Consider the following 45,261-nt stretch of genomic DNA (forward strand, 5'->3'; position numbering starts at 1 on the left):
CCCCCGGGGGGGGGCCCCCCCGCGAAGAGTTCATCCGCAATGCCCGCGGCTCACCCCACCCCGTCACGCATCCCGCTGCGCGGGCTGCGTGCCGACCCTCCCCCTCAAGGGGAGGGTGAGGTCTCCTGCGGGGAAAGACTTCCAAACAGAGCGGATACGAAAAGCCGAAGCGATCGCTCGCTTCGGCTTTGATACTGCCGCATCCCGTTGCTCTCAGCCCTTCGCCTGCCGGGCCTGCCACGGCTGCGCCGCAGGCCTTGTCGGGACGTCCCAGATATCTTCGGCGTATTCGCGGATGGTGCGGTCGGAGGAGAACCAGGCCATGCGGGCGACGTTGAGGATGCCGGCGCGGGTCCAGGCCGAGCCGGCGCGCCAGCGCGCGTCGATGCCGCGCTGGGCTTCGTAGTAGCTGTCGAAATCGGCGCTGACCATGTAGTGGTCGAGGTGCCGCAGCGCGTGCGCCACCGAGGCGAAGCGCGCCGGATCGTCGGGCGAGAACAGGCCGGAATCGATCGACCGGATGGCGCGGTCGAGCAGCGGCGAGCGGCGGATGACGTCGGTGGCGTCGAGCCCCTGCGAGCGGCGCGCCACCACCTCCAGCGCTTCCATGCCGAAGATCGCGATATTTTCTGCGCCGACGTGATCGCGAATCTCGATATTGGCGCCGTCAAGCGTGCCGATCGTCAGCGCGCCGTTCAGCGCCAGCTTCATGTTGCCGGTGCCGGACGCTTCCATGCCGGCGGTCGAGATCTGCTCGGACAGATCGGCGGCCGGAATGATCACTTCGGCGAGGCTGACATTGTAGTCGGCCAGGAACACGACCTTGAGCTTGTCGCCGATCGACGTGTCGTTGTTGACCACCTCGGCGACGTCGTTGATCAGCTTGATGATCAGCTTGGCGTAGCGATAGCTCGCCGCCGCCTTGCCGGCGAAGATCTTCACGCGCGGCACCCAGTCGGCGCCGGGATTGTCCTTGATGGCGTGATACAGCGCCACGGTCTCCAACACGTTGAGGAGCTGGCGCTTGTATTCGTGGATGCGCTTGATCTGCACGTCGAACAGCGCGCCCGGATCGACCCGGACGCCGTTGCGCTCGCTGATCAGCCGCGCCAGCGCGATCTTGTTGCGATGCTTGACGGTGCGGAACTGCTGCTGGAACGCGGCGTCGCCGGCGAAGGCTTCGAGCCGCTCCAGCCTCGTCGGATCGTCCAGCACCTCGTCGCCGCAAGCGATGCGCACCAGATCGGTCAGCCCCGGATTGGCCAGCATCAGCCAGCGCCGGAAGGTGATGCCGTTGGTCTTGTTAGTGATGCGGTCCGGATAGAGATGATTGAGATCGTGAAACACGGTCTCCTTCATCAGGTCGGAATGCATCGCCGAGACGCCGTTGATGCGATGCGAGCCGATGAAGGCGAGGTGGCCCATGCGGACCCGGCGGCCGGCCTTCTCGTCGATCAGCGACACCGAGGCGCGGAATTCGATGTCGCCCGGGCAGCGCTGCTCGGCGAGCGCCAGATGCGCCTCGTTGATGCGGTAGACGATGTCCAGATGCCGCGGCAGCGTCCGCTGGAACAGGTCGAGCGGCCAGGTCTCCAGCGCCTCGGGCAGCAGCGTGTGGTTGGTGTAGCTCAGCGTCGCGCGGGTGATCTCCCAGGCGTCGTCCCAGCGCAGATTGTGGACGTCCACCAGGAGCCGCATCAGCTCGGTGACCGCCAGGCTCGGATGGGTATCGTTGAGCTGGATCGCCGCCTTCTTGGCGAGGCTGCGGATCTGGCCGTCGGAATCCAGATGCCGCTGGATCAGGTCCTGCAACGAGGCGGAAACGAAGAAATACTCCTGGCGCAGCCGCAATTCGCGACCGGCGGCGCTCTCGTCGTTGGGGTAAAGGAATTTGCAGATCGCTTCGGCGCGCGCCTCGTGGGCGGTGGCGCCGAGGTAGTCGCCGGTGTTGAACACGTCGATCAGCATCGGATCCGGTGCACGGGCCGACCACAGCCGCAGCGCGTTGACGTGTTGGCCGCGCCAGCCGACGATCGGGGTGTCGTAGGCGATCGCCTGCACGGTCTCCCCCGGGGTCCACACCGTCCGGGTAAAACCCTTGGCGTCGGTAACCTGCTCGACCTGGCCGCCGAACTTGACCTGATACACCACCTCCGGCCGCTGCAACTCCCACGGGTTGCCGAAGCTCAGCCACTCGTCCGGGAATTCCTGCTGCCAGCCATGATTGATGATCTGGCGGAACAGGCCGTAATCGTAACGGATGCCGTAGCCGAAGGCCGGGATGTCGAGCGTCGCCATGCTTTCCATGAAGCAGGCGGCGAGCCGGCCGAGGCCGCCATTGCCGAGCGCCGCGTCGGGCTCGCATTTGCGCAGATCATCCAGGCCGACACCGAGGTCGCCGAGCGCCGCGGCGAACTGCGGCAGCAGGCCCATATTGTTGAGCGCGTCGGTGAACAGCCGGCCGATCAGGAACTCGAGCGACAGGTAATACACCCGCTTGCGGCCGGCGTCGTAGCTCTCCTTCTCGGACACCAGCCAGCGGTGGACGATGCGGTCGCGAAGCGCCAGCGCCGAGGCCTTGTACCAATCGTGCTTGGTCGCCTGCGTCGCCTCCTTGCCGATCGCCAAGGTCAGCTTGGCCAGGATCGCACTCTTGATCTCCGCGAGCGCCAGCTCATCGATCGGCGGCTGCGGCAACTGAAATTTCTCTGGCGGGGACTGCACGGTCAAGTGACGATCCTACAAGGCTTTACGGTTTCAGAGCATACAAACATTAGCGCTCGATCGAAACCCGTGACGAGTGCATCGATGCGGCGCGCTGCCTTGGTTTTGTGCACAACACGACGAGTGGGTACGCCGCGTTGCAGCCATGGACCAATTCGATGACCGATTGCATCCGGAGCATGACGGAAGCCGGATGGCTGGGAGATGAACGGCTTTGCAGACGAGCCCGTGCGCTCCTCAGCATCCGCTGCACCGCGCCAGCAAACTCCAAACCAGCCAGAACAAATTAAGAACATTTTTACAAGCTACTGAGATATCATTGTGATTCGGTGCGTCGTACACCGAGATATGGAATGGTCTCAGCTGACGAGGGCTACATGTCGACGATTGCGTTCGATCAGATGGCGCTGACGCGAATCGCGGACTTTTCGCGGTCGCTGTCGCGACTGCATCTGCTCGCACGGCGGCAGTGGATCGACGACGACCAACTCGACCGCGAATTCAACGCGGTGTGCCGGTCGATCTGGGGCTATTCGCCGGACGACTTGGCCGACGAGATGTTTGCCGCCGATGATCTGGCCTGGCTCGATACGCTGGACGAATCGAGCGCCAGGATCTTCGCCGCCGAACACGGCTACGATCTGGTCGACGATAGCGGCATGCTGACCGATTGGTGGGGCTTTTGCTGGATGATCCTGGCCGAAAAGCGCGGCCTGCTCACCCCCGAGAACCGCGCCGCAGCGCGCGCCAAAATCGAGGAAGCGTATCTGGCCGCGCCAAATGTGATCGGGGTGATCGTGGCGCGGTGAAGCCACGAGCTCAGGGGTAGCTTGACATCAGCCCCAGGCACGTCAATCCGGGGCGGGCAGCACTGCTTCAGAACCTCTTGAGCCCCAGGCACGTCATTCCGGGGCGCGCGCAGCGCGAACCCGGAATCCAGATGTTGTTTGACCGACCGGCCTCGCAAGTGGCACGGCTGTAGTGCCCTGAACGTCGGGATTCCGGGTTCGCTCGCTGCGCGAGCGCCCCGGAATGACGTGCTTGGGGCGATGAAGGCCCTTAGTCGATGCTGTGCGTCGGAGCGCCTGCTGCCGCGCGGCGGCCCGGGACCGGCTTTGCAGGCGCGATCGGCGCGCTGACATCGCGAGCCGACGCGGCATCCTCAACGGGCTGATCCCCGACCGGAGCAACCTTCATCTCCCCGAGCTTGGCGCGCAGCTGCGAGGTCAGGCCCGGATAATCCGCCACCGGGGTGAAGTCCGGCGTCTGCTCGGCGCCGAGCCGGATGCCGTTATAGGCGGCGAGGCCGGTCGCGGTGGCGACGATGTCGCCGGGGCGCAGCGAGGTGTCCTGCGACAGGTCGATCTGGGCCAGCCCGGCCGGGTCACGGCCGTTGCAGGTGCAGTCGGGCTTCAGCGCCTTGCGGTAAGCGTAGGCGTTGTCGCTGTCGGCGTAGCGCTGGCCGCCGGCGGCGGTCGCGTAGTCGATATTGCTGCCGTAGTAGACCTTGGCGTTGCCGGCCGGGCAGAACATCGTGCACATCTGCGCCGGCGTCATGCCGCCGCGCGTCTGCAGCGCAAAGTATTTGCCGTCACACGGCCGCACGCAGAACGCCGGCCCGCCGCCGGACGCGACCGGACGCGACGGCGCGGGTGGCGGCGCCTGCTGTTGATTCAGCCCGAACGGATCGGCGAAGAAATTGGCCTGTGGCGGCGAGGCGCTGCGCTGCTGCGGCCGCTGCGGCGCGCCGCCGCCGAACAGCATTTCGAGAATGTTCTGGGCCGGCGCGGTTGACGGGATCAGCGCGACGGGGCTCGCGACCGCGAGCGCTGCCGCGAGCAGGGTGAGGCGCCCGAGGCGCGGCATTCTGAAGACCTGACGCAACGCTCAATCCACCCGACGCGATCGTGCTGCGGCCGAGCCGCGACATGATCACTTTAGAGCGGGATGGTAAACACCTGGTTTCCGCCCCAGGCTGGCGGCTCAGCTGTTGAGAAACTCGCTGGCCTTGTACAGCGACCGGAATGGCAGGCCGGCTGCGGCGAAGGCTTCGGTGGCGCCTTCCTCGCGGTCCACCATGGTCAGCACCAGGATGATCTCGGCGCCGGATTCCTTCACCGCCTCGACTGCCTTGATGGCCGAGCCGCCGGTGGTGGTGACGTCCTCGACGATCACGCAGCGCTTGCCGGCCAGCGTCTCGCCCTTCACCAGTCCCTCGACCGAGAGGCGGGCGCCGTGCTCCTTCGGCTTCTTGCGCACGAAGAACGCCGCGATCGGGTGGTTCTTCAGCCAGGACAGCTGCGCGATCGCGCCGGCCAGCGGCACCGCGCCCATTTCCAGCCCGCCGACATAATCGACCTGCTCGTCGCGCAGCGCCTCATAGGTCAGCTCCGCCAGCAGCGCCGCACCCTCGGGATCCAGCATCGTCGGCTTCAGATTGAAATAGAAGTCGCTCTTGCGGCCCGACGCGAGCGTGATCTCGCCGCGGCCGAACGAACGGGCGCGGATGATGTCGGCAAGACGGGCACGGGACGCGGATTTGGACACGGGCGGGCTCTCTAGGCTGGCTCTGCGGAAAACGCCGCAATCTAGCCGCCGCGGCCAGCGGATGCCAGCGGCCCGACCGCAGTATCAACGGCGAAGGGCCTCAGTCACCAGCCATGTCGATCGCAGCAGCGCCACCGGCACAGCGCGCTCCCTCTCCCGCTTGCGGGAGAGGGCTGGGGTGAGGGCGCCCCAAGCAGTGACTCAGCGACTCGCGGAGCGGAGTGCCCTCACCAGCCGCGCTTCGCGCGTCGACCTCTCCCGCAGGCGGGAGAGGTGCACAGTGCCCGCCGCGGGTCAGCGACCCACAACGATCATCGCGCTCAATGCGCCTCGTCCCAATTATCCGCCGCCCGCGCATCGACCTGCAGCGGCACGTTGAGCAGCACCGCCGGGAACGGCGCGTCCTGCATCACGTGCTGGACCACCGGCAGCGTCGCGGCCACCTCGTCCTCGGGCACTTCGAAGATCAGTTCGTCGTGCACCTGCAGCAGCATCTGCGCCGACAGCTTCTTCTCGACCAGCGCATCCTCCATCCGCACCATGGCGCGGCGGATGATGTCGGCGGCGGAGCCTTGCAGCCGCGCGTTGATGGCGGCGCGTTCGTTGAAGGCGCGGATCGACGGGTTCGAGGCCTTGATGTCCGGGTAGTGGCATTTGCGGCCGAACAGGGTTTCGACATAGCCGTGCGCCCGGCAGAAATCGCGGGTCTCGTCCATATAGGCGCGGATGCCGGGGAAGCGCTCGAAATAGCGCTTGATGTAGGCGCCGGCTTCCTCGCGCGGGATGCTCAGCTGATTAGCGAGGCCGAATGCCGAGATGCCGTAGATGATGCCGAAATTGATCGCCTTGGCGCGGCGGCGGATCTCCGACGGCATGCCTTCGACCGGCACGCCGAACATCTCCGATGCCGTCATTGCGTGAATATCGATGCCGTCCTGGAACGCCTTGCGCAGCGCCGGCACGTCGGCGACTTCCGACAAGAGCCGCAGTTCGATCTGCGAGTAGTCGGCCGACACCAGCTTGTGGCCGGGCGTTGCCACGAAGGCGCGGCGGATTTTTCGCCCGTCCTCGGTGCGCACCGGGATGTTCTGCAAATTCGGTTCGTTCGACGACAGCCGGCCGGTCGTCGTCGCCGCGAGCGCGTAGGTGGTGTGGACGCGGTGGGTCTGCGGATGCACGTAAGTCGGCAGCGCGTCGGTGTAGGTCGAACGCAGCTTGCTGACCTGCCGCCACTCCAGAATCTTCTTCGGAAATTCGTGGCCCTGCTCGGCGAGTTCGTCCAGCACCTGCGCCGAGGTCGACCACGCGCCAGTCTTGGTCTTGCTGCCGCCGGGCAACCCCATCTTGCCGAACAGGATGTCGCCGAGCTGCTTCGGGCTGCCGATGTTGATGTCCTCGCCGGCAAGCTCGCGGATCTCGGCTTCGATGCGCGCTGCGGTCTGGGCGAAGTCGGCTGACAGCCGCGACAGCACCTGCCGGTCGATCGAGATGCCGCGCCGCTCCATCCGCGCCAGCACGCCGACCAACGGCCGCTCCAGCGTCTCGTACACCGCCGTCATGCTGCCGGCGACAAGGCGCGGCTTGAGCACGCGCGCCAGCCGCAACGCCACATCGGCGCGCTCGGCCGCATAGGCGGTGGCACGGTCGATCGGCACCTGGTCGAAGCCGATCTTGTTCTTGCCGGTGCCGGTGAGTTCGCTCAGCGTATGCAGCGTGTGGCCGAGATTGCTTTCAGAGAGCGCGTCGAGCGCGTGACTGCCGCGGCCGGCGTCGAGCGCATAGGACATCAGCTGCGGATCGTCGATGTTACGCAAAGTGACGCCGTGCTGCGCCAGCAGCACTGCGGCGAATTTGATGCCGAAACCGACCTTGGCGACGCCGGCGGATTCCAGGATCGGCTTCAGCGCGTCGAGCGCCTCGCGGGTGCCGAGCTGATCAGGCACGAGGCCGGCGGCGAACAGGCCGTCGCCGTCACCGCTCTGCTTGTGCGCCAGCGGAATGTAGGCGGCCTGGTTCGCCCCGACTGCAAGCGCCAGCCCAGTCAGCTCCGCCTGCATCGGATCGATCGAGGTCGCGGCCGCTTCCAGCGCGACCACGCCGGTGGCGTGGATACGAGCGATAAAATCCTGCAGCTCATCGAGGCTGCGCAGCGTTTGGTAAGCGCTGCGATCGACCGGGACCTTGCGGGCGGCCTCGGCCCGCGCCGCAACCAGCGCCTCGGGCGACAGCACCACGCCCGGCCTGCCGTCGCGACCACGCCCGGCGTTCATCGCACCACCTAACCCCGCTTGCGGCGCGCCCCCTCCCCCGCTTGCGGGGGAGGGTTGGGGTGAGGGCTCTTGCCCCGCAAACAGGTCCCCGCCTACGGCAGCACCCGCACTCTTCGCCAGCGGCGGTACCGCCGACTTCAGCGCCGTCTCCGCCTCCACATCCGACGGATCGATCTGCGCATACTCCGCGACGCGCCGCGTCAGCGTAGTGAATTCCATCGCCTTGAGAAACGCCACCAGCTTGCGCGCATCCGGCTCGTGTACCGCGAGTTCCGCCAGCGGCACGTCGAGCTTGACCTTGTCGTCGAGCAAAACGAGCTGCCGCGAGATCCGCGCCTTCTCGGCGTTCTCGATCAGCGCCTCGCGCCGCTTCGGCTGCTTGATCTCGGCGGCGCGTGCCAGCAGCGTATCGAGATCGCCATATTCATTGATGAGTTGCGCGGCCGTCTTGATGCCGATGCCCGGCACACCCGGCACGTTGTCGACGCTGTCGCCGGCCAGCGCCTGCACCTCGACCACCTTCTCGGGCGGCACGCCGAATTTCTCGATCACCTCGGGCACGCCGATGCGGCGGTCCTTCATGGTGTCGTACATCACCACGCAGTCGGTCACGAGCTGCATCAGGTCCTTGTCGGACGATACGATCGTGGCCGTCGCTCCGGCCTCGCAGGCCTGGCGCACGTAAGTGGCGATCAGATCGTCGGCCTCGAAGCCGGATTGTTCCAGGCACGGCAGATCGAACGCCCGGACGGCTTCGCGGATCAGGGAGAATTGCGGAATCAGATCGTCCGGCGCCGGCGGCCGGTGCGCCTTGTAGTCGGGATAGAGCTCGTTGCGGAACGTGACTTCCGACTTGTCGAAGATGATGGCGAGATGCGTCGGCCGGTTGTCCGGCGGCATGTCGCGCAAGAGCTTCCACAGCATGTTGCAGAAGCCGAGCACGGCGTTGACCTGCAGCCCGTCCGACTTGCGGGAGAGCGGGGGCAGCGCATGATAGGCGCGGAAAATGTACGACGAGCCGTCGACCAGGAACACATGGTCGCCCTGGCCGGGCGGCTTGATGCCGACGGGGGCAGGGGGTGTGACGGCGGGCTGCGCGGGGGCGGACTTCGAGCTTTTCGGCATGGCCGCAACTTAAGGGCTTTTGCAGGATTTGGCACCCTGCGGGTTACCGACGCATGCGGATTTTCGCCGGTCTCGGACCGCGGGTGCACTTTCGGCCCGATGCGCGTATAATGCAGAGGACGATCCCGGAGACGACGATGTCTGTCGACAACGAGCCGATCAGTCTAGATGTGCTGGCGAGCCTATGCAGGCAGACCCTGCAGGAGACCCGCGCCACCCGAAAGGAAGTGGCCGACGTGCGCACGCTGTCGCTGCAGACGATCGACTATGCGCGTCGGATAGAGCGGCGAGTTGCGGAGCAGCGCGACGATCTGGAACTGATGCTCAAGGCCGAACTCGGCGGGGCGCTCGCCAACATGCAGTCGCAGTTGGAAGGCCATCTGCAGCCAATTGAAGATCGCCTCCGCGGCCTCGACGAATTGGAGCGACGGGTCGACGCGCTCGAACCGAAGCCCTGACCCGGCGATCAGGTTCGCACGATACAAGATGGCCGGGGCGACACCTGGCCATTTGTTTCGTGGCGTCATTGCGAGGAGCGTAGCGACGAAGCAATCCAGCGCCGTGCATGGGGCCGGATTGCTTCGCGGAGCCTGTACCCGGACGGCGCGGAGCGCCGATTCGGGTACTCGCAATGACGGTGGGGCGAGCGTGGTGGCCCTACGCAAACCCGTGCTTCTTCTTGCTCTCCAGTTCCTGCGCCTTGAAGGCGTTAAAGCGCGGCAGGAACTTGTCCCAGTCGATGATGTGGGCGTCGATTTCCGGGCCGTCGATGCAGGCGTGCTTGCGGACCAATTTGCCGTCGATGGTGACCGGCACCATGCAGGCGCCGCACATCCCTGTCGCATCCACCATGATCGAGTTGAGGCTCGCCACGGTCTTGACGCCGTAGGGCTTGGTGAGGTCGCTCACCGCCCGCATCATCAGCGGCGGGCCGATCGCGATCACTTCGGCGATGGTGCGGCCGATGCCTTGCTGATTGGCCTTGATCATCTCTTCCAGCGGGCCGGTGACGAAGCCTTTGACGCCGTAGCTGCCGTCGTTCGTGGTGTAGATCAGCGACAGCTGGTCGCCGAACTCCTGCTTCAGCTTGCCGACGCGCTCGTCGTCGCCCGTCCAGAACAGGAACTCCTGGGCGCGGAAGCCGGCGATCAGCGTGACGTGATTGCCGAGCCGCAGGTGCTCGCGCATGATCGGATAGACCGGTGGCAGGCCGACGCCGCCGGCGCAGAACACCACGGTCTGGTTGCCCTCGTAGCGATGTAGTTCGCTGGCGCGGCCGAGCGGGCCGGCGATGCCGGTGAAGGCGTCGCCGATCGCCATGCGGTTGATCTCGAGCGACGAGGTGCCCATGCCCTGCACGACGAGATCGATGGTGCCTTTCTCGGCGTCCCAATCGGCCAGCGTCAGCGGGATCAGTTCGCCCTTCTCCCACGGCAGCACGCGGACGAACTGTCCGGCCTGGGCCGAGCGCGCCACCATCGGCGCCCGCACGGTGAACTCGACGATGCCGCCGGCGAGCGGCACCTTGCCGACGATGGTCTGCTCGATCTGGCCGAGCTCGGTGTACTTGGCGGCGCGCTCGACGCGGTCCTTGATCTGCGCCGCCGTGAACGGAATCTCGCCGACGATCTCGCGTGCCGCCGCCTGGCCGTCGCCGGCGGCGCGGATCGCGGTGGAGCCGCCGCGCGCGGCGTCGCCGCCGGTGTAGACATCCTTGATCGAGGTGCGCTGCGAGCCTTCCTCGACTTCGATGGTGCCCCATTTGTTGGTCTTCAGCCCCGGCTCGGCGTCCTTCATGATCGGGTTGGCGGTGTTGCCCAGCGCCATGATCACGAGATCGACCGGCACCCGCTCGATCTGCCCGGTCGGCTTCGGGCTGCGGCGGCCGGATTTGTCCGGTTCGCCGAGTTCGTTGACGTCCAAGAGGGCGTGGGTGACGAAGTGGGTGTGGTCGTCGCCGATGAATTCGCGCGGCGCGCGTAGCACGGCGAGAGCGATGCCTTCCTCCAGCGCGTGATGCAGCTCCTCGACGCGGGCCGGCATCTCGCTCTGGGTGCGGCGATACACGATGGTGACATTGCCGCCGAGCCGCTTGGCGGTGCGCGCCGCGTCCATCGCGGTGTTGCCGCCGCCGATCACGAAGACGTTCTTGTCTTTGACTTCCGGCAGCGGCGTCTCGTAGCGATCATCAAGCCCGCGCATCAGATTGACGCGGGTCAGGAACTCGTTAGCCGACATCACGCCGAGCAGATGCTCGCCGGGCACGTTCATGAACGTGGGAAGGCCGGCGCCGGTGCCGACAAAAATCTTCCAGAAGCCTTCGGCCTTGAGGTCTTCCAGCGTCGCGGTCTTGCCGACCACAAAGTTCTTCACGAACCGGCCGCCGAGCAGGATGATCTTTTCGACCACGTCGTCGATCAGCGTGTTGGGCAGGCGGAATTCCGGGATGCCGTAGCGCAGCACGCCGCCGAGGTCGTGAAACGCCTCGAAGATCGTGACCGGGAAGCCTTCGACCGCCAACAAGTAAGCATTGATCAGACCCGACGGGCCGGAGCCGACGACCGCGATGGGCGGCTTCACCGCCGCCGCCCACGGCGAGATGCGGCCGGCGAAGCGCTCATTGGCGTTCGGATTGGTGAGCTTCTGATGCTCGGGCAAGTACCATTCGAGCTGGCCGATCTCGATCGGCCGCTTGGTGTGGGTGCAGACGCCCTGACACTGCAGTTCCTGCGGGCAGACGCGGCCGGTGACGTTCGGCAGCGGGTTGCAGCTCTCGATCAGCTCCAACGCTTCGCGATGCTTGCCGTTGCCCAATAGGTCCAGCATCTCGGGGATGTGGATCTTCACCGGGCAGCCGCCTTTCGGTTCCTTCTTGCCCTGGATCAGCACGCCGAGTTCGCACGGCTTGTCGTCGCACTGCTTGTCGCGCATCACCTCGAGCCAGACGAACAGCTCGCACTCGCGCAAGCTGTAGCCGATCGACTGGTACCCGAGGTAGCCCTGGTTGACGAGGTCGAAGTCGACCGCGCGCTGTTCCGCCGGGCGGATATAGGGCGGGATGAACGCTTCGCCCGGCCAGCCTTCCGACAGGTTCTCGAACATCGGGTAGCGACCGCGCAGGTGCACGTCGATCGCCTTGATGAACTTGCGCTTGAACTTCAGCGGCAGCGCCCAGATGAAGCGCTGCAGGATGATGCTCATATCATCGCCGCGGGCGAGCAGAGCCCACAGCGTGGTGGTGAAGGCTTCACCGAGCTCCGGCTGCTGGAATTCCCAGACGATGGCCTGGGTGCCGTCGGCGATGAACATGCTCCGCAGCGACGCCGGGTCGTTGACCAGGCGCTTCTGCAGCAGCGCAAGCTGCTTCTGGAACACGCCGACCGCTTCGCTGGCCTGCAGTTCTTCCAGCTCGGTCTGCGAGCTTTCCAGCGCGCTGCGCGCCTGCTGATAGCGCAGCACGTCGTTGGACACGGAGATGCCGCTCATCGGATGATCTCCGCGTCGCAGTTCGCCGCCGCGCGGCTGAGCTTGGCCGACAGCTCCGGCGTCACCTTGAGCTTGCCGAACACGCCGGGAATAACGTGCGCGACGTCTTTCGAGGCGCCGCCGACCATGATCTTGGTGAGCTCGAACACCTCAGGCACGTCCTGGTAGCAGCTCTTGCAGTTGGTGCATTTGTCCAGATCCGCATCGTCGATGTGGATCGGCTCGCCGCCGTTGCCGTTCGCCGCCTTGGCGCCGTTGTTCGGCGCTGCCGCCGCCGGAGCCGCCGCAAAGCCGTTCATCAGCGCACCGAAGCCGCCGGCCGCGGGCGCGTTGGACGAGGCCGCCAGCTCGCTCATGCCGCGCGCGATCTGATCGAGCGAGCTTTCGCGCGCCTTGACCTGCTCCTCGTACTGGTGCTGCAGCGCGCTGAGCTCCGCGCTATGCGCTTCGTCGAGCGCGCGAACGTCGAAACCGGCCAGCACCTGCAGGGTGCGCCAGTATTTGCGCCGCTCTTCCACCAGTGCCACGACGCTGTCGCCGACCGACAGCTTGACCAGCTTCTTGTCGCCGTCGGTGGTGGTGATGAACGGCGTCTTGCCGGCACGCGCAGCGGCGTCGAGCGCGACGTACTCGTCGATCGGCAGCGCGTCCGCGTCCTTCTTCAGCGGCTTGAACTGCTTGCGGAAGCGGACTTCGGTATAGGCGAAGTCAGCCGGCGTCAGCTTGGTCTTGAGCAACTGCGTCGCGCCGTTCTCGTCGATGTATTCGATCGACTTCGAGGCCCAATCCTGATCCGGCTCCGGGTTGCCGTCGAGCGAGAACGCGCGCTCGGTCTTGCCGACTTTGCGCGGGTCGTGGACGAACACCGGATTCATCCGGCTCTCGACTGCGAGGCGCGCCTGGCGGCTTGCCGCGGCGTCGCCGATGCCGTGCTCGGCCTGGCATGGCGTGTAGACGTCGAGTACCGCCGGCGACGAGCTGTGGTTGAGGAACTCCATCACGTTCTTCAGGAAGTGGCCCTGCAGCGCGGTCGCGGTCTGCACCACCAACACGCTGGGATGGAACGAGGCGATCAGGCCGAGCTCCTTGCGGGATTCCTGCTTGCCGTGCTGGGCGACGCCGAACCGAGACAGGTCGGAATCCTGGCCGGTGAGGCTGGCGGTCGAAGTCTGGCCGCCTGTGTTGGAGTAGGCGCCGGTGTTCAGCACCACGACCTTGATCGGCGTCTTGGTGGCGAGCAGCCGCGACAGCGCGCCGAAGCCGATGTCGTAGGTGGCGCCGTCGCCGCCCATGCTGAGCACGGTCGGCAGCATCGCCCGTTCTTCCGGCGTGAATTCGCTCCAGCCGAAATAGCGGAAGTAACCATCATGCTTGGCCGCATTATAAGCGTCGGCAAGCTCCAGCTTCGCCACGCGCAGCGCGCGGAAATCTTCCGTCGCCTTGGCGGTGAGGCCTTCGAAGATGCCCTTGGCCACCGCGGGCGTGTCCTGGAACAGGCTGTTCACCCACGGGTCGGTGTAGGGGTTGAACGGGAAGGTCGAGGCGTACACGCTCGAACAGCCGGTGGCGTTGGCGATCACCATGCCGGACGGGCCGTTGCCGGTCGGGCCGCTCTCGTAATTGTAGAGCCGCTTCTCCAGCGTCTTCAGCGCCGCGTCGATCCGCGCGACGCGGGCGGTGTCGGCGGCGACCTCGGCGCGCTTGGCACTGAGCTGATCGATCAGGCTTTCCAGTTCGCGGGTATGGTCCTTGCGGCGCTTGTCGTGGATCGCGTGGTTGGTCGAAGTGACGAGGCGGATCGCGGTGACTTCGCCACAGCCGCGGCAGGCGCCGTGGCCGCCGGTGGTGGCGTAGTAATTGGCGCGATCGAGCATCAGGCGCTTGGTCTCACCCTCGGGCTTCGTCGCGCTTTCGGTGAAGCGCGCCGGGGTGTTCGGCGTGCGGCTGAGAAATTCGAACCGGGCCTGAAGTTGCTCCAGCATCGGCTCGTCCTGCTCGCGATCGACCAGCGCGCCGGGGCCGCAGACGTCGATACATTCGAGACAGCCCGAACACTTCCACGGATCGACGCTGACTGAGTAGAGGCCGCCGGTGCCTGGCTGACTCTTTTCCATCGCGTCGAAGAACGGCCGGGTGCGAGCCACCGGATACACGGACAACACCGCCGACAGCTTACCGAGGTTGCGGTTCAGCGTGGCGTTGTCGAGTTGCAGCGACTCCGCCGCTTGCGCCACGATGTCGGCGAATGGCTTGTCGTCCTTAGCCGAACGATACACATCGCGGATCGCTTCGGTCAGCGCCGGCACCTTGTCACGCAACGCATCCTGCTGAGCCGGCGCGATGTCCAGCTGCTTGATCGCGGTCAGCAGCAATTCGTGGATGTCGTGCACCGCGTTCGGGATCGCGGCGTCAGGACAAACCAGCGCGCATTCCATGCAGCCGGTGCAGAGATCAGCCTTGAACTCCGGCACGTTGCGGCGGAACAGGCCCTTGTCCTTGGCGGCCGCGGAGCCGGCGGGCATGAACATGCCAATGCCCGGCAGCACCGGCGCATCCGCAATGGTGCCGTCGCGGAACGGGCCGGCCAGCACGTCGTCGTAGTACTCCGGATCGAGGAAGCCCGACGCCTGCGCCGGCGCCGCGGCGCGGCACATCGAGGCGGAGATCGAGGCATCGCGCCTCGCCCTCGGGGCCGCCTTGATGGCGTCCTCGCTGAATTCCGGCGCGTCGACATCGACCTTGTGGGTGGCCTCCAGACCCTCGCGGATCACCGCCATGTTGCCTTCGACGATGTCGCCGCCCTTGGCGCCGAACTTCTTACCGATCTGCTGGCGGATCTTGTTGAGCATCGCCTCCTGCGAGGCGTCCGCCACCACGCGATCGACGTTGCCGCACACCGCGCCGATGAAGGCGATGCCCATCATGCGGGTCTCGAGTTCGGCGGTCGGCGCGTGGCGCTTGGCCACCGCGAAGGCGTCGATGACGTAGAACTTGATGGCCTTGTCGCGGATGGTCTGGCGCGCCTTGGCGGGCAGATCACGCCACACTTCGAGCGCCGTGAGGTTGGTCTGCAGGATGAAAGTGCCGCCGGCGACCAGGCCGCGCAGCGGATTGGTGTGGACGAACACCTTGTGGTCGGGCGAGATCACGATCTCGACGTCTTCCAGCTCGGCGTTGGTGATCTTCACCGGCTCCGGCGACAGCGTGATGTAGTAGTTGGTCGGCGCGCCGCTCTTCTCCGAGCCATATTTCGGCGCCGACTTCGAATGCATGTCGAGCGCGCCGGCCAGGATGTCGGTCAGCAACTTGCCCGACGCGATGGTGCCGTAGCCGCCGATCGAGTGGAAGCGGATGCGGAACGCGGACGGCGGCAGCAGGTTCGGGTTCGGCCCCGTTTCCAGCGCCATGTATTGCGTTTCGGGATACGCCGCCTTCAGCCGGTTCTGGAGCGCCTCCATGCGCGGCGACGCGTTCTCGGTGAAGAACCTGGTGCCGAGATACACGAACGGCGCAGAGTCGGTCTTCTCCATATTGGCGTAGCAGGCGATCAGGTCGCGCGGCTGCAGGTCGTGGCCGCCGAGGCCGAAGATCGCGGTGGTGATCTTCGGCAGCTTGGCCAGCGCCGGAATGCCGGCGTGACGCACGCCGGCATCGCCGTTCTCGCGCGCCTTGCACAGCGCCTGGGTGACCAGCTGGGTCAGCGCAGTGACGTCCGAGCGCTCCAGCACGGTGACGGCGGTCTTGCCGGCCAGCGCCGCGACCAGTTCGGCCTCGGGGAAGGGCTGCAGCATCTTGATCGACACCACGCCGACCTTCTTGCCCTGCGAGCGCAGATAAGCCGCGACCGCCTCGGCGTCATCGGTGACCGAGCCGAGCCCGACCACGACGTGCTCGGCATCGTCGCACATAAAAGTCATCACCGGCTTGTACTCACGCCCGGTCAGCGCCGCGTACTCCGCCATCGCTTCGGTGACGAAGCGCGGCACCGCATTGACGAAGTGAGTGCGGTGATCGACTGCGCCGGCCTGGAAGTCCGGCTGGTTCTGCACGCCGCCGGTGAGGCCCGGATTGTCGATATCGACCAGCGCCGGCACCAGCTGCCGTGTGCCTTTCTCCGGTGCGTTGATCCACTGCCGCTTCCACGGCCCGCGCAGTTCTTCCGGCGCGTAAGCCAGCGTCTCGGCGACGATGGCCCCGTCGTTGTCGGCCTCGATCGCGTCGGCGTTGTCGTCCAGAAACTTCTTCAGCGACGCGAGATCGGCCGCGACGAAATCAGTTTCGTGCCGCAGCAGATACTGCTTGAGCTGGAACACGCGGCCCTTGGCTCCGAACAGCATCTCCTGCGCCACGGTCGGGCACTTGATGCGGCCGGCCGGATCGCCGAGAAATTCGCGCAGCAGTTCCGGCTCCGGCATCAGCGCTTCGCTGAGCATGTGCGAGGTCGCAAAGCCGTCCATCGCATTGGCGACCGGGATCAGCGAGGTGGCGGCGACCTTGTAGGAAATTGCCGCGAGATCGGCGGCTTCCTGCGGATTGGAGCCGAACAGAATCGTGTAGCCGGACGACAGCAGCGCATAGACGTCGTCGTGGCCGGCCATCACGTTGAGCGAATGCTTCGACACGACGCGCGCGGCGACCTGCAGCACGAAGCCGCCGACCTTCTTGCCGACAGTGACGTAGTGCGACTCCAAGCCGTACAGAATGCCCTGGCTTGAGGAGGCGTTGGAGATGAACTTAGCCCCGGTCAGCGCGGCGCCGAGCGCGCCGGACTGCGCCGAGTGCTCGCCTTCCGGCTCGAAGAAGAACGGATGCTTGCCCCAGACGTTGCAGCCGCCGGAGGAGCGGAACGCCTCATAGATCTCGGAGATCTCGGTCGAGGGCGTGATCGGATAGCCGATGACGCCGCCGCAGACATGCCCCATCACCTGCGCCACCGCGCCGTTGCCGTGGATCACTGACGGAATGCCGGGGTATTTTGCGTTCATGGGGTCGTTCCATTTTGACTGGCGCAGCGGAGCGTCGCGGCCGTGCCTGAGGAGAAGCGTTTCCTGGCCGCGGCGGCTGCGCAGCAGCGGACGGCGGGCCTCGTTTTGATCTGCAGAAGCGGCTTTCGGCGGGGGCAAACCTCCGCGGTGGTAAAGCCGTAGCCTTGTGCGGTGCACTAGCACGGGCTTTGAAAACCCGATTTGACGCGCATCAAAAGAAAAGGTTTTGCCGTCGTTTCTGAAATATAATTACAAGATCGGTTCTGCGACGCACCCGCAGGTCGAATGATGCCCGTCACCACTGCCCGTTGCAGCTAAAGGAGAAATTGCCGCGTCACCGCTCTCGTTATATACTTGTCTATACGACGTGTGCTGACGCTGTTGGCATCAGGATGCCCGGGAGCGCTCACGCGACCGGTGGAGGACCGATGACCCTCGATTCCCATACTTTCGATTCGCAATGCGATCTGGCCGCGCTGGTCTATGAGCCGGGCGAAGATCCCGACGCGCTGCTGCAGGGGTTCGCGGACGACCTCAGCGCCAGCGGCGATCGTGTCGTTGGGCTGGTGCAGTTCGGCGATCGGCTGGCTGGCGCAACGAGGTCAGGGGCGACGCTGTTGCACAGCGGCGAGCGAGTGCCTCTGTACCAGAACCTTGGTGCACACGCCGCCGGATGCCGGCTCGATCCCGGCCAATTGCTCGCCGCCGGCGACCGCATCGGTTCGGCGATGGACGACGGCGCCGATCTCGTCATCATCAATCGCTTCGGTCAGCAGGAATGCGAAGGCCGCGGCCTGCTGCATCTGATCGTCCGCGCCATCAGTGCCGACATCCCGGTGGTGATCGCGGTGCCGGCCAAACGCTTCGACGCCTGGATCCGTTTCGCCGAGGGTATGAGTGTCCGGCTGCGCTGCGATCGCGGCGCGTTGGACGCGTGGTGGGCGAGTCTGTCCGCGCGCGGCCGGTCCAGTGCGGCGCGGCCGCATACGACGCTTTGCGAAGCGTTCAAGTAATCGCCATTCAGCCGGCCTCGCAATGCGACGTCAGCGGCTCGCCGGTGCAGCGTCGCGCGCGTGGTTCTGCAGATAGGCCTGCAGCAGCGCGACCTCCTCGCCGGTCAGCGCGGTGAAGCGCTTCATCGCGTTGACGTGGCCGATCCACTGATTGGCGGTGGCCGTCGTCGGCTGCCGCAGCGCGTGACACATCGTGCAGTTATCATCGTTGATGCGGGCGCCGATCTGCCATAGCGGATCAAGCTCCGACACGAAGCCGCCGGCCGGCACCCACACGTGCAGTCGCATTCGGGTCCAGGCGAGATCCGTGTCGGGATCGGTGACGGTCTCCAGCGGCATCAGCTTCTCGATCGCCGCGGCGTCGAGCGTTGCCACCAGTACCCGCTGCCCGACGCGCTGATACATCATCTCCGGCGAGCCCTCGCGCTGCCAGCCCTCGAGTTCCACGCCGAGCACATCGCCGTCGACGCTGCGCAAAGCAACTGCGGCGGCTGGCGCGATCTCGCCGGCGGCGTTGCTCTCATTAGGTGCCAGCCGGAACGGCGTGCGGGCGATGGCGTAGAGCGTCGCACCGGGGGTCGGCGCCAGCGTTTTCGCGGCCGCGGCGAGCTGCGCAAACGCAGCACGATGGCCTGCGGTGATATCGGGCAAGCGGTGGGCGACGCCCTTGTGGCAATCGATGCAGGTCTTGCCGGCCTTCATGGCGGCCGCCATCGCGCTCGCCGCCTTGGCGCTCTGCTTGTGAAAATCCATCGCGGCGAACGAATGACAGTTACGGCACTCGCGGCTGTCGTTCGCACGCATGCGGTCCCATTCATGACGGGCGAGTTCGTGGCGCTTGGCTTCGAACTTCTCCGGTGTGTCGATGCTTCCCGCCATCCAATGCAACAGTTCCTTGCTGGCGGTCACCTTGCGGATCAGCATGTGTCCCCAGTCGCGCGGCACGTGACAGTCAGAGCAGACCGCGCGTACGCCGCTGCGATTGCTGTAATGCGCCGACGTCTTGTACTCCTGATACACGTTGTCCCGCATCGCGTGACAGGAGGTGCAGAACGCCAGACTGTTGGTCGCCTCCATTGCGGTATTGAAGCCGCCCCACGCGATCGCGCCGCCGGCCGCGGCCAGCAGCAATACGAAGGCCAGCGGCCAGCGCCGGCCGAATCCGGTCATCGGAGCCGTCATCGAACGATCGATCCGTGGGTGAGAAGAGGGGAGGAGCAGAGATCGCTGTCGATCTCCGCTCCTGAAGGTCGAGGCGCCGCGGCGGGATTAGTCGAACGGCTTCGGCGGCGTGGTCTTGTCGGTCGAAGGCGGCAGGATCGGCAGTTTGAGATCGGGCTGATCGCCGGTCAGCGTCTTGAGGAAGGCGACGATCTTGGTGTTCTCCTCGGGCGTGAACGTCTTGCCGAGCTGAATCCGGCCCATCGTGTCGACCGCCTGCGACAGCGTCTGCGCCGCGCCGTCGTGGAAGTACGGATAGGTCAGTTCGACGTTGCGCAGCGTCGGCACCTTGAAGTTGAAGCGATCGGCTTCCTCCTTAGTGACGGCGTAGCGGCCTTCCGCCGGGTTGTCGGTCTTGTACGGCTCGACCACGCCCATCTTCTGGAAGGTGTTGCCGCCGACCGCGGAGCCGTTGTGACAGGCGGTGCAGCCGGAGTCCTTGAACAACTCGTAGCCGGCGAGTTCGGTCGGCGTCAGCGCTTTCTTGTCGCCCTTCAGCCATTTATCGAACCGTGAGTTCGGCGTGACCAGCGTCTCCTCGAACGCCGCGATGGCGCGCGTCACTTCGTCGATGTCGACCGTGCTGGTCTTGCCGAACACCGATTGGAATTCGCCGACGTAGCCCGGAATCGATTTCAGCAAGTCGACCGCGAGCTCGTGCGTGAACGCCATCTCGCCGGGATTGGCGATCGGTCCGCCGGCCTGGTCCTTCAGCGTGAGCGCGCGGCCGTCCCAGAATTGCGCGACGTTGAGGCTGGCATTCAGCACGGTCGGCGCGTTGATCGGCCCCTTCTGCCAATTGTGCCCGATCGAGGTCCTGAGGTTGTCGGTGCCGCCCATCGACAGGTTGTGACACGAGTTGCAGGAGATAAAGCCCGACTTCGACAGCCGTGGATCGAAGAACAGCTTCTTGCCGAGTTCGACCAGCTTGGCGTCCTTCACCACGGCCGGCTTGATCGGCGAGATCGGCTCGTCGGCCGCGCGGGCGGGAAGCGACAACGACAGCGAGACGGCCGTCGCCAGCAGCAGCACATTCGCGTACTTCATGATTCAACCCCCAGACTGATGAGCATCGAAGGGGGCCCAGGGCCGTTCCGCGACGATGCAGAAGCGGGATTAAAGTAGTTCTTATTCGCAATCGCCGACCTTGATCAGGCTCAAACCGGATGCCGCAACAGAGCGCTTCGAACTGGCGACAAGTCGTTGTCGTCGCTCGCAATCCCGGGACACGCAAAGGGCCGGCGCGTGGTCTACGACGAAAGTCCGGGCGGCTTCGATGGCGAAGGAAAAGGCGACCCAGCGCGTGCAGCCCGGATCGCCTTGCGTATCGCGTTCTCAATCTTCCAACAGGCTGCGCAGCATCCAGGCTGTTTTCTCATGAACGTCGAGCCGCTGCGTCAGCAGGTCGGCGGTCGGCTGATCGTTAGCCGCATCGGTAAGGGGAAACAGCTCTCGCGCCGTCCGCGCGGTCGCTTCCTGCGCGGCTACCAGATGGCGCACCATGTCCATGGCTCTCGGAACGCCGGCGACTTCTTCGATCGAGGCCAGCGAGACGAACTCCTTGTAGGTGCCGGGTGCCGGAAACCCGAGCGCGCGAATCCGCTCGGCAATCTGGTCCAACGCCGTCCACTGCTCGGTGTATTGAGCCATGAACATCGCGTGCAGCGTGTTGAACATCGGGCCGGTGACGTTCCAATGGAAATTGTGCGTCATCAGGTACAGCGTGTAAGAATCAGCCAGCAGTCGCGATAGCCCTTCGGCAATTTTGGAGCGCTGTTCCTCTGGTATCCCAATGTTGATTTGCGGATGCTTCTTCATTCCGTGTCCTCATCAAGTTTCACGCAGACGGCCACCGCGGCAGGCGAGGCTGTGCTGATCCGGCTGCGCACGATCCTCTGAATCCCGACCTATCGCCGGCCAATGAGCTCGCCCGCTTCGACCAAAGATGCAGGCTGATCACTATCTATGGTAACTAACTACCCTGTCATTGTTGCGCGTCAAATTCTCAGCTTCGGCAACTTATTGATCTTATAAAACAAAATCTTTGACCGGCCACTGCTACCAGTTGCAATTAGTTCCCGGAATTACTTGCGTTGAATTTCGGGGGTGACATGTTGTTGCATTGGGTTGGCGCACATCGCGATCGTTCAAGAGTTCGATTGGGGTCTGCATTCGGTGGGTTGATGTTGGGGTTGTTTCTGCCGGCGATCGCGCAGGCCGGTGATGCGCCGTCCTGGCTGGCGGGCGCCGGCGCAGTTCCCAGCGCATCGGCGTTGCCAGGAGCCAAGTCTCGGGCTGCGCTCGAGGTTGTGGCCGAAGACGACCGGGTTGATACCGAGCACATCTTCGGCTTCAGCATGGGCTCGGATATCGGCAAGAAAGGCGAGATCGAGCTCGAGATCGAGAATGTCGGCCGCTTCAACAAGCGCGCCGGTTCGTACACGGGCGTCGGCGTGCTGTCGCAGGTCAAGTTCGTGCTGACCGACAATTTCCGCGTGGCGCCGGGCGTCAGCTTCGCGTCCACCCAGGTCGGCGGGGTGCCCGGCATGATCGACAATCGCCGCACCGCGCTCGCCGGCGCGTCGCTGGAATTCCGCTACAAGCTGCTCGACCGCGACGTGATGCCATTCGGCCTGACGCTGCACGCCGCGCCGGGGTGGAACAGGTTCGATGAAGTGACGGGCTTCGACATCCAGACCTATGGCAGCGAATTCGCCGCGCTGATGGACAAGGAGCTGATCCGCGACACGTTGTTCGCAACCGTCAACGTCTGGTATGCGGGCGGCGCGTCGCGCGAACTCACCAACGAGTGGAGCCGCGATTCCGAATTGTCGGTCAACGGCGCACTGTCTTACAAGGTCGGGCCGGATCTGCTCGTCGGCGTCGAAGCCCGCTACCTTCGGGCCTATGACGGCCTCGGGCTCGATCGCTTCCTCGGCGATGCGGTGTATCTCGGTCCGACCTTCTCGATGCACCTCGCCCACAATGTCGGGCTGTCGGGCACCTGGAGCACGCAGGTGGCGGGCCACGCCGCCCACGACCACCAGCACCTCGACCTCGACAATTTCGAGCGCCACCAGGCGATGCTGCGGTTCAACTATCTGTTCTGAAAATCTGGAACGGACCTCGCGCCGCTCAACCGCGCGATCATCTCTCGCGTCATGGCCGGGCGTCGTCCCGGCCATTCCGCGTTGCTGGCGAGGCGAGCCTGAAGGTGATGCCCGGACACGGGTCCGGGCATCACGAGGGGCAGGCGCCAAAGCGGCGGCTCCGCCGGTCAGCTTAGTCGCCAATCGCGACCAGGACGTCCGAGGCCTTGATGACGGCCGTTGCGGCCTGGCCGGCGGCGAGCTTCAGTTCGTCGACCGCCTCGTTGGTGATCGCGGCGGTCACGATCGCGCCGCCGCCGATGTCGATGCGGACGTGCGACGTCGTCGCGCCCTTCTGGATGTCGATGATGGTGCCCTTGAGCTGATTACGGGCGCTGATCTTCATAGCCGAATCTCCTGGTTGCGAACGCGCCCGATCGGGGCTAGCGTTATATAGGTCAGCTATATGACCGAAGCGAACCGGAGACGAGCCCTTCTTATGTCGATGCCGATCGAGGCGACGATTACACTTAAGGCCAAGGACGTATCCGGCGTCGGGCGGGAACGTATCCGTCTGCTGCAGGCGGTCGCGCGCGAGGGCAGCATCACGGCCGGCGCCAAGGCGGCGGGGCTGAGCTACAAGGCCGCCTGGGACGCTCTCGACGCAATGACCAACATGTTCGGCCGTCCGTTGCTTGAGACCCGCACCGGCGGCAAGGCCGGCGGCGGGGCGGCGCTGACCCCGACCGGCGTGCGGGTGATCGAGGCGTTCGGCCGGCTCGAGGCCGAAATGGCGCGGGTGTTTCGCAGCCTCGAGCCGGATCTCGCCGGCACCGGCATCTCCCCGATCAATCTCGTCTCCGGATTCTTCATGAAGACCAGCGCCCGCAACGCCCTCCGCGGCACGATCACGGATATCAAGTCGGACACGTTGAGCGCCGAAGTCGCGGTCGCGGTGTCGGCCGACACCACGATCTACGCGCTGCTCACCAGCGAAAGCGTTCGCAGCCTCGGCCTCGTCGTCGGCCGCGAGGCGATCGTGCTGATCAAGGCGCCGTTCGTGCTGATCTCGCCCGGCGCCGAAGCGCCGCTGGTGTCGGCGCGCAACTGCGTCCGCGGCACGGTGCGACGCGCCGATATCTCCGCCGTCAATGCCGAGATCGTGCTCGACATCGGCGACGACAAGACACTCTCCGCCTCGATCACTGCACGCAGCGCCATCGACATGAAACTGTCGCCGGGCGACCCCGCCTGCGCACTGTTCGACGCCGCGCATGTCATTCTGGCGATCGATTGATCACATGCATCCGCGTCATTGCGAGGAGCGAAGCGACGAAGCAATCCAGCTCAGTGCACGGCGCTGGATTGCTTCGTGGAGCCTGTACTCGGACGGCGCGAAGCGCCGATCCGGGTGCTCGCAATGACGCTGAGAGTTTTCCGACAACTAACAGGAGCCATGCCTTGAAGCACGTCCTCAAACTCGCGCTGTTCGGCGCCTTCACCGCCGCGCTGTCCGCCAGCTCCGCGTTCGCCGGCTCCGCCAATGTCGCGGTGGCGGCGAATTTCACCGAGCCGGTGAAGGAGATCGCGGCGGCGTTCAAATCCAGAACCGGCCACGAGCTGGTGCTGTCGTTCGGCTCGTCCGGACAATTCTACACCCAGATCACCCAGGATGCGCCGTTCGAAGTGTTTCTGTCGGCCGACTCGGCGCGGCCGAAAAAGCTTGCCGATGACGGGCTCGGCATGAAGGACAGCGTGTTCACCTACGCGATCGGCAAGCTGGTGCTGTGGAGCAAGTCGCCGGGCGTGGTGAAGGGCGAGGAGACGCTGAAGGACGCCAGGTTCGCCAAGGTGTCGATCTGCAACCCGGTCGCCGCACCCTACGGTGCCGCCGCGGTCGAGACCATGCAGGCGCTGAAGGTCGATGCCGAGCTGAAGCCGAAGCTGGTCGAGGGCGCTAACATCACCCAGGCCTATCAGTTCGTGCAAACCGGCAATGCCGAAGTCGGCTTCGTGGCGCTGTCGCAAGTGATCAACGACAAGGACGGCTCGCGCTGGCTGGTGCCGCAGAACCTGTACAAGCCGATCACCCAGGATGCCGTGCTGCTGAAGAAAGGCGAAGCCAATGCCGCCGCCAGGGCCTTCGTCGACTTCCTCAAGAGCCAGGAGTCGCGCGCCATCATCGAGAAGTACGGCTACGAAGTCCCGCCCGGCAAGGCGAGCTGACGCGCACCATGAACTCTCCCCGTCATTGCGAGGAGCGAAGCGACGAAGCAATCCAGCGCAGTGCACTGCACTCTGGATTGCTTCGCTTCGCTCGCAATGACGGGGGTAGGCCATTTGTCGTCATGAATATTGTGTGAAGCGCACGTATGCATAGTCTCCCTCCCGACATCTGGCAGCCGGTCTGGCTCACGATCGAGCTGGCGGTGATCACCACGGTGATTCTGCTGATCGTCGGCACGCCGATCGCGTGGTGGCTGGCGCGGTCGAAGGCGGCCTGGAAGGAAGGCGTCGCTGCGATCGTGGCGATGCCGCTGGTGCTGCCGCCGACGGTGCTGGGCTTTTATCTCCTGGTGCTGATGGGACCGGACGGGCCGGGCGGTGCGCTGGCGTCGCTGTGGGGCGGGCGAACGCTGGCGTTTTCCTTCGGCGGCCTGGTGTTCGGCTCGGTGATCTATTCGATGCCGTTCGTGGTGCAGCCGATCCGCAACGCCTTCGATGCGATCGGCGACCGGCCGCTGGAAGTCGCCGCGACGCTGCGCGCTTCGCCGCTGAAGGCTTTCTGGACCGTGGCGGTGCCGCTGGCGCGGCCGGGGTTTTTGGCCGGCGCGGTGCTCGGCTTCGCCCACACCGTCGGCGAGTTCGGCATCGTGCTGATGATCGGCGGCAATATTCCGGGACGCACCAAGGTGCTGTCGGTGGCGATCTACGACTATGTCGAAACCTCGCAATGGCGCGAGGCCAATATCCTGGCCGGCGGCATGGCGGCGTTCGCCTTCGTGGTGATCCTCACCATGATGATGCTGGAAAAGCGCACCGCGCGGATCCGCCAATGAGGGCGACCGCACCGCGCAGCATTCGGGGCGAATTCCGCGGCCGGCTCGGCGGCTTCGCGCTCGATGCATCGTTCAGCGTGCCGGCGGCCGGCATCACCGGCCTGTTCGGTCCGTCCGGCTGCGGCAAGTCTACGGTGCTGCGCTGTCTCGCCGGATTGCAGCACCTGCCCGGCAGCCTGTGCGAGGTCGACGGCGACGTCTGGCAGGACGCCACCACGTTTTTGAAGCCGCATCAGCGGCCGATCGGCTACGTGTTTCAGGAAGCCAGCCTGTTTCAGCATCTCGATGTGAACGCCAATCTGCTGTACGGCGCCCCGAAGCGCGGAGCGGGCCCGCTGCCCGGCGACATCGCGTTCGACGAAGTGATCGAACTGCTCGGTCTCGCCCGGCTGCTGCCGCGCGCGCCGCGCAATCTGTCGGGCGGCGAGCGCCAGCGCGTCGCCATCGGCCGCGCGCTGCTGTCACAGCCGAAATTGTTGCTGATGGACGAGCCGCTGTCGGCGCTCGACCGGCTCACCAAGGACGAGATCCTGCCGTTCCTGGAGCGGCTACACGCCCGTCTGGCGCTGCCGGTGATCTATGTCAGTCACGACATCGCCGAAATCGAAAGGCTGGCCGACCATCTGATCCTGATGCGGAGCGGCCGGGTCATTGGGGTCGGGCCGCTGACCGAACTGCAGAGCAATCCGGCGCTGCCGCTGGCGACCGCGCGCGATGCCGCCGTGAACGTCGAGGCGATCGCCGAAGCTTACGATCCGACGTACGGCCTGCTGACGCTGCGGCTCGATGGCGGCCGGCTGCTGGTGCCGTCCAGCCCGATGACGGCCGGCGAGCGGCGGCGGATTCGGATCGCGGCCGGCGACGTCAGCCTGTCACGCGCGGCGCCGCGCGACACCTCGATCCTCAACACGCTGTCGGTCCGCATCGTCTCGAACTCGCCGGTCGGGCCTAACGAAGTGCTGGTTGTGCTGGCTCTTGGACCGGATGGCAGCGGCGTACGGTTGCTGGCGCGGGTGACGCGGCGCTCCTGGGATCAACTGCAACTCGCAGAGGGCCTCGATGTGTTCGCGCAGGTCAAGGGCGTCGCGCTGGCGCCGGAGCGCAATAATAACAGCGAACCGTCGAAATAACAGGGAGCGCAGCGCGCTGCCGCCACGGCACGCCCTTCGCATAGCGTCCTGCAGCGCGACAATGAGCTGTCCGGTCAACTACACGATTACCAATCGTGTCGGGACTGCGACGTCGTGCGTCCGGGCGTGTTGAAGGAGATGAGACAATGTCGTTGCAAAGCAGTCAATCGATGGCCATCGCGGCGGTGCGCGGCGGGCCCGGCACGCCGGCCGCCGATGTGCTCACCGCCTTCGCGCTGCGCCGCAAGGCCGAGGGCGTCGCCGTGGTCGGCGTCATCGTGCCGCCGGAGGACACCGGCCGTGGTCACGGTGGAGGAGGCCATGGTGAGGGTGGTCACGAAGGCTGCGAGTGCCGCAGCGAACTGATCGACGTTGCCACGGGCGACCGCTACGCGATGCACCAGGATCTCGGCTCGGGATCGCAAGCCTGCAATCTCAACTCGTCGTCGCTGGCACTCGCGGCCGGCGCGGTCGAGCGCGCACTCGCCGGCAAGCCGGAGCTGGTGGTGCTCAGCCGGTTCGGCGGCCAGGAAGCGCAGCGCGGCGGCCTGATGTCGGCATTTCAGGCCGCGGTGGCGGCCGGGGTGCCGGTCGCCTGCGTGGTGACGCCGAAGGCAGAAGCCGTCTGGGAGGATTTCGCCGGCGGCCTGTCGGTGTCCCTGCCGCCGGACGCGGAGGCGCTGGAGACGTGGTGGCAGGGTCAGGCCCGCGGCCGGAATGCAGCGTAATCTGCCCATCGGAAGCTTGTCTGCGGCCGATGCCACAGACCGGCCGGCGCAGCCGCACCGTCCTGAAGCACTCCGAGGCGCGCCGCCGCGGCTTCGATGTTGGCACGGCCGATCCAGGCGCGCTGGCATTCGGAGGTGCGGGGGGCCATGCGCGGCGTGGCGCTGGTCAGCATCGCCTCGCCGACTGCGCCCGGATCGGGGTTCGAGCCATGCTGGGTTTGCGCCCCGAGCAGCAAGCCCGCAACGCCGGCGACCAGAGCGGCAGCGTAATTTGCGCCGCGTCGCTCCCCCCTCCCCCCCTCCAGCTCCGCGCCCCGAACCGCGGTGCTCGGCACCGCGATGCCGAGCTCACGCAAGCTGGGATCGCCGCCCCCGATCAGCCGGCCGCGGCGATCGATCGCGCCGACGGGCAGCAGCCGCGTGGCGCCGCTCCGGCGCAACAGGCTGCCGCAACCATCCCGGCCGCCTCCGGCTACGATCAGCACGTTGCGCTCATTGCAACGCTGCACCGCTTCGATCAGTTCGGCGATGGGCTGCCGACCTTCGAGCAGGCCGCCACTGACATGGATGACATGCGCGTCGTGATCCAGCGCCATCCCGATCGCGTGGGCCAAATCCGACTGCCTCGCGCCGAGCCGGTCGCCGCGAAAGATCGGCGCGATCAGCCCGCGGCACAGCGGCGCCACACCTTCGACAGAGCTACAGGGCTGGCCGAAGATGAGACTGGCGATATGTGTTCCCTGCGCGGCTGCCGGACCGTCTCCGCCCTGCGCCGAGGCGGGGGTATCGAGTGGCACCAGCCGCGCACCGCGGAAGCAATCGTGCGTCCTGTCGACCGGCCCGTCCAAAATAGCGATACGAATTCGCGAGTCGCCGCCACCCAATGCAAACAGAATTTCCTGCTGGAATTCTGGTCCCATTACCCCTACCATTTCACCAACCCGCCTGCTCTTCGCCGCAAGTCATCATGCGAACTACTCGTATGTGCGGCCTGGGGCCTCGTCCCGATGACCGGCGGCTTCCGAGCTCTCCAGCAAATTTCATCGTGCGGAAAAGCACGGGTGCATTTTCCTTATCGCGACCCCTCTCGTCTGCTTATCGTCGGACTGCCTCGCGTGAAAATCGCGTGATACTGGCGTGAAAAATGCTATTCTGAGTTGAGTTCGGGTGACGGAAAGCATGACGGGAGAGTCTGCGCGCCTCAAACTGACCTTGTTGGGGCGGTTCACGCTGGTTCGGGGCAGCGAGCGCATCGAGATTTCCAGCAAGAAGGGGGCGGCGGTCATCGCCATGCTGGCGATGTCGCGCAACGGGGAGCGAACTCGCGGCTGGCTGCAGGATCGGCTGTGGGGCAGCCGGCGCCATGTCGAGGCCGCTGGCAGCTTGCGTCGCGAACTCTCCAATCTGCGAAAGCTCCTGAACGGCAGTGACGTCGAATTGCTGGTCAGCGAGCGCGATCGCGTTCGCCTGCGGCTCGATCGGATTCACGTCGACGCGCTCGACGACAACATCGATCCGCGTTTGGCCGGCGAATTCCTCGAAGGCCTGGATATTCCTGGCGAGGCCGGCTTCCGTGACTGGCTACGCGAGCAGCGCGCTACGTTGCTACGTGCGCCGAGCGCCGCGCCAGGCATCAGGCTGCCCAACGCACTGCCGAGATCCATCCTTGATACCAGCCAGCCGCCGATCGGATTCACGGGCAACCAGGCGATCGCGGTGCTGCCCTTCATCAATGTGACTGGCGATGAGGCGCTGGACTATCTGGCCGAAGGCATCAGCGAGGAACTAATCGTTGGACTGTCGAGGGTGCGGTGGTTGCCGGTGATCGCGCGCAGTTCGAGCTTCTCGTTTGCGGACACGATCGACCGCAAGCTGATCGGTCAGCGGCTCGGCGCGTATTATCTGATCGAGGGCCATTTGTACCGTACCTACGAGTCGTTCGGGGTTTCGGCCAGCCTGTCGGAGTCCACCACCGGCTATGCGATCTGGTCGCGGCGGTTCACGCTGCAATCACCGGCGCTGCGCGACGAGCTCGAGCAGTTCGTCAACGAGCTGGTGGCGCAGCTCGAGAGCCGGATCGAACATGCCGAACAGATTCGCATTCGCAACAAGCGTCACGACCCGCTCGGCGTCAGCGACCTGATCTGGCGCGGTCGCTGGCATCTCAATCGCCTGACCCGGGCCGATTCCGAGATGGCCCAGAAGCTGTTCGCCGAAGCGCTGGCGCTCGATCCGACTTCGCCGGAAGCGTTGATCCAGACCACCTCGGCGCTGGCGTGGTCGATCTGGGCCGGACGGCAGTCGCAGGATGAGGTGCTGCGCATGCGCAGGCTGGCGCAGCAGGCTACCCTCGCCGACCCGGAAGACGGGCGCGGCTTCATGCTGGCCGGTATCGCCGAGATGTGGCTACGTCATCACGACGAGGCCAAGGCGTTGCTGCAGCACGCAATTTCGCTGAACCCGAGCCTGGCATTGGCGCATGCGCAGCTCGGCGGCTGCTACAATCTGGCCGGCGAGCCCTCCAGGGCGATCGACCATCTCAAGGCGTCGCTGCGGCTCAGCTCCAACGATCCCAACATCTTCTATGCGCTCGGCGAACTAGCACTTGCCCACACGATGCTCGGGCACTGGGCCGAGGCGATCGAGCACGCGTCGCTGGCACTGACACGCCGGCCGGCCTACTGGTACGCGCACGTGCTCAAGATCAATGCCCTGGTTCGCAGCGGCAACCCGGCCGCCGCGGCGGCCGCCGCCGATGAGCTGGTCGCGGCCAAGCCGAACTTCTCCCGGCGCTATCTCGACTGGCTGCCGTTCGTCGACCGCAGTTGGGTCGACCATCTGGTCGACGGCCTCGAACGCGTTCCCGGTCGCGCCCCGGGCTGGCTCGACCGCGACATGCCGGACGAACCGGAACCATCCCGGCCGAGGTGAAACCGCGCGCGACGTCTTTCCGCCATCCAGGCGTTTGCCATTACGGGTTCGCGCTGCGCGTGCCCCGGAATAACGGAGCGTGGAGCATATGCCACAGCGCACCGTCGTCGATCCGATCCACCGATCCGACCTGTCTGTCAGATCGCCTGGGCGACCTGCTCCAGGCCCATGGCGCGGGCGAGTTTGCGGACTTCCTGCTTCTGGTCTTCGCGCATCTGGAACAGCAGCGGCATCGCCGCGTATTTCAGCTGCTGCACCTCGGAGCTATCCGGATCGATCGGCGGCGGACCGTTCTCGGCGACGTAGCGGGAAGCCTGCAGCTTGCGGCCGATGGCGCGCAGCGCCTGCTCGACCGACGGCCAATAATATTCCTGCGACGACGACAGGTTCAGCCGGCCCTTCAGCTGCGAAATCTGCGCGTCGCTGAGCAGCGCCGGCGGCTTCGGTTTGGCGGGTTTCGGCTTCTGCACCGGCGCGGTGGCGATCACCGGGGGCAGCTTGGTGGCGGGCTCGGCGGCCTTGGCGCGGGGCTCGGGCATCGGGATCGCCGCACCGGCGTCGTCGGTTGCAGCATAAGCGAGCTGAATTGGCTTGGTCGGCACCTCGACCGGCTCGTCCGCGCTGGCCTGTGTCGGGGCGTCCGGCGCCGGAGCGGCTTCGTCGGTCGCGTTGGTGTCGGCCGCGGAACCGGTCGTATCGTCCTCGGCGGCGGCAGCCAGCAGCTTGTCGGTCTTGGCTTCGCGGTTCGACACCGGAATCAGGGTCGCGGTGTCCGCCAGGGACACACCGGCAGGCGGCACGCTTTCGCGTGTCAGGATCGTCGCGGCCGCGGTGCCGGCGATCAGCATGCATAACATGGCCAGAAGGGTCGCTGCTTTGGTCAAGATGGTCTCCGTCGCGAGCGGCCGCATGTCTCGCTCATAAATGCAGAAGAAATATGGCCCCGGCACTTGGGATGGTGCCGAGGGGAAACGGTCGGGCGCCCGGCTGGGCGCGGGGTGCTCGAGGCGCTGCGTCGTTCGTCAGGCCGCGACGCTCAGCTCATAGGCATCCTGGATGTCGGAGACGATCTCCGAGGCTTCCCACAGCGCGTCCGGCGCCACCGACTGGATGGTGATGGTCCAGTTGCCGCCCCTGCGGGTGCGCGGGGTGGCGACGATCTCGAACCGCACGTCGCGGCACAGCGGATGACGATTCAGCGCCCGCGCCACGCGGTGCCTGATCTCGTCGAGCGAAGCGGGGGTCTTGTCCGAAAGCAGCATGGCGGCGTCCACTTGATCGGGTGGTGCCGGCGCGGCTGCTTCTTGAGGAGGCCGCCGCAACGCGGCAGGCCCATAGTTGGCGCCAGGATGGTTAATACGCGCTTAAGCATGTCGCCGCGCCGCTGCGCTCAGCGCTGCTCGATCACCAGGTTCTGGATCGCCCGGCCGAAGTAACCGTGCTGGTCGGCGAGTCGCGATGCCGCGGTGCCGGCGCCGTCGGGTCCCAGCCACATCTCCGAGTTGAGCAGGATCCAGTCGCCGACCGGCTGGCGCGCCAGAAAGACGTTGAGGTCGGCGTTGAGGAAGGTCCATTGCCGGAAGTCGAGCACCGACGAGGTCGCGTTGCTGAAGTCCGACGCGATCACCGCGCGCATCAGCTGCGAGGTCGGTTGGCCCTCGATCAGCGGCCGGTCGGCCCGATACCAGGTGGCGCCGGGCCCGATCGAGCCGAAGCCGTTCTTCACCTTGCGCAGCGACATGCAGCCGACAAACGGGTTGCGGGTATAGCCGACGTCGAGCGGCGGGCAGGCATCGGGCAGCGGCACGTCGAGCGCCGGATGCTCGACGTGATCGGGAAGGCGCGGGGAGGCGTTGCGCACCTTCAGCACGGTGCCGTTCACCACCACCACGCCGTTCGATTTCAGCCGCACGCCGCAGAGTTGGATCTTACGCCCCTCGCGGAGCACCTCGGTCTCGTAGGTCAGCGGGCCGACCGGGACTGGCCGCAGCAGATCGACCGTCACCCGTACCACATGCATCGGTGAGGGCGTCGGCATCTGCTCGGCGAGATGCGCCACGAGGGCAGAGGGCGGCGATCCATGCTGCATCGTCGGATCCCACGGCCCCGCCGCGTAGCCGCTGGTCTCGATTGCATTGCCGTCGATACGGAAGATCGCGTCCATGGTTTTATCCGGGAGCATCAAGCAAGAGATCGAAGCACTCACCCCGTCATTGCGAGCGAAGCGAAGCAATCCAGCGCCGCAGTGTGTGGCTTGGATTGCTTCGTCGCTTCGCTCCTCGCAATGACGGAGAGGCGGAAGAGTAGCGAACTACGCCAGCGGCGGGTCGATGGCGGCGTCGTATTCGTGCTTGAAGCGGGCGACGAGTTCGGACACCGGGGTGATGCCGGTGATGCTGCCGATGCCCTGGCCGGCGCCCCAGATTTCCTTCCAGGCCTTGGGCTTCGCGCGCTCGCCGGAGTCGTCGGTGCCGAAATTCATCTTCGACGGATCGGACTGTTCGAGATTGTCCGGGTCCATGCCGGCCGCGAGGATCGACGGCTTCAGATAGTTGCCGTGCACGCCCGTGAACAAATTGGAGTACACGATGTCGTCGGCGCCGGAGGTGGTGATCATCTCCTTGTAGCGCGGCACTGCATTGGCCTCGGTGGTGGCGATGAAGGCCGAGCCGATATAGGCGAAGTCCGCGCCGAGCACGCGGGCGGCGCGGATCGCCCGGCCGTTGCCGATGGCGCCCGACAGCGCGATCGGGCCGTCGTACCAGGACCGTGTTTCGGTGACGAAGGCGAAAGGCGACTGCATGCCGGCATGGCCGCCGGCACCGGCCGCCACCAGGATCAGGCCGTCGGCGCCCTTTTCGATCGCCTTGTGGGCGAAGCGCTGGTTAATGACGTCGTGGAACACGATGCCGCCCCAGTTGTGCGCGGCCTGGTTCAGCTCCTCGCGGGCGCCGAGCGAGGTGATCAGCATCGGCACCTTGTGCTTTTCGCACAGCGCCAGATCGGCATCGAGCCGGTTGTTGGATTTGTGCACGATCTGGTTGACGGCGAACGGCGCCGAGGGGCGGTCCGGATGCGCCTTGTCGTGGGCGGCGAGCTCTTCCTTGATGCGATGCAGCCATTCGTCGAGCAGCGCCGCCGGGCGGGCATTGAGCGACGGGAACGAGCCGACCACGCCGGCCTTGCATTGCGCGATCACCAGATCGGGCGTCGAAATGATGAACAGCGGCGAGCCGATCACCGGGATCGACAGGCGGCCCTTGAACAACGCAGGCATCGGCATCCGGGAAGTCTCCTCTTGTTGTGTTTGGCGGTGCAACCGCGGCGACACAAAAGCAAGGGAGGAACACGCTCGCAAGACGGATTTTGCTGAAATTGTAGCCGCTCGACGCAAGTGCGAAAACGCGGCGCCCGCCTATTGGCACCAAGCCCGTGTGACGAAATTTTCGGTGCGGCAATCGCCTGGCTCGCGGCGGCGGCCGGGAATCAGCAGCTTCGCGGAGCACTTCTCGGTGGCATCGACCGCCAGGCTGCGGCCCTGCTGATAGCCTTTGGTCCGGCACAGCATGGTCGCTGCCGCGGCGCAGTCGGCCGCGCTGGACGCGGTGCTGGGGCAGACCTGGCGCCCGTCGATCATCGCCGGGATGATCGGCGAGGCTGACGGGGCCGGCGCAGTCGGGGCCGGCTGCGCAGGGAGGGCTGGCGCTGGGGGCGCGGGTTGAGCGGCGGGCGCGGGCGGTGCCGCCACCGTAGCCGGCGCATCGGGCTTGCTGTTCGGCCGAACAAAGCTCGGCAGCAGCGCGCCGGGGTCTTTCAGCAGCGAACCGGAGTCTTTCAGCAGCTTGCCGAGCTCATTCACCAGTCCCGGGTTTTCACGCGACTGCGGCGCTTCGGGCGGAGATGGCGGCGGACCGATCGCGGGTGGTGACGGCTGCGCCGACGCAGGAGTCGGCCCGCCAGCGCTCGCCAGCATCAGCGCAGCCAGAACGGCGCCGCGAACACGGACAAGCGAGCGACACGATACTGATTGCAGCATTCCCGCAGCATACGCGGATGCGTTGACAGGGTGAAGGCAATCGCGTCGTCGCGCGAGGAAAACCTCTGGTCGGCGTCCGCATCACGCATCGCCATCCCCTTGGCGAATCGACCGGGCATCGCACGCGTGTAACCGCTCGCGATTCGTACCTCGCGGCGTAAAGCGAGTGTGCCATGGGGGCTGGCCTGCCCGTGGTTTGATCACTTGGCGCGTCGCTACAGGGAAGCCGCTGGTCGGCCCGGCCCTCATGATCGGCGTCACAACGGCCAGCCCCGTCAACAGCTTGCACCCGAATGCCGCACCCCGCCGCGGGCGGCACGCTGCGCCGATGACGCTGGCGCCTTATCCGGCAACCGCTGGGGAATCTTCGCGCAAACTGGTTAGCTAGTTAACTGGTAGGCTCCTTGCAGTTCAGTCCTAGGAGCATGTCGAATGTCGGTGTTTGCTCGAACTGCCTGGTTGGCTCTTGCTGCGATGCTGCTGGCGCAGCCGGCCGCGGCCCAGACCAAGATCCGCTATCTGCTCACTTCGCCAAGTCCCGGCGTCGCCGAGGCGCCGCATTCCTCGGTGCCGGAGGCGCTGGGGTTCTGGAAGGACGCCGGGCTCGATGTGACGGTGACGCCGTTCAACGGCTCGACCGGCGCCACCCAGGTGGTGATCTCCGGCTCGGCCGAATTCACCATGGCAAGCCCGGAAGCGCTGCTGGTCGGGCGGCAAGGCGGCGCCGATATCAAGGCGGTCTACAATCACGCGCGCGAGGCGATCTACACCATCGCGGTGGTGAAGCAGAGCCCGGTACAGAACCTCGCCGATCTCAAGGGCAAGACCATCGGTGTCGTCAGCCTGTCGAGCGGCGCCACCGCGGTCGCCAAGGCGATGTTGCGCGGCATCGGCCTCGATCCCGAGAAGGACGTCAAATGGCTGCCGATCGGGCTTGGGCCACAATCCGCCGCGGCGCTGAAGGCCAATCAGGTCGACGCCATCGCGATGTGGGACTGGGCCTACGCCATCCTGGAAAACTCCGGCTTCCAGTTCCGCCATTTCGAGACCGAAGGCACCTCGAAGCTGCTGAGTATCATGCTGATCGGCAACGGCGCGTTCATCAAGGACAAACCCGACGCCGTCGTCGGTTTCGCCGAAGGCATCGCCAAGAGCGTCGTATTCACGCTGGCCAATCCCGAAGCGGCGGTGCGGCTGCATTGGGCGCGCTATCCGGCCTCCAAGCCCGCCAACATCCCCGAAGACCAGGCCCTGCGCGAAGCGGTGCACGTGCTGGAATCGCGCATCGCCAAGTACAAGCTCGACGGCCGCGCCGATCCCCGGTTCGGCGCCTTCACGGCGGACGAATGGAAATCGACGCAGGCATTCTTCTTCGATGTCGGCATGATCAACGCCAAACCCGACGTCAGCGAATACTACACCAACGCGTTCGTCGACCGCATCGATCACTTCGACAAGGCGGCGATCGCCCGCAAGGCCGAGGCCTATCGGTGACGGCGTCGCCGTCACCGCTGATCGACGTCTGCGACGTCAAGAAGGAGTTCCGCTCGCGCTCCGGCACCTCGCTGGTCGCGCTGGCGGACACCTCGCTCGGCGTCGCCGCCAATCAGTTCATTTGCATCGTCGGCCCATCGGGCTGCGGCAAGAGCACGCTGCTGCGGATGATCGCCGGGCTGGAGACCGCATCCGCGGGCGCGATCCGGATCGACGGCGCGTCCGTCAACGGACCGCGGCGCGATATCGGGCTGGTGTTTCAAAGCCCGGTGATGCTGCCGTGGCGGACTATCCTGCAGAATGTCACGGTGCCGGCTGAAGTGATGAAGCTCGACGCCGCCACCACCAAGCGCCGCGCCGGCGAACTGCTCGAACTGGTCGGCCTCGGTGGCTTCGGCGACCGCTATCCGGATGAGCTGTCCGGCGGCATGCGGCAGCGTGCGGCGATCGCCCGGGCGCTGATGCACGACCCCCGCATCCTGTTGATGGACGAGCCGTTCGGGGCGCTCGACGCGCTGACCCGCGAGGCGATGAATCTCGAATTGCTGCGGATCTGGGAAGCCAGCCGCAAGACCGTGGTGCTGGTCACGCATTCGATCGAGGAAGCGCTGCTCTTGTCCGACAAGGTCGCGGTGTTCGCGCCGCGGCCGGGCTTCGTGCGTGAAGTGATCGACGTGCCGATCGCGCGGCCGCGCTCGGCCGCGACCCGCTCCGACCCGACCTTCGTGGCGCTGGCCGAGCGGCTGCGCGGTCACTTCACGGCCGTGCCGGCCGCCTGATCCAGATGAGGAGCGCGCCATGAACCGCCGTTTGGCCGGCATCCTGGAACGTCAGGGCCTTCCGCTGCTGGCGGGAGCCATCATCGTGCTGATCTGGGAGTACGTCCCGGCCGCGATGGGGGTGTCCAAGCTGCTGCTGCCGACACCCAGCGAGATTCTGCGCTCGCTGTGGATGCTGCAAACCCGCGGCCTGCTGATCGAGAATTTCCTAATCACGCTGTTCGAAGCGCTCGGTGGCTTCGTGGTCGGCTCGATCAGCGCGATCTTCTTCGCCTTTCTGGTCACCCGCTCGGTGATCATCGAGCGCGCGCTGATGCCGTATCTGGTCGGCCTGCAGGCGTTGCCGAAGGTCGCGGTGGCGCCGCTGATCGTGGTGTGGATCGGCATCGGCATCGAATCCAAGGTGCTGATCGCCGCGGTGATCTCGTTCTTCCCAGTGCTGATCAACGCCATCGTCGGCTTCTCGACGGTCGAAGCCGACAAGCTCGATCTGATGCGCTCGCTGGTGGCGTCGCGCTGGCAGCAGTTTCGCATGGTGGTATTTCCCAACTCACTGCCGTTCATCTTCGCCGGCCTCAATGTCGGCATCGTGCTCAGCATCACCGGCGCGCTGGTGGGCGAGTTCATCGGCGCCGATCGCGGCCTCGGCAATCTGCTGCTGCAGCTCAACTACAACATGGACATCGCCGGGATGTTCGCGGTGCTGCTGATCCTCGCCTTCGTCGGCATCATTCTCTACGCGCTGATCCGCTATTTGCACCTGCGCCTGGTGTTCTGGGCCAAGCCCGACATCCGATCCGGCTCCAACTGACAACATCACCAACAAGGACCCGACTGTGACAAACTCCCTCGTGCGACTCGACATGCAAGGTGCCGTCTCGATCCTGACGCTCGACAATCCGCCGGTGAATGCGGCCTCGACCAAGCTGATGAACGCGCTGCACGCGCGGCTCGACGAGATCGAGCAGGACAAGGAAACCCGCTGTGTCATCCTCACCGGCGCCGGCAACCGGGCGTTCTGCGCTGGCGGTGATCTGCGCGAAGAGGCCGATTTCGGCACGCCGGAAGGCTCGCGAGCGTTTCAGGCACTCGGTCGCAAGACGCTCAATCGCCTCGAAAACTTCACGGTCCCGATCATCGCGGCGATCCACGGCTATTGTATCGGCGGCGGCACCGCGATCGGCTGGGCCTGCGATTTGCGAATTGCCGCCGACGACACCGTGTTCCGGGCTGCGGACGCGTATATCGGCATGGTGCCGAGTTGGGGCATGGGACTGACGCGGCTGCCGCGCTACGTCGGACGCAACCGCGCACTCGACATCCTGCTGCTCGGCTACGACTTCGACGCCAAGACCGCGTACGATTTCGGCCTGGTCACCAAGGTGGTGCCGCGCGCCGATCTGGAGAAGGAAGCGATGATCGCGGCGCAGCGCGTCGCCACCGCGTCGCCGTTCGCGATCCGCGCCACGCGCGAGGCGATCGCCTTCAATTCCCGCGAAAGCTGGAGCGACATGGTCGATTTCGAAGTCGAGATCTGCGACCGGGTGTTCGCACATCCGGACGCGCATGAGGGGCCGAAAGCCTTCGTCGAAAAGCGGAAGCCGAACTTCGGAGCGCGCTGATGGGCATCCGGAGTCTGCTGGCGCCGGCGTCGATCGCCATCGTGGGCGCCTCCGAGAAAGTCGGGCCGGGCTACAACGCCTTCAAGGCGCTGGACTTCGTCGGCTACGCGGGGGATGTGCATCTGGTCAATCCGCGCGCGCCGACGCTGTTCGGCCGCACCACCTATCCGTCGCTCGCCGAGATCCCCGGCGCTGTCGACGCGGTGTTCGTCGCGGTTCAGGCCGAGGCGGTGATCGACGTCGCGCGGCAGGCTGCGAACAAACAGGCGGGCGCGCTCGCCATTCTGTCGAGCGGCTTCGGCGAGAGCCGCGACGGCGCGGCGGCGCAGCGCGCGCTGGTCGACGTCGCCGAGGCGCATGATCTTGCGGTGTGCGGGCCAAACTGCCTGGGGCTGCTAAGCTTTACCAGCCGCAGCGCGCTGTTCGGGACGTCGCTGCCCGATCACGTGCAGCGCGGCGGCGTCGCGGCGATCGTGCAGAGCGGGTCGATCGGCATCGCGCTGTTAAATTCGGCGCGCGGCCTCGGCTTCAGCCACATCATCACCACCGGCAACGAGGCTGTGACCACCGCGGCCGACTACATCGAGGCGGTGGTCGACGATCCAGACGTCACCACAATCCTGGTGTTTGCCGAGCAGATCAAACGGCCGGCGGCGTTCATGGCCGCGGTGCGCCGGGCGCGCGCGGCCGACAAGCCGGTGATCGTGCTCAAGAGCGGCCGCTCGACCTTCGGCAAGGCCGCGGTGCTGGCGCATACCGGCGCGATCGCCGGCAGCGACGAGGCCTGCGACGCGGCGCTGCGCGCGGCCGGCGCCATCCAGATGCGTTCGCTCGACGAACTGATCGAGACGACGCTGCTGGCATCCAAAATGCGGGTGCGGCCCACCGGGCGGCAGCTCGGCGGCCTCTCGGTATCAGGCGGCGAGATCGCACTGGTGCACGACGCCGCAGAAGACCTCGACATCGGCTTCGCCGCGCTCGGCCCGGCCGCCGAGACGATCGCCGCGGTGCTGCCGGCGTTCTCCCATGTCTCCAACCCGCTCGATCTGACCTGGGCCGGGATCTACGACCCCAAGGTCGCGATGACGTGTGCGGAAGCGATCGCCGCGCAGCCGGATGTCGGCGCGCTGGTGCTGTTTCAGGACGCGCCCGGCGGGCTCGGCGCGCAGCAGGCCGGGCGCTATGCCACGCTGCTGGAGTCGATCGCCACGGGTGCCGCGGCGGCGGGCACGCCATTCGTCGCGCTGTCGAATGTCTCCGATCAGCCGCACCCGACGCTGCAGGCAATGGCCGACAAGCTGCAGGTGCCATATTTGCGCGGCACCGGCACCGGGCTGTCCGCCATCTCGCGCTATCTGCAATGGGCGACGACGCCGCTGCCGGCGCCCGCCGCGGCGGTCGCCGCCGAGGCCAGGCCGGCGCGCGCCGCGCTGGCGGCGGTGCCGCCCGATCGGCTCGCCGCCGAGCACGAAGCGCGCGAGGTGCTGGCCAGCTACGGCGTCCGCGGCCCGCGCGACTGGCTCGCGGCGACGGCCGACGAGGCGCTGCGTGCGGCCGCCGAAATCAGCTACCCGGTGGTGCTGAAGGGGCTGGTCAGCAATGTGCTGCACAAGTCCGACGCCGGGCTGGTCAAGGTCGGGCTCCGCTCCGACGCTGACCTGCGGCGCGCGCTCGACGCCATGCAGATTGCGCTGGCGGCGTTTCCGGCCGCGGACGTGCTCGGCTTTCTGGTGCAGCAGCAGGTCGCCTCGGTCGGCGAGATCTTTGTCGGCGCCCGGATCGATCCGGAATTCGGGCCGCTGGTGGTGGTCGGGGCCGGCGGCGTGCAGGTCGAGCTCTACAAGGACGTTGCCATCCGCGCCGCGCCGATCGACGAGGCCGCTGCATTCGAAGCCATCGCCGCCACCAAGGTGGCCAAGCTGCTCGGCGGCTTCCGCGGCGCTCCGCAAGCAGACATTGCGGCGGTGGCCCGCGCAGTCAGCGCGCTGTCCCGCTTCATCGTCGACTTCAATGACGAGATCGCGGAGGTCGAGATCAACCCGCTCGCCGTGCTAGAGGAGGGTAGCGGCTGCATTGCGCTCGATTGCGTATTGGTCACGCGTGATCGCAGCCTCCCGGGCAAGACGCAGACATGATTTCGACCTTCACGAACGACAACGGCCGGGCCGTTCTGATCTATCGCGAGATCAAACGCCGGATCACCGAACTGGTGTACCAGCCCGGCGACAAGCTCTCCGAAGTGCGGATCGCCAGCGAACTCGGCTGCGGCCGCTCCCCGGTCCGCACCGCCTTTGCGCGGCTGCAGAGCGAAGGCTGGATCGAGATCTCGCCGCAGAGCGGCACCTTCGTCCGCGGCCTCTCCGACGTCGAAATCACCGAGATCCTCGAAGCGCGGATGCTGCTGGAGGCGCATCTCGCCGGGCGCGCGGCGACGCGGATGGAAGAGGCGACGATCGCGCGTTTCCGCAAGGCGTTCGCGGCGCTCGGCAAGCGGGTGTCGTCCGACCGCATGGACGAATATCTCGAGCTCGATCTACAGTTTCATCTGGCGATCTATCAGGCGGCCGCCAACAAGGTGCTGGCCGAGGTGCTGCTCAATCTGGTCGACAAGGTCCGCTGGATCCGGGTCGCCAGCAAGGGCTCACCCACCCGCATCAGCAGCGCCGTTGAGGAAATCGGCCGCGTGCTCGATGCGCTGGAGGCGCGCGACGAACGCGCCGCCGCGGCGGCGATGCGCGGGCATATCGAAAACACCATGCACTTCCGCCATCTCGGCGGGCCGGCCGAAACGGCCGCGAAAACCGCACCGCGCGCTTTAAAGAATCCGTCCGAGCAGAGCTCTCGCAAAGCCCGCTGAGGCGCGGTCTACACCAGCCGGGCGGCAATCACGAAGCCGGCGACCAGCAGCACGGCGGCGAGCGACACCCACATCGTCAGGCGCTTCTCGATCTGCTCGCGGATCACGTCGCCCCAGCGGTTGAGCACGACCGCGACGATGAAGAACCGGCCGCCGCGGGCGATGATCGAGAACAGGATGAACGACCAGATATCGTAGCCGGCGAAGCCGGAGGTGATCGTCACCAGCTTGTAGGGGATCGGGGTAAGACCCTTGAGCAGGATGATCCAGGCGCCCCATTCGGCGTAGCCGGCGCGGAACGCCTCGACCTTGTCGCCATAGCCATAGAGCTGGATCAGCCAGTGGCCAACCGAATCGTACAGCACGGCGCCGATCAGATAGCCGACCACGCCGCCGGCGACCGAGGTGACGGTGCACAGCGCGGCGTAGAACCACGCCCGCTCCGGCCGCGCCAGCGACATCGGGATCAGCATCACGTCCGGCGGGATCGGAAAGAACGAGCTCTCCGCGAAGGAGACCATTCCGAGGATCCACAGCGCGTAGGGCTTATGGGCGGCGTCGATGCACCAGTCGTAGATTCGTCTCAGCATGGGCGGGGATCAACCATCCCGGCGGCGCTTTGTCCATGCCGCAAATGTGACGACCGGCCGCAAAGCCGCGGCTTAGCGCCGCTTTCGCGCCGCGCGGGCCGCGTCCAGCTCGGCGATCGGTCGCCGCAACCCATTAGGAGGTGATTTGGGGAGATGCGGGCCGGTCTTGACCCGTGCCTTCGGGAGCTTCTCGGCGATCCCCAGCAGCGTCTCGCGACGGGCCATCTCCTGCCAGACGTCTTCAGGCCGGACGCCGGCCGAAGCCCACAACACCGTGAGATTGTAGATCAGGTCGGCGCTTTCCCGAATCACGGCGTCGCGGTCGCCATTGACGGCGTCGATGACCACCTCGATCGCCTCTTCGGCGAGCTTCTTGGCCATCTTGCCGGAGCCGTCACGGAACAGCTTCGCGGTCCGGGACGTCGCCGGATCGAGATCCCGCGCGGAAAGCACGGCCTGGTAGAGCCTGTCGACCGAATCGTTCATCCGGGCAGCTTAGCGCAACTAAATGGCAGTGATGTTAACACAGCACAACATCGCAAAGTGGCCTCCGCGATGTTTCAGCGCGCCTGGTTTTGCCGAAGTGATCAGTTCTGATCGTATCAATACGGATCGTAATAGCCGTATCCCGGATAGCCGCCATAGGCCGGGCCACCGTAATAGCCGTAGCCGGGCCCGTAGTATCCCGGGCCGTAATAGTCACGGCGGGCCTGGCTGGCGGCGATCGCCCCGACGGTTCCGATAATGCCGGCGAACGCGGCCGCCGCCGCGGCATTGCCGCCGCCGCCGCGACGCACATAGCGCTTCTTGCGGGCGCTGAAATCAGTGACGTCGTGCTGCGACATGGATTTTTCGGACTTCGGCGCGGCGACCGCCGCGGTCGGCTGCACGCCGGCCAGCCCGATCGCCGCCACCGTCGCGATCGCCATGGCGCGCACGCCGATCGATCGCCCATTGCTACGCTTCACCATCGGAAACCTCCGCCTCATATGGCCGCACCGCGGCCGCTGCAGGAACAACCCCAACGGGGCAGCGAAGGTTCCGCTGAGGAAACTCAACAGCACGTGTGATCGGTATCACGTATTCGGCAGAAGCAAACGCACCCCCGGTCATTGCGAGCCACCGGGTCCGGCCTTTGGCCGGCCCGATGACAAGCTCCCCGAAGCAATCCACCGCCGTGCACCGGGCTGGATCGCTTCGTCGCCGCGCTCCTCGCAATGACGGGGAGAGGTCGGTTGGTCAATCAGCCCTCGGCGAGCTGCCGGTCCAGGTCGTGCAGCACCTGGTAGCAGGGCAGCACCTGGGCGACTGACGAGTTCGGCTCGCGGCCTTCGCGGATCGCGGCGAAGAATTCGCGGTCCTGCAACTCGATGCCGTTCATCGAGACATCGACCTTGGAGACGTCGATCTTCTCTTCCTTGCCGTTCACCAGATCGTCGTAGCGGGCGATGTAGGTGCCGTTGTCGCAGATGTAGCGGAAGAAGGTGCCGAGCGGGCCGTCATTGTTGAACGACAGCGACAGCGTGCAGATCGCGCCGTTTTCGGCCTTGAGCTGGATCGACATGTCCATGGCGATGCCGAGATCGGGATGGATCGGCCCCTGCACGGCGTTGGCCTTCACGATCGGCGAGCCCGCCTGATAGGCGAACAGGTCGACGGTGTGGGCGGCGTGATGCCACAACAGATGATCGGTCCAGCTGCGCGGCTGGCCGAGCGCGTTCATGTTGGTGCGGCGGAAGAAGTAGGTCTGCACATCCATCTGCTGGATGTTCAGTTCGCCGGCCTTGATCTTGTTGTGCACGTATTGATGGCTGGGATTGAAGCGGCGGGTGTGGCCGGCCATGGCCACGAGGCCGGTCTTCTTCTGCAGATCGACCACCGCCTGCGCGTCCTTCAGCGAATCCGCCAGCGGGATCTCGATCTGGACGTGCTTGCCGGCATTGAGGCAGGCGATACCCTGCTCGGCGTGCATCTGGGTCGGCGTGCAGAGAATGACCGCGTCGACCTCCTTGATCGCCAGCGCGTCGGCGAGCTCGGTCGAGACGTGACCGATGCCGTATTTCTTGGCGACTTCCTGGGTCGGCTCCAGCCGGCGGCCGATCAGCGACACCACCTCGACGCCGTCGATGTTCTTGATGCCGTCGAGATGCTTGATGCCGAACGCGCCCGCTCCCGCGAGCGCGACCTTGATCGATTTTGCCATATCAGGCGTTCTCCAGAATAAGATGGCCGACCGCGGTGTTGCTGGCCGGGACGTGGTAGAAGCGGTGGGCGACCTTGGGCTTCGGGCCGCCGGTGGCGTCGGCCATCGCGCCGCGCGCGATCAGCCACATCACCAGCTCGATACCTTCGGAGCCCGCCTCGCGGACGTAGTCGATATGCGGCTTCTTCGACAGCGCATCCGGATCGTTGATGATCTGGTCGAGGAAGGCATTGTCCCATTCACGATTGATCAGGCCGGCGCGCGGACCTTGCAACTGGTGGCTCATGCCGCCGGTGCCCCAGATCTGCACGTTGAGATCTTCGTCGTAGGAGCGGATCGCCTTGCCGATCGCCTGGCCGAGCATGTAGCAGCGCCGGCCCGACGGCACCGGATATTGCACGACGTTGACGGCGAACGGGATCACCGGGCAGGGCCACGCCTGCGGCTCACCGCACATCAGGCTGAGCGGCACGGTGAGGCCGTGGTCGACGTCCATCTTGTTGACGATGGTGAGGTCGAAATCGTCCTGGATCACCGACTGGGCAATGTGGCCGGCGAGCCGCGGATGGCCGATCACTTTCGGCACCGGGCGCGGACCCCAGCCTTCGTCGGCCGGCGTGTATTCGGCCGCGGTGCCGATCGCGAAGGTCGGGATGAAGTCGAGGCTGAACGCGGTGGCGTGATCGTTGAAGACGAGGAAGATCACGTCGGGCTTCTCGTTCTTCAGCCACTGCTTGGAGAACTCGTAGCCCTTGAACACCGGCTTCCAATAGTCCTCGCCGGTCTTCTTGGTGTCGATCGCGGCGCCGATGGCGGGGACATGCGAGGTGTAGACGCTGGCGGTGATGCGGGCCATTACTTCTTCTCCCCGATGTAGCGGTTGCCTTCGGCCGAGCGGCCGCCATTGATCATCATGTTGCGATACTCTTCCTCGGTCATGCCGGTCATCGAGCCGGCCATCTGCTGGAAGCTCTTGCCGTCGGTGGCGCCGATCTTGGCGAGGAAGTAGATGTTGCCGCCGAGCGCGATGCAGCGGTTGAGGTCGCGGTCAAGTACGGCCTGCTTCTGCTCTTCGCTCATCGCCCACTCGTCGAGATAAGCGCGCTCGTCCGCCTTGAAGCGGGCGCGGTTCTCGGCCTTCATCAGCGACATGCAGAACTGGTTGAGATGATAGCCCATCCGCGACATGTCGGCGTCGAAGATCGTGGTGCCGGGTACGTCAGTGTAGGGTTTGTCGAGGGGCATGGCGGAGTCTCCTCTAGGACTTGTTAGTTACGAAACGGGCGGCGGCCGCTCCCTCTCCCCGCGTGCGGGGAGAGGGGTGGGGTGAGGGGGCGTCTCCGCACAGCCGCCGCCCCACGCCCGCGACCCG

The 45,261-nt window shown here is 65.9% G+C and carries 39 protein-coding genes; 16 read left to right on the forward strand and 23 right to left on the reverse strand.

Annotated elements, in window-relative coordinates; translation table 11 throughout:
- Positions 1–213: 213 nt before the first annotated feature.
- Positions 214–2,730, reverse strand: a complete 2,517-nt coding sequence (locus tag D4Q52_RS23230; protein ID WP_119858956.1) for a glycogen/starch/alpha-glucan phosphorylase — start codon at positions 2,728–2,730, stop codon at positions 214–216.
- Positions 2,731–3,101: 371 nt separating this feature from the next.
- On the opposite strand from D4Q52_RS23230, the gene D4Q52_RS23235 reads away from it, so the two are divergent.
- Entirely contained in the window at positions 3,102–3,533 is a 432-nt protein-coding gene (locus tag D4Q52_RS23235; protein ID WP_119858990.1) for a hypothetical protein, read from the forward strand.
- A gap of 250 nt (positions 3,534–3,783) precedes the next feature.
- Here D4Q52_RS23235 and D4Q52_RS23240 read toward each other — a convergent pair whose 3' ends face one another.
- From D4Q52_RS23240 to polA, 3 genes are all read right to left on the reverse strand, one after another.
- On the reverse strand, positions 3,784–4,590 hold the full coding sequence (locus D4Q52_RS23240) for a DUF2865 domain-containing protein (protein WP_119858957.1): 807 nt from the start codon (positions 4,588–4,590) through the stop codon (positions 3,784–3,786).
- A 117-nt stretch (positions 4,591–4,707) separates the two neighbouring features.
- A complete protein-coding gene (gene pyrE / locus D4Q52_RS23245) occupies positions 4,708–5,271 on the reverse strand; it encodes an orotate phosphoribosyltransferase (RefSeq protein WP_119858958.1) in 564 nt (187 codons plus the stop codon).
- A gap of 320 nt (positions 5,272–5,591) precedes the next feature.
- The gene (polA, locus tag D4Q52_RS23250; protein ID WP_119858959.1) at positions 5,592–8,666 is read right to left on the reverse strand and encodes a DNA polymerase I; all 3,075 of its coding nucleotides are present in this window, start codon (positions 8,664–8,666) and stop codon (positions 5,592–5,594) included.
- A 137-nt stretch (positions 8,667–8,803) separates the two neighbouring features.
- Between polA and D4Q52_RS23255 the strand changes: the two genes are divergently transcribed.
- Positions 8,804–9,124, forward strand: coding sequence for a hypothetical protein (locus D4Q52_RS23255; RefSeq protein ID WP_147407847.1), 321 nt, complete (start codon positions 8,804–8,806; stop codon positions 9,122–9,124).
- 199 nt (positions 9,125–9,323) lie between these two features.
- Here the strand turns inward: D4Q52_RS23255 and D4Q52_RS23260 are convergent, their stop codons facing one another.
- Positions 9,324–12,152 (reverse strand): sulfide/dihydroorotate dehydrogenase-like FAD/NAD-binding protein, encoded by a 2,829-nt coding sequence (locus D4Q52_RS23260; protein ID WP_119858961.1) that lies wholly within the window; start codon positions 12,150–12,152, stop codon positions 9,324–9,326.
- Complete coding sequence (locus tag D4Q52_RS23265) at positions 12,149–17,137, reverse strand: 2-oxoacid:acceptor oxidoreductase family protein (RefSeq protein ID WP_119858962.1); 4,989 nt, start codon at positions 17,135–17,137, stop codon at positions 12,149–12,151. Before D4Q52_RS23265 ends, D4Q52_RS23260 begins: the two co-directional genes overlap by 4 nt.
- A gap of 428 nt (positions 17,138–17,565) precedes the next feature.
- Between D4Q52_RS23265 and D4Q52_RS23270 the strand changes: the two genes are divergently transcribed.
- Positions 17,566–18,150 (forward strand): DUF2478 domain-containing protein, encoded by a 585-nt coding sequence (locus D4Q52_RS23270; RefSeq protein ID WP_119858963.1) that lies wholly within the window; start codon positions 17,566–17,568, stop codon positions 18,148–18,150.
- Positions 18,151–18,180: 30 nt separating this feature from the next.
- On the opposite strand, the gene D4Q52_RS23275 is transcribed toward D4Q52_RS23270, so the two are convergent.
- The 3 genes from D4Q52_RS23275 to D4Q52_RS23285 form a co-directional block, all read right to left on the reverse strand.
- Entirely contained in the window at positions 18,181–19,332 is a 1,152-nt protein-coding gene (locus tag D4Q52_RS23275; protein WP_119858964.1) for a NapC/NirT family cytochrome c, read from the reverse strand.
- Positions 19,333–19,419: 87 nt separating this feature from the next.
- The gene (locus D4Q52_RS23280) at positions 19,420–20,418 is read right to left on the reverse strand and encodes a cytochrome-c peroxidase (protein ID WP_119858965.1); all 999 of its coding nucleotides are present in this window, start codon (positions 20,416–20,418) and stop codon (positions 19,420–19,422) included.
- 288 nt (positions 20,419–20,706) lie between these two features.
- Positions 20,707–21,189: a Dps family protein gene (locus D4Q52_RS23285; protein ID WP_119858966.1), complete on the reverse strand. Its 483-nt coding sequence runs from the start codon at positions 21,187–21,189 to the stop codon at positions 20,707–20,709.
- A 365-nt stretch (positions 21,190–21,554) separates the two neighbouring features.
- Between D4Q52_RS23285 and D4Q52_RS23290 the strand changes: the two genes are divergently transcribed.
- Positions 21,555–22,481 (forward strand): transporter, encoded by a 927-nt coding sequence (locus D4Q52_RS23290; RefSeq protein ID WP_234831304.1) that lies wholly within the window; start codon positions 21,555–21,557, stop codon positions 22,479–22,481.
- A gap of 172 nt (positions 22,482–22,653) precedes the next feature.
- Here D4Q52_RS23290 and D4Q52_RS23295 read toward each other — a convergent pair whose 3' ends face one another.
- Positions 22,654–22,866 carry a TOBE domain-containing protein gene (locus D4Q52_RS23295; protein WP_119858968.1) on the reverse strand — a complete coding sequence of 71 codons (213 nt, stop codon included), beginning with the start codon at positions 22,864–22,866 and terminating at the stop codon, positions 22,654–22,656.
- A 99-nt stretch (positions 22,867–22,965) separates the two neighbouring features.
- Between D4Q52_RS23295 and D4Q52_RS23300 the strand changes: the two genes are divergently transcribed.
- The 5 genes from D4Q52_RS23300 (at position 22,966) to D4Q52_RS23320 (ending at position 27,377) form a co-directional block, all read left to right on the forward strand.
- Positions 22,966–23,757, forward strand: a complete 792-nt coding sequence (locus D4Q52_RS23300; protein WP_119858991.1) for a TOBE domain-containing protein — start codon at positions 22,966–22,968, stop codon at positions 23,755–23,757.
- Between the two features lie 164 nt (positions 23,758–23,921).
- Complete coding sequence (modA, locus tag D4Q52_RS23305; protein WP_119858969.1) at positions 23,922–24,686, forward strand: molybdate ABC transporter substrate-binding protein; 765 nt, start codon at positions 23,922–23,924, stop codon at positions 24,684–24,686.
- Between the two features lie 146 nt (positions 24,687–24,832).
- Positions 24,833–25,519: a molybdate ABC transporter permease subunit gene (modB, locus tag D4Q52_RS23310; protein WP_119858970.1), complete on the forward strand. Its 687-nt coding sequence runs from the start codon at positions 24,833–24,835 to the stop codon at positions 25,517–25,519.
- Positions 25,516–26,649 (forward strand): molybdenum ABC transporter ATP-binding protein, encoded by a 1,134-nt coding sequence (gene modC, locus D4Q52_RS23315; RefSeq protein WP_119858971.1) that lies wholly within the window; start codon positions 25,516–25,518, stop codon positions 26,647–26,649. The genes modB and modC overlap by 4 nt, the downstream gene beginning before the upstream one ends.
- A 146-nt stretch (positions 26,650–26,795) precedes the next feature.
- Positions 26,796–27,377, forward strand: coding sequence for a DUF2478 domain-containing protein (locus D4Q52_RS23320; protein WP_119858972.1), 582 nt, complete (start codon positions 26,796–26,798; stop codon positions 27,375–27,377).
- Here D4Q52_RS23320 and D4Q52_RS23325 read toward each other — a convergent pair.
- A complete protein-coding gene (locus D4Q52_RS23325) occupies positions 27,350–28,261 on the reverse strand; it encodes a S8 family serine peptidase (RefSeq protein ID WP_234831306.1) in 912 nt (303 codons plus the stop codon). The two genes, D4Q52_RS23320 and D4Q52_RS23325, sit on opposite strands and share 28 nt — an antisense overlap.
- A 295-nt stretch (positions 28,262–28,556) precedes the next feature.
- Here D4Q52_RS23325 and D4Q52_RS23330 point away from each other — a divergent pair, with 295 nt between their 5' ends.
- The gene (locus tag D4Q52_RS23330) at positions 28,557–30,308 is read left to right on the forward strand and encodes a tetratricopeptide repeat protein (RefSeq protein ID WP_119858974.1); all 1,752 of its coding nucleotides are present in this window, start codon (positions 28,557–28,559) and stop codon (positions 30,306–30,308) included.
- A gap of 137 nt (positions 30,309–30,445) precedes the next feature.
- Here the strand turns inward: D4Q52_RS23330 and D4Q52_RS23335 are convergent, their stop codons facing one another.
- The 6 genes from D4Q52_RS23335 to D4Q52_RS26600 form a co-directional block, all read right to left on the reverse strand.
- On the reverse strand, positions 30,446–31,192 hold the full coding sequence (locus D4Q52_RS23335) for a hypothetical protein (RefSeq protein ID WP_119858992.1): 747 nt from the start codon (positions 31,190–31,192) through the stop codon (positions 30,446–30,448).
- 138 nt (positions 31,193–31,330) lie between these two features.
- A complete protein-coding gene (locus D4Q52_RS23340; RefSeq protein WP_119858993.1) occupies positions 31,331–31,570 on the reverse strand; it encodes a hypothetical protein in 240 nt (79 codons plus the stop codon).
- A 128-nt stretch (positions 31,571–31,698) separates the two neighbouring features.
- Entirely contained in the window at positions 31,699–32,472 is a 774-nt protein-coding gene (locus D4Q52_RS23345; RefSeq protein ID WP_119858975.1) for a thioesterase family protein, read from the reverse strand.
- A gap of 147 nt (positions 32,473–32,619) precedes the next feature.
- A complete protein-coding gene (locus tag D4Q52_RS23350; protein WP_119858976.1) occupies positions 32,620–33,591 on the reverse strand; it encodes an NAD(P)H-dependent flavin oxidoreductase in 972 nt (323 codons plus the stop codon).
- Between the two features lie 132 nt (positions 33,592–33,723).
- The gene (locus D4Q52_RS23355) at positions 33,724–34,281 is read right to left on the reverse strand and encodes a hypothetical protein (protein WP_234831307.1); all 558 of its coding nucleotides are present in this window, start codon (positions 34,279–34,281) and stop codon (positions 33,724–33,726) included.
- Positions 34,281–34,433, reverse strand: coding sequence for a hypothetical protein (locus D4Q52_RS26600; RefSeq protein WP_182915420.1), 153 nt, complete (start codon positions 34,431–34,433; stop codon positions 34,281–34,283). The genes D4Q52_RS23355 and D4Q52_RS26600 overlap by 1 nt, the downstream gene beginning before the upstream one ends.
- 343 nt (positions 34,434–34,776) lie before the next feature.
- Here D4Q52_RS26600 and D4Q52_RS26850 point away from each other — a divergent pair, with 343 nt between their 5' ends.
- Genes D4Q52_RS26850 through D4Q52_RS23385 form a run of 6 tightly spaced genes read left to right on the forward strand, consistent with a single transcriptional unit; the run spans position 34,777 to position 41,096 of the window.
- Positions 34,777–35,838, forward strand: coding sequence for an ABC transporter substrate-binding protein (locus tag D4Q52_RS26850; RefSeq protein ID WP_119858978.1), 1,062 nt, complete (start codon positions 34,777–34,779; stop codon positions 35,836–35,838).
- On the forward strand, positions 35,835–36,617 hold the full coding sequence (locus tag D4Q52_RS23365; RefSeq protein ID WP_234831308.1) for an ABC transporter ATP-binding protein: 783 nt from the start codon (positions 35,835–35,837) through the stop codon (positions 36,615–36,617). Before D4Q52_RS26850 ends, D4Q52_RS23365 begins: the two co-directional genes overlap by 4 nt.
- A gap of 19 nt (positions 36,618–36,636) precedes the next feature.
- Positions 36,637–37,428 carry an ABC transporter permease gene (locus D4Q52_RS23370; RefSeq protein WP_119858980.1) on the forward strand — a complete coding sequence of 264 codons (792 nt, stop codon included), beginning with the start codon at positions 36,637–36,639 and terminating at the stop codon, positions 37,426–37,428.
- 25 nt (positions 37,429–37,453) lie between these two features.
- Positions 37,454–38,239 carry an enoyl-CoA hydratase/isomerase family protein gene (locus D4Q52_RS23375; RefSeq protein ID WP_147407848.1) on the forward strand — a complete coding sequence of 262 codons (786 nt, stop codon included), beginning with the start codon at positions 37,454–37,456 and terminating at the stop codon, positions 38,237–38,239.
- Positions 38,239–40,374: an acetate--CoA ligase family protein gene (locus D4Q52_RS23380; protein WP_119858982.1), complete on the forward strand. Its 2,136-nt coding sequence runs from the start codon at positions 38,239–38,241 to the stop codon at positions 40,372–40,374. Before D4Q52_RS23375 ends, D4Q52_RS23380 begins: the two co-directional genes overlap by 1 nt.
- Positions 40,371–41,096, forward strand: coding sequence for a GntR family transcriptional regulator (locus tag D4Q52_RS23385; RefSeq protein WP_119858983.1), 726 nt, complete (start codon positions 40,371–40,373; stop codon positions 41,094–41,096). The genes D4Q52_RS23380 and D4Q52_RS23385 overlap by 4 nt, the downstream gene beginning before the upstream one ends.
- An 8-nt stretch (positions 41,097–41,104) precedes the next feature.
- Here D4Q52_RS23385 and D4Q52_RS23390 read toward each other — a convergent pair whose 3' ends face one another.
- The 6 genes from D4Q52_RS23390 to ligA form a co-directional block, all read right to left on the reverse strand.
- A complete protein-coding gene (locus D4Q52_RS23390; RefSeq protein WP_119858984.1) occupies positions 41,105–41,686 on the reverse strand; it encodes a YqaA family protein in 582 nt (193 codons plus the stop codon).
- A gap of 72 nt (positions 41,687–41,758) precedes the next feature.
- On the reverse strand, positions 41,759–42,172 hold the full coding sequence (gene hisE / locus D4Q52_RS23395) for a phosphoribosyl-ATP diphosphatase (protein WP_119858985.1): 414 nt from the start codon (positions 42,170–42,172) through the stop codon (positions 41,759–41,761).
- Between the two features lie 116 nt (positions 42,173–42,288).
- Positions 42,289–42,657 carry a hypothetical protein gene (locus tag D4Q52_RS23400; protein WP_119858986.1) on the reverse strand — a complete coding sequence of 123 codons (369 nt, stop codon included), beginning with the start codon at positions 42,655–42,657 and terminating at the stop codon, positions 42,289–42,291.
- 272 nt (positions 42,658–42,929) lie between these two features.
- Positions 42,930–43,889 (reverse strand): Gfo/Idh/MocA family oxidoreductase, encoded by a 960-nt coding sequence (locus D4Q52_RS23405; protein WP_119858987.1) that lies wholly within the window; start codon positions 43,887–43,889, stop codon positions 42,930–42,932.
- A gap of 1 nt (position 43,890) precedes the next feature.
- Positions 43,891–44,745, reverse strand: coding sequence for a class III extradiol dioxygenase subunit beta (locus D4Q52_RS23410; RefSeq protein WP_119858988.1), 855 nt, complete (start codon positions 44,743–44,745; stop codon positions 43,891–43,893).
- Positions 44,745–45,134 (reverse strand): protocatechuate 4,5-dioxygenase subunit alpha, encoded by a 390-nt coding sequence (gene ligA / locus D4Q52_RS23415; protein WP_119858989.1) that lies wholly within the window; start codon positions 45,132–45,134, stop codon positions 44,745–44,747. The genes D4Q52_RS23410 and ligA overlap by 1 nt, the downstream gene beginning before the upstream one ends.
- Positions 45,135–45,261 lie beyond the last annotated feature (127 nt).

The sequence above is a fragment of the Rhodopseudomonas palustris genome, from assembly GCF_003591005.1.
In the GTDB taxonomy this organism is placed as follows: Bacteria; Pseudomonadota; Alphaproteobacteria; order Rhizobiales; family Xanthobacteraceae; genus Rhodopseudomonas; species Rhodopseudomonas palustris_K.

Bases quoted from the DNA above. Each gene is read 5' to 3' on its own strand.
- D4Q52_RS23380 (WP_119858982.1), top strand. From the start codon at position 38,239: ATGGGCATCCGGAGTCTGCTGGCGCCGGCGTCGATCGCCATCGTGGGC.
- D4Q52_RS26850 (WP_119858978.1), top strand. From the start codon at position 34,777: ATGTCGGTGTTTGCTCGAACTGCCTGGTTGGCTCTTGCTGCGATGCTG.
- D4Q52_RS23260 (WP_119858961.1), bottom strand. From the start codon at position 12,152: ATGAGCGGCATCTCCGTGTCCAACGACGTGCTGCGCTATCAGCAGGCG.
- D4Q52_RS23265 (WP_119858962.1), bottom strand. From the start codon at position 17,137: ATGAACGCAAAATACCCCGGCATTCCGTCAGTGATCCACGGCAACGGC.
- polA (WP_119858959.1), bottom strand. From the start codon at position 8,666: ATGCCGAAAAGCTCGAAGTCCGCCCCCGCGCAGCCCGCCGTCACACCC.
- D4Q52_RS23340 (WP_119858993.1), bottom strand. From the start codon at position 31,570: ATGCTGCTTTCGGACAAGACCCCCGCTTCGCTCGACGAGATCAGGCAC.
- D4Q52_RS23390 (WP_119858984.1), bottom strand. From the start codon at position 41,686: ATGCTGAGACGAATCTACGACTGGTGCATCGACGCCGCCCATAAGCCC.
- hisE (WP_119858985.1), bottom strand. From the start codon at position 42,172: ATGAACGATTCGGTCGACAGGCTCTACCAGGCCGTGCTTTCCGCGCGG.
- D4Q52_RS23405 (WP_119858987.1), bottom strand. From the start codon at position 43,889: ATGGCAAAATCGATCAAGGTCGCGCTCGCGGGAGCGGGCGCGTTCGGC.
- D4Q52_RS23240 (WP_119858957.1), bottom strand. From the start codon at position 4,590: ATGCCGCGCCTCGGGCGCCTCACCCTGCTCGCGGCAGCGCTCGCGGTC.
- D4Q52_RS23385 (WP_119858983.1), top strand. From the start codon at position 40,371: ATGATTTCGACCTTCACGAACGACAACGGCCGGGCCGTTCTGATCTAT.
- D4Q52_RS23235 (WP_119858990.1), top strand. From the start codon at position 3,102: ATGTCGACGATTGCGTTCGATCAGATGGCGCTGACGCGAATCGCGGAC.
- D4Q52_RS23280 (WP_119858965.1), bottom strand. From the start codon at position 20,418: ATGAAGTACGCGAATGTGCTGCTGCTGGCGACGGCCGTCTCGCTGTCG.
- D4Q52_RS23400 (WP_119858986.1), bottom strand. From the start codon at position 42,657: ATGGTGAAGCGTAGCAATGGGCGATCGATCGGCGTGCGCGCCATGGCG.
- D4Q52_RS23300 (WP_119858991.1), top strand. From the start codon at position 22,966: ATGCCGATCGAGGCGACGATTACACTTAAGGCCAAGGACGTATCCGGC.
- D4Q52_RS23345 (WP_119858975.1), bottom strand. From the start codon at position 32,472: ATGGACGCGATCTTCCGTATCGACGGCAATGCAATCGAGACCAGCGGC.
- D4Q52_RS23270 (WP_119858963.1), top strand. From the start codon at position 17,566: ATGACCCTCGATTCCCATACTTTCGATTCGCAATGCGATCTGGCCGCG.
- D4Q52_RS23275 (WP_119858964.1), bottom strand. From the start codon at position 19,332: ATGACGGCTCCGATGACCGGATTCGGCCGGCGCTGGCCGCTGGCCTTC.
- D4Q52_RS23370 (WP_119858980.1), top strand. From the start codon at position 36,637: ATGAACCGCCGTTTGGCCGGCATCCTGGAACGTCAGGGCCTTCCGCTG.
- D4Q52_RS23355 (WP_234831307.1), bottom strand. From the start codon at position 34,281: ATGCTGGCGAGCGCTGGCGGGCCGACTCCTGCGTCGGCGCAGCCGTCA.
- D4Q52_RS23410 (WP_119858988.1), bottom strand. From the start codon at position 44,745: ATGGCCCGCATCACCGCCAGCGTCTACACCTCGCATGTCCCCGCCATC.
- D4Q52_RS26600 (WP_182915420.1), bottom strand. From the start codon at position 34,433: ATGCGTGATGCGGACGCCGACCAGAGGTTTTCCTCGCGCGACGACGCG.
- ligA (WP_119858989.1), bottom strand. From the start codon at position 45,134: ATGCCCCTCGACAAACCCTACACTGACGTACCCGGCACCACGATCTTC.
- D4Q52_RS23255 (WP_147407847.1), top strand. From the start codon at position 8,804: ATGTCTGTCGACAACGAGCCGATCAGTCTAGATGTGCTGGCGAGCCTA.
- D4Q52_RS23285 (WP_119858966.1), bottom strand. From the start codon at position 21,189: ATGAAGAAGCATCCGCAAATCAACATTGGGATACCAGAGGAACAGCGC.
- D4Q52_RS23320 (WP_119858972.1), top strand. From the start codon at position 26,796: ATGTCGTTGCAAAGCAGTCAATCGATGGCCATCGCGGCGGTGCGCGGC.
- D4Q52_RS23295 (WP_119858968.1), bottom strand. From the start codon at position 22,866: ATGAAGATCAGCGCCCGTAATCAGCTCAAGGGCACCATCATCGACATC.
- D4Q52_RS23290 (WP_234831304.1), top strand. From the start codon at position 21,555: ATGTTGGGGTTGTTTCTGCCGGCGATCGCGCAGGCCGGTGATGCGCCG.
- modB (WP_119858970.1), top strand. From the start codon at position 24,833: ATGCATAGTCTCCCTCCCGACATCTGGCAGCCGGTCTGGCTCACGATC.
- D4Q52_RS23330 (WP_119858974.1), top strand. From the start codon at position 28,557: ATGACGGGAGAGTCTGCGCGCCTCAAACTGACCTTGTTGGGGCGGTTC.
- modC (WP_119858971.1), top strand. From the start codon at position 25,516: ATGAGGGCGACCGCACCGCGCAGCATTCGGGGCGAATTCCGCGGCCGG.
- D4Q52_RS23350 (WP_119858976.1), bottom strand. From the start codon at position 33,591: ATGCCGATGCCTGCGTTGTTCAAGGGCCGCCTGTCGATCCCGGTGATC.